This window comes from Streptomyces sp. NPDC006012, assembly GCF_042871185.1.
Lineage (GTDB): Bacteria > Actinomycetota > Actinomycetes > Streptomycetales > Streptomycetaceae > Streptomyces.
The window spans coordinates 359,105-415,253 of record NZ_JBIAIE010000003.1; the positions used below are offsets into that span (position 1 = coordinate 359,105).

Consider the following 56,149-nt stretch of genomic DNA (forward strand, 5'->3'; position numbering starts at 1 on the left):
GCTCGCCGAGGTCGCGGCGGGGCTCGCCGAGCGGATCTTCGTCGGGTTGCCGCCGGCCTGCACCGCCCTCGACGCGGACGCGGCCGAGCACATGCGCGGGCACGTGGACGCGGTGCACGGCGCGGTGGGGCTCCTCGCCGAGAGTTCCCCCGCTGACCACGGTGACCTGCGCGGCCGCTGGCGCTCCGTACTGCGGTCGCTGTCCGGCAGGGACAGCGTGCCCGGAATCATCCGCGGCCGGGCCGTGCGGCTGCTGCTGGACGAGGGGGAGGTCGGCCAGGACGAGGCGGCCCGGCTGATGGGGCTCGTGCTCTCACCGGGCACACCGCCGCAGGACGCAGCCGCCTGGATCGAAGGCTTCGTGGGCGGCGGCGGAGGCATGCTGCTCGTGCACGACGAGCGGCTGCTGGGGCTGGTCGACGCATGGCTGACCGAGGTGCCGGCGGAGGCGTTCATCGACGTACTGCCGCTGCTGCGGCGGACGTTCTCGTCGTACGAGCCGGGTGTCCGGCGGACCCTCGGCGAACTGGTGCGGCGCGGTCCCGGGACACAGGGGAACGCGACCGCGGGCCGGGCGCCGGGCACGGCCGGCTTCGCCCCGGATCCGGACACCGAACGTGCGGACGCCGTGGTGCCGCTGGTGCGGCTGCTGCTCGGCCTGGACACCGGCGGCGATGGGATCCCGGGGACTTCGGAAACCCTGGAGACGGCGGCCGGCGGCGGCAGCCCGGCGGACGCCGCGGACGCCCACGGCAACGACCTGGTGGGGGCTGGCACATGACGACCACGGAGACCAAGGTGACCACGGAGCCTGAGACGGCCATGGAGTCAGGGACGGCCGCGGAGTCAGGGACGGTCGCGGAGCCCGGGACGGCCGAGGTGTCTGGGACGACCGCCGAGACCGGGGCGGCCGCAGCCGAGTTCCCGACGGGGAGCACGGTCGAGACCGCGCGGACCTCGCAGACCACGCGGGCCATGGGGAGTACGACCCCCGTGGCCGAGCCGACGTCTCCCGCGAACCCCGGCGACGCCGCGCAGGAGCGGCTGCGGCGTTGGCGCCTGGTGCTCGGCGGCGAGTTTGCCGACGGGACCGGATGCACCCTCGGCGGAAAGGACGCGGCGATGGACGGGGCGCTGACCGCGCTCTACGGGAAGGGGGACAGACCTTCGTCGGGACGGGACCGTACGGCGGGGCTCGGGGCGTCCGCACCGTCCGTGGCCCGCTGGCTCGGGGACATCCGTACCTACTTCCCCTCCTCCGTCGTCCAGGTCATGCAACGCGACGCCATCGACCGGCTCGGGCTGGACGCCCTGCTGCTGGAACCGGAGATGCTGGAGGCGGTGGAGGCCGACGTGCACCTCGTCGGCACGCTGCTCTCGCTGAACAAGGCGATGCCGGAGACCACGAAGGAGACCGCGAGAGCCGTCGTGCGCAAGGTGGTCGAGGATCTGGAGAAGCGGCTCGCCACCCGTACCCGGGCCACGCTCACCGGGGCCCTGGACCGCAGCGCCCGCATCAACCGGCCGCGCCACCACGACATCGACTGGAACCGTACGATCGCGGTCAACCTCAAGCACTATCTGCCCGAGTACCGCACGATCGTGCCGGAACGGCTCATCGGCTACGGGCGTGCCTCGCGGTCCGTGAAGAAGGAAGTCATCCTCTGCATCGACCAGTCGGGATCCATGGCGGCGTCCGTCGTCTACGCCTCCGTGTTCGGGGCGGTGCTGGCGTCCATGCGGGCCATCGACACCCGGCTCGTCGTCTTCGACACGGCCGTCGTCGACCTCACCGACCAACTGGACGACCCGGTCGACGTCCTGTTCGGCACGCAACTCGGCGGTGGCACGGACATCAACCGGGCGCTCGCCTACTGCCAGTCGCAGATCACCCGGCCGACAGAGACGGTGGTCGTCCTCATCAGCGACCTGTACGAGGGCGGCATACGGAACGAGATGCTCAAGCGGGTCGCGGCCATGAAGGCGTCGGGAGTGCAGTTCGTGACTCTGCTCGCGCTGTCGGACGAGGGGGCGCCCGCATACGACCATGAACACGCGGCGGCGCTCGCCGCGTTGGGCACACCGGCCTTCGCCTGCACGCCCGACCTGTTCCCCGAGGTCATGGCAGCGGCGATCGAGAAGCGCCCGCTGCCGATACCGGACGCCGGGTGAGATCGAGGACGGAACAGGCACGAGACAAGGGCGGATCAAAGGCGGGTCAGGGGCGGATCGAGGGCGGATCGAGGACGTAGGGAGATGGGGCTGACCGACGGCAACCGGGGGCTTGTGTCTTCCCGGGCGGCCGATGCGAGGACCGGTGCCCGTGTCACGCCGACCCACCCTTGTTCCATCCCACCGATCCGCCACGTTGATCCGTCAGGCCGATCCGTCAGGCCGATCCGTCAGGCCGATCTGTCAGGCTGATCCGTCCGCGTTCCGCTGTGACGGCTCTTACAAGATGACGGGGCTGACAACCGAGAGAGCCTGACGAGCGTGATCGGTGTGACGGGTGGGGCGCAAGCGACCACCGGCGCCACCCATCACCGGCATCACTGGCGTCACCGGATCACTGGCATCTCCGGCACCACTGGCGTCACCGGCATTACTGGTGCCAATGGCATCACGGCACCACCGCCTCACCAGCACCACTGGCGCCAGCGCGGGTCGCTGATGTATCAGACGTCACGGGCGTCAGGAGCCTCACGGGCGTCGCGGGGCGTCACCGGCGTCACAGGCACCACCGCCGAGTGGATCCTCGATCGCCGAGCTGTCCGCTCTGTCCGCTCTGTTCGCCCTCGTCGGCTCCGTGGCAGGCGGAGTCGGAGGGCCGAATGCCGTCGGTCCGTCCGGTCCGCATTCCGCGGGCGGGGCAGGCGGTCCCCATTGGGGTGGGGATCAGCCGCCTGGGGCCCCTTCGGGGTCCTTCCAGAGGCCCCACTGGGTAAACCCCAGCCCGATGGGGCCCCTCATCGTCGGCTTGCTCTGGCACGCCGTGCCAGCAAACTCGGCATCATGTGACAGGTATCACCGCTCAGGTGTGACCCGCGATTTAGAGGCCCCCCTGAAGCAGCGATAACCTGCGAGACGGACATGCCGCGCGCTCGGACACCGTGTGCGCCTCCCTAGTGACACATGCGGACGTCACGTTGCCCTTCGCGGCACGCCCACGCATCCAACGAACCGCGAGATCACTGATAGGGACGGAAGCGCGTGGACCTGTTCGAGTACCAGGCGAGGGACCTCTTCGCCAAGCACGATGTACCGGTGCTGGCCGGTGAAGTCATCGTCACGCCTGAGGCGGCGCGCGAGATCACCGAGCGGCTGGGCGGCAAGTCCGTCGTCAAGGCGCAGGTGAAGGTCGGTGGTCGTGGCAAGGCCGGCGGTGTCAAGCTGGCCGCCTCCGCGGACGAGGCCGTCGCCCGGGCGACGGACATCCTCGGCATGGACATCAAGGGCCACACGGTCCACAAGGTCATGATCGCCGAGACCGCTCCGGAGATCGTCGAGGAGTACTACGTCTCCTTCCTCCTCGACCGCGCCAACCGGACCTTCCTCTCCATCGCCTCGGTCGAGGGCGGCATGGAGATCGAGGAGGTGGCGGCCACCCGCCCCGAGGCCGTGGCCAAGACCCCGATCGACGCGATCGACGGTGTGACCCCGGAGAAGGCCCGCGAGATCGTCGATGCCGCGAAGTTCCCGGCCGAGGTCGCCGACAAGGTGGCCGACATCCTGGTCAAGCTGTGGGACACCTTCATCAAGGAGGACGCCCTCCTGGTCGAGGTGAACCCCCTGGCCAAGGTCGCCTCCGGTGACGTCCTCGCCCTCGACGGCAAGGTGTCCCTGGACGACAACGCGGAGTTCCGTCACCCCGACTTCGAGGAGCTCCACGACAAGGCCGCGGCCAACCCGCTGGAGGCCGCCGCCAAGGAGAAGAACCTCAACTACGTCAAGCTCGAAGGCGAGGTCGGCATCATCGGCAACGGCGCCGGCCTGGTCATGTCGACCCTGGACGTCGTCGCGTACGCCGGTGAGAAGCACGGTGGTGTCAAGCCCGCCAACTTCCTCGACATCGGTGGCGGCGCCTCCGCCCAGGTGATGGCCAACGGTCTGGAGATCATCCTCGGTGACCCGGACGTCAAGTCCGTGTTCGTCAACGTCTTCGGCGGCATCACCGCCTGCGACGAGGTCGCCAACGGCATCGTGCAGGCCCTGAAGCTTCTGGAGGACAAGGGCGAGGACGTCACCAAGCCGCTCGTCGTCCGCCTCGACGGCAACAACGCCGAGCTGGGCCGCAAGATCCTCTCCGACGCCGCCCACCCGCTGGTGCAGCGCGTCGACACCATGGACGGCGCGGCCGACAAGGCCGCCGAGCTGGCCGCCGCCAAGTAAGCACCTAGGACGAGGACATCAAGACACCATGGCTATCTGGCTCAACAAGGACAGCAAGGTCATCGTCCAGGGCATGACCGGCGCCACGGGCATGAAGCACACCAAGCTCATGCTGGGCGACGGCACCAGCGTCGTGGGCGGCGTGAACCCGCGCAAGGCGGGTCAGACCGTGGACTTCGACGGCACCGAGGTACCCGTCTTCGGCACCGTCAAGGAAGCCATCGAGAAGACCGGCGCCAACGTATCCGTCATCTTCGTGCCGGAGAAGTTCACCAAGGACGCGGTCGTCGAGGCCATCGAGGCCGAGATCCCGCTGGCCGTCGTGATCACCGAGGGCATCGCCGTGCACGACTCGGCGTCCTTCTGGGCGTACGCCGGCAAGAAGGGCAACAAGACCCGCATCATCGGCCCGAACTGCCCCGGCATCATCACCCCGGGCCAGTCGAACGTCGGCATCATCCCGGGCGACATCACCAAGCCGGGCCGCATCGGCCTGGTCTCCAAGTCCGGCACGCTGACCTACCAGATGATGTACGAGCTGCGGGACATCGGCTTCTCGACGGCCGTCGGCATCGGTGGTGACCCGATCATCGGCACCACCCACATCGACGCCCTGGCCGCTTTCCAGGACGACCCCGACACCGACCTGATCGTCATGATCGGTGAGATCGGCGGCGACGCCGAGGAGCGGGCCGCGGCCTTCATCAAGGAGAACGTGACCAAGCCGGTCGTCGGCTACGTCGCGGGCTTCACCGCCCCCGAGGGCAAGACCATGGGCCACGCCGGTGCCATCGTCTCCGGTTCGTCCGGCACCGCCCAGGCGAAGAAGGAGGCCCTGGAGGCCGCGGGCGTCAAGGTCGGCAAGACGCCGACCGAGACCGCCAAGCTCGCCCGCGACATCCTCGGCAGCTGAACCACCGGGCGCACCCGCGCCCACGCCGAGCGGACACGTGACGCTCGTCGGCATGGGACGCCCGTCGGTACCTGGCGCTCGTCGGCGCATGACGCCCGACGGCGCATGATGCCGCCCGGCACCTTGACGAAGGGGTCCGCATCCCGATCGGATGCGGACCCCTTCCGTCTGTCCCTTGGCCTCTCCGTCTGTCCCTCGGGCTCCGTCTGTCCCCGGGGCTCACCGGCCGAGCGGCACCAGTCGCTCCGGTCCGTTCGCGGTCGACGTCCGCAGCTTGGTCCTCAACTGCTGTTCCGCCTGCGACAGCGGACCCAGCGCCGCCTTGGCCGGAACGCCCCGGATCGCCTGGGCCGGCGCGATCGGGGGCTCGTAGTGCGTCGGCGCGGTGCGCAGCGTGAGCGCCGTCGAACCGATGATCGTGATCGTGAAGGCGATGGCGGCCTGGGTCCAGAAGCGGTTGCGGCGCTCGCCGTGCGTCCGCACCGGCTCCGGCTTCGCCGCCCGCAGCCGCTCCGCGGCGGCCAGTTCCGCCAGCCGCCGGTGCAGCACCACGGGGTCCGACACCTCCGGAACGTGTGCGGCCACCTCGGCGCGGGCACGCGTCAGCCGGCTCGCCGTCGCCGGAGTGCTGGCCTCCGTCTCCGCCGCGGTCTCGGGCAGGCCGAGCCCGACGCCGTCGTACAGCACGAGCGTGCGACGGTACGAGGGCGGAAGCCTGAGGAGCGCGTTGAGCAGCGCGCGGTCGCCCGGGTCGGCGGGCGGGGGATCGGGGTGCCGGTAGCGGGGGCGGAATCGGTGCCAGGGGGAGAGGGCGTACTCGTACGCCGCCGTCCGTACCCAGCCGGCCGGATCCCGGTCCAGGGCCACCTCCGGCCAGCTCTGCCAGGCCAGTTGGAAGGCCCGCTCCACGGATTCGCGCGCGAGTTCGGGCCGTCCGCTGAGCAGGTACGTCTGCCGTACGAGGGCGGGGGCGCAGAACGCGTACAGCGCGTCAAACGCCTGAGCGGGCGTCAGGCCGGGCGGCGTGGTCGCGTCCTTGGTCGCCAAAGGCGCAAGGTCGGATCGGCGTGGCTGGCCGGGCTGGGGAACCGTCATGTCCGCAGGCCCCGTTGCTTGATGACGAACCGTCGCCTCTCCCTCGTCGGGCCGTGGTGGTGGGCTCGCAGGACTCCGCATCGCCGTACGCCCTTTCGGTCGAAAAAGAACATAAACATATATTGAGCGACACTTCGGTGGTTCGCCTGTTGCGGCCGGAAGGCGCGTGTCGTTGGGAGCATGGCGGGCGTGACGCAGATGACCGCTCGCCGACCGTCGTTGTCGTCCTTGCTGACCCGGCTGCGCGACCGCTCGCCCGGCTGGGGCGCGAGTCTCGTGGGCGGTGTGATCGCCGCGGGTCTCGGACTCGGCGCGTCCGCCGCGCTGGTGACGGTGCTGTGGATCAGCTCGCCGTACCCCGACAGCGGTCCGGGCGGCGCGCTGCACTTCGCCGCATCGCTGTGGCTGCTCGCGCACGGCGTCGAACTGATCCGTACCGACACCCTGTCAGGCGCACCCGCGCCCATGGGCATCACCCCGTTGCTGCTGCTCCTGCCCCCGGTGTGGCTGCTGTACCGGGCGGCGCGCGACGCGGTGGACGCGCCCGAGGGCTCCGACGGTCCGCCGGTAGCCGCGCGCACGGCGTGGGCCGGCGTCGTCCTCGGCTACCTCACCGTCGGCGGCATCGCGACGCTGTACGCCTCCGGTGGCGCACTGCGGCCCGACTGGTTCTGGGCCACGCTGTGTCTGCCGCTGATCACGGCGGGGGCTTCGGGTGTGGGCGTGTGGACGGCGTACGGCCGCCCGCTCGGGCGGCTCTCCGGTGCGTCGGCGCTGTGGCCGGGGCGGTTGCGCCGGCCGGCTCCCGGGCCGGGCGTGCGCAGCGGCCTCGGTACGGCCGCGCGCGCCGCCGGGGCCGGCACCGCGGTGCTCCTGGGAGGCGGGGCGCTGCTGCTCACAGTGTCCCTGGTGACGCACGGCGGGGCGGCGCGCGGCGCATTTCTGCAGCTCACGGAGGGCTGGTCCGGACGGTGCGCGGTACTGCTGCTGTGCATGGGGCTGGTGCCGAACGCGGCGGTCTGGTCGGCCGCCTACGGTCTCGGACCCGGGTTCGTCCTCGGCACGGGCCACATGGTGTCTCCGCTGTCCTCCGATCCCGCCCCGCTGCTGCCGCCGTTCCCCCTGCTGGCGGCGGTCCCGGACGCGGGGGCCGGAGGTCCGCTGAACTGGGCGACGGGGGCGGTTCCGGCGGTGGCGGGGCTGACGGTGGCCTGGTTCACGGCGAGATCGGCCGTGGGACGGCGGCCCGCCCGCCGAGACACCGCCGCGGCTGCGGCTTCGGTTACGGCTGCGGTTGCCGATTCGGGCCGGACACCGGGGGCGGCACGGTCCGAGTGGTCGGCCGCGCGGACCGCGGGCGTGGTGACGCTGGCGGGCGGGTTGTGCGGGGTGGTGTTCGCGATGCTCGCCGAGTTGGCCGGTGGCCCGCTCGGCAGCGCGGCGCTCGCCCGGTTCGGGCCGGTGTGGTGGCAGACGGGTGGCGCGGCGGTGGTCTGGATCACGGGGGTGGGAATCCCGGTGGCACTGCTGGTACGGGCGGGGCGGTTGTGGACCTGCCGGCTGCTCGGGCGGCGGCGATCGGAGCGGGGTACGGGGGCTGCGGCTGCGGGTGCCGTTGCGGGTTCGGGCATGTCCAAGCCGGAGGGGGCGCGGGCGGCACAGTCGGCGGGCCGGGCCGGCGGGGCGGCCGGCACCCTGCGGACCGGCGGGGCGGCCGGATCCGAGGCGTACGACTTTCTGCCCACGGTCACGCCCCGTGCGACCTATGCGGCTGCTGCGGCCGACGTGACTGCTGCGGCCGATGCAGCTCATGCAGCTCGTGCCGCGGACGCAGCTCATGCGGCTGATTCGGTCGCGCCGGCCGATGCGGTCCATGAGCAGGCTGTGCCGACCTGGCACGACGAGGCTTCCCGGGAGGCCCGCTGGGCGGCACTGCGCGACGCCGCACCACCGGACGGAACGTGACCGCGACGCGAAACCCGCGAGGACCGCGAAATGACCGACAAGGCACCGAGGACCAGCCAGGCAGCGGGGACCGAGAAGACGGTGCGAGGTCCGACGAGGCAGCGGGGACCGAGCAAGCAGCGCGAGGATCGTGAAGACCGCGGGGACCGCGGTGTTCACGAAGAACGCGAGCACCGCGAAGCGACCTGAAACGATCCGGCGGGCCCAGGGGCCTGGCGGACCCGGAGACGCCAGCGGACCCGGAGATCCCGGCGGACCCGGGCGGACGACTGTGGTCGGCCCGGTCAGCGGGACGTGGCGGACCCGGCGGCGGTCCGGCCCGGCCGGGTCAGCTGTTGGTGCCCAGCAGGCTGCGCAGTTCCTGGGGAAGCAGGTGGTTGCAGGACTGTCTGGCCTGGTTGGTGAGGGCGTCGTTCACGCAGGTGTAGTAGTCGCGGTAGGCCAGCTGGGCCGTGAAGGTCGCGCCGACCACCGCGAGCGCCAGCAGCGCGGTGACCAGACCGCTGATCGCCGCCGTGGTCTGCGGGCGGCCGGTCTGTACGGGGGCCGGGCGGTCCGGGTCGGGGGTGCGCGGCTTGGCGCGCAGCGCGCTGATGCCCCAGTACAGGGCCAGCGCACCCAGCAGCAGCGCCACGTACGCCCAGCTGAAGAGGGCGAAGAAGAAGGCCCACATGCCGCACAGCAGGGCGTAGCGGGCGCGGCGCTGTGTGGGGTCCGTCGGGTCCCACCGCATGGCCGGCCCGGGGGCGCCGCCGCCCGGACCCTCGGGACGGGCGCCGGGGCGCTCACCGAAGCCGCCGGGGGAGCGGCCGGGCTGCTGGTCGCTCCACTGGCTGCCCCAGGCGCCGGGGTGCTGCGGGGGGCGGTTCTCGTCCGAGGAGGAGTCGTCCCCGCCCGCGGGCCGCCGCGGCTGCCACGGACGGTCCGGTGTGCCTTCGGGCGGCGGTGCGAACGGATTGTCGTCCTGCGCCGCACTGCCCCGCTCGTCCCCGTTCTGCCCGTCCGAGGGGGTGCCGGCGTGCTGTCCGCCCGAGGGCGCGTCGGGCGGCGAGGACGGCCGCTCCCGCAGCAGCACGCCACCAAGCCCCCCTCCCTGCACCGACTGCGGGGGGAACGTGAGGAGTCGCAGACTGCGGTCCGGCATCAAATGAGCGTCTTCCCTAGGTGAATGAGGCTGTCCGACACGTGCTGACACTTCGGCAACGCACCGCCCGACGACAGCGTTCCCGAGTTGCTCGTCTCAGACGCTACCTTCCGGCCACGCCCCCGTCCCGCGGGGGCCGTTCCGAGTGCCGGTATCGTTGCTGACGGCCGACTGCTTCGTAGAGTTCCCCGTATCCAGGGGCGCGAAGCAATCGTACGAATGTACAAACCTTCGTACGGGGTCCGGCCGCCGCAGCGAAGTTCCGTAGCCGAGTTCCCCAGCGAAGTCCTGTGCCGAAGTTCCCCGAAGTTCCTCTGAGAAAGGGCCCCACCGTGGCCGCCAAGCCCGAGGTCAAACGCCTCGTCGTGCTGGTCTCCGGATCCGGCAGCAATCTGCAGGCCCTCCTCGACGAGATCGCGGCCACCGGTGCCGAGCGCTACGGCGCCCGGATCGTCGCCGTCGGCGCCGACCGCGACGGCATCGAGGGGCTGGCCCGGGCCGAGCGCGCCGGGGTGCCGACCTTCGTGCGCAGGGTCAAGGACTACGGCACCCGCGAGGAATGGGACGCCGCGCTCGCCGAGGCCGTCGCCTACCACCGGCCCGATCTCGTCGTCTCCGCCGGCTTCATGAAGATCGTCGGCAAGGAGTTCCTCGCGCGCTACGGCGGACGGCTCGTCAACACGCATCCCGCCCTGCTGCCCAGTTTCCCGGGGGCCCACGGCGTGCGGGACGCGCTGGCGTACGGCGTCAAGGTCACCGGCTGCACCGTCCACTTCGTCGACGACGGCGTCGACACCGGGCCGATCATCGCGCAGGGCGTGGTCGAGGTCCGGGACGAGGACGACGAGAGCGCGCTGCACGAGCGCATCAAGGAAGTCGAGCGAAGGCTGCTCGTCGAGGTCGTCGGCCGGCTCGCCCGGCACGGCCATCGCATTGAGGGACGAAAGGTAGTAATCCAGTGACCTCCGAGAGCAACGGGAGCGGTACGCGGGCGATCCGTCGCGCGCTCGTCAGCGTCTACGACAAGACCGGACTCGACGAGCTGGCGCGCGGGCTGCACGAGGCCGGCGTCGCACTCGTCTCCACCGGCTCCACCGCCGGGCGGATCGCCGCCGCCGGCGTCCCCGTCACCAAGGTCGAGGAACTCACCGGTTTCCCCGAGTGCCTGGACGGCCGGGTCAAGACGCTGCACCCCAAGGTGCACGCGGGCATCCTCGCCGACCTGCGGCTGGAGACCCACCGCGAGCAGCTGGCCGAGCTGGGCGTCGAGCCGTTCGACCTCGTCGTCGTCAACCTCTACCCGTTCCGGGAGACCGTCGCCTCCGGTGCCTCGCCCGACGAGTGCGTGGAGCAGATCGACATCGGCGGGCCCTCCATGGTGCGGGCCGCCGCCAAGAACCACCCGTCCGTGGCCGTCGTCACCAGCCCCGAGCGGTACGCCGACGTCCTCGCGGCCGTGCGCGACGGCGGCTTCGACCTCGCCACCCGCAAGCGGCTGGCGGCGGAGGCGTTCCAGCACACGGCGGCGTACGACGTCGCGGTCGCGAGCTGGTTCGCGGGCGAGTACGCGCCGGTCGACGAGTCGGGCTTCCCCGACTTCCTCGGCGCCACCTGGGAGCGGGCGAACACCCTGCGCTACGGCGAGAACCCGCACCAGCCCGCCGCCCTCTACGTCGACACGGCGTCCGTCAGCGGCTCCGCCGCGGGCGGCGGCCTGGCGCTTGCCGAGCAGCTGCACGGCAAGGAGATGTCGTACAACAACTACACGGACACGGACGCCGCCCGCCGTGCCGCCTACGACTACGACGAGCCGTGCGTCGCGATCATCAAGCACGCCAACCCGTGCGGCATCGCGGTCGGCGCGGACGTCGCCGAGGCGCACCGCAAGGCGCACGCCTGTGACCCGCTGTCGGCCTTCGGCGGTGTGATCGCCGTGAACCGTCCGGTCAGCAAGGAGATGGCGGAGCAGGTAGCCGAGATCTTCACCGAGGTCATCGTCGCGCCCGACTACGAGGACGGTGCGCTGGAGGCCCTGGCGAAGAAGAAGAACATCCGGGTCCTCAAGGCGCCGAACGGCCCGTCGAACCGGGTGGAGACCAAGCAGCTCGACGGCGGTGTCCTGGTGCAGGTCGCTGACCGGTTCCAGGCCGACGGCGACGATCCGGCCAACTGGACGCTGGCGACCGGCGAGGCGCTCGGCGCGGACGAGCTGGCGCAGCTCGCGTTCGCCTGGAAGGCCTGCCGTGCGGTGAAGTCCAACGCCATCCTGCTCGCCAAGGACGGCGCGTCGGTGGGCGTCGGCATGGGCCAGGTCAACCGGGTCGACTCGGCGAAACTGGCCGTCGAGCGGGCCGGCGCCGAGCGCGCGCGGGGCGCGTACGCGGCCTCCGACGCGTTCTTCCCCTTCCCGGACGGCCTGGAGATCCTCACCGAGGCCGGTGTCCGTGCCGTCGTCCAGCCCGGCGGCTCGGTCCGCGACGAACTGGTCGTGGAGGCCGCGCGGAAGGCCGGCGTCACCATGTACTTCACGGGGACGCGGCACTTCTTCCACTGATTTCCCCGAGTCCGCCGGGTCGGGCCGACGGCTGTCGTCGGCCCGGTACGGCCAAGGGCCGTGTCCCACCGTAGGGGTGGGACACGGCCCTTGGCCGTACCTCGTGTTCGCGTGCCGACGCGGGTCCGCGTCCGCCTCTGTCAGCCGTTGTGCACGACCGATGTCAGCCGTCGTGCACGACCATGGTCAGCCGTTGTGGACGGCTGTCAGCTGTTGTGCACGACCATCGTGCTCGCGGCCTTGTCGTGCCAGCCCTGCTGGCGGCCCGACTTGTCCCAGAACGGGGACAGATACACGATCAGCGCCCCGATACCGCAGACGAAGCTGCCGATCCCCGGAATGATGTAGCGGATGAGCGACGAGCCGATGCCGGGCTTGCGGCCCGTGTCGACCTTCACCACGCGGATGCCGACGGCCAGCTTGCCGAGGGTCGCCCCGACCAGAGAGAGCATCAGCCACTCGTAGAGCAGACCTATGATCGCCAGCACGCCGATGACCGCGCCGAACTTGGCGACGAAGTCCGAGCTGGCGTTGTTGATGCAGGTGTCGTAGTCGGCCGCGCTGGGGTCGCAGTCCTTGGCCGCGCCGATGAGGCTCGCGAATCCCGCGGCGGCCAGGATGCCGTAGACGACGCCGAAGACGACGGCGTCGATCACGCGGGCGCCGAAGCGGCGGCCCATCGACGCGACACGCGGGCCGACACCGCCCGGATAGCCCGGCTGCTGCCGGTAGCCGTAACCCTGCTGCGGCGGAACTCCCTGCGGGGCCTGCGGGTAGCCGTAGCCGGGCTGACCCGGCTGGCCGGGCTGCTGTGGGTAGCCGTAGCCCTGCTGGGGATTCTGCGGCTGTCCGTGGGGGTCCTGGGGCGAGCCGAAACTCATGGCTGATTTCCTCCGTTGCACTGCGGGGACGACGCGGACAGGCGCGGAGGAACGTCAGAACTTGAGCGGTTTGCCCCCCAACACGGACCGCGGTACTGCGCCGTTCATCGTTATGGCTGAGGGACCCCTTGTCCAGCCACTTACGACAGGCGTTGTGCAAGCGAAACATCGACGATCTTGGGTGAACCGGAAACCGAGAACTTGAGTGATCCGGAAACCGAGCAACTCGGGTGAACCGGGAAAAGGGGAAATGGAGAAAACGGAGGAAGCGGACGGTTCTGGACCGCGGCGGTCCCGTCCGTGACTACGGAGGGACACCGACGGCCCCGGATTGGAACCAACGGGCGGTCATCCTGGAGGATGGGGGGCATGACCGCCCAGATTCTCGATGGCAAGGCCACCGCAGCCGCGATCAAGTCCGATCTGACCGCCCGCGTGGCGGCGCTGAAGGAGAAGGGCATCACGCCCGGCCTCGGCACGATCCTGGTCGGAGACGATCCCGGCAGCCAGAAGTACGTCGCAGGCAAGCACCGGGACTGTGCCCAGGTGGGCATCGCCTCCATCCAGCGCGAGCTGCCCGCCACGGCGACGCAGGACGAGATCGAGGCGGTTGTCCGCGAACTGAACGAGGACGCGGCCTGCACCGGCTACATCGTCCAGCTTCCGCTGCCCAAGGGCATCGACGAGAACCGCATCCTGGAGCTGATGGACCCGGACAAGGACGCGGACGGCCTGCACCCGATGAACCTCGGCCGCCTCGTCCTGAACGAGCCGGCCCCGCTGCCCTGCACCCCCAACGGCGTGCTGACCCTGCTGCGCCGCTACGGCGTGGAGATCAAGGGCGCCGAGGTGGTGGTCGTCGGCCGCGGCGTGACCATCGGCCGGCCGATGCCGCTGCTGCTCACCCGGCGCAGCGAGAACGCCACGGTCACCCAGTGTCACACCGGCACCCGTGACCTGGCGTCCCACCTCCGGCGCGCGGACATCATCGTCGCGGCGGCCGGATCCGCCCATCTGATCCGGCCCGAGGACGTCAAGCCGGGCGCCGCGGTCCTGGACGTGGGCGTCTCGCGCAGCGCGGACGGCAAGATCGTCGGCGATGTCCACCCCGGCGTCGCCGAGGTGGCCGGCTGGATCTCCCCGAACCCGGGCGGCGTGGGCCCGATGACCCGTGCGCAACTGCTCGTCAACGTGGTCGAGGCGGCGGAGCGCAGTGCCGGCTGAGAACACCCACCGAAACGCGGAGCCGACGGTCCGCGACGCGATCAGCGCACCTGACGCACCCGACGCGCTCGACGCGGCCGGGCGCCCCAAGCGGGCCACGCGCCGCTTCCCGCTGTTCACCAGGGACACCGCGCGTCCCGAGGGCGGCGGCCGAGCGGCCGGCGGCGACCTGCCGGCGCCGGCCCGCCAGTGGCCGCTCCTCATAGTGCTGGGCGCGGTCGCCCTCGGCCTGCTGCTGACCGCCCTCGACGTCTTCCGGTACGGGATGCTGCTGGTCGGCGTCGCCCTGCTGGCCGGCGCGGTGCTGCGCTGGGTCCTGCCCGGCGTCGGCATGCTGGCCGTACGCTCGCGCTTCACGGACATCGTCACCTACGGCGTGCTGGGTCTGACGATCGTCCTGCTCGCGATGATGGCCCAGCCCAGGCCGTGGCTGGAGATCCCGTTCCTGAAGGACACGCTGCACTTCACGATGAACCAGTAGGCGGCGCCGGCCCGTCCGGTCCGCGCGGCGCCCGAGGCGGCGGCCCGTCCCTTCCTCTCCTCCGAGCTGGGACGGGCCGCCGTCGTCCCTCGGCCCGCCGAGACTCCTCGACCCCGTGTCGCTCCTCGTCCTCGTGGTCGCCCTGCGGCCCCGCCGTCGCCCCTCGGCCGAGGGCGGCGTGCGAAGTGCGGTCCATGACGGCGGTCCATGACGGCAGTCCATGGCGTGCGGAGTGCCGATCGAGGGCTTCGGCGTGCGGCTTGAGGCCGACGGCGTGCGGTGGTGCGTGACCGGCCGGCTCGATGCTCCGGTGCGCCCTCGCCTGCGTAACCGCGGTCCGTGGGGAACGCATCCTTGTGGGTGGCCGGAACGGGGACCGGTGACGGGGGCGCCACCCGCGGGGGGAACTGCGGGGAGGCGACGGGGGCCCGACGCCGGGGCACACGTCAGCACCGACCGGGGGAAGAGGGGGGAACCCATGCCTCGTTGGAAAGCCCTGCCCGACGAACTCGATCCGCAGGTCAAGGAGTTCACCGGCCAACTACGGCGGCTCGTGGACCGCGCGGAGCTGAGCATCGCGGCGCTGGCCGACCGCACGGGCTACAGCAAGACGTCCTGGGAGCGTTACCTCAACGGCCGGCTCCTCGCACCGAAGGGCGCGATCGTCGCGCTCGCGGAGGTCACCGGCACCCGCCCCGTCCACCTCACCACCATGTGGGAACTGGCCGAACGCGCCTGGAGCCGTTCCGAGATGCGCCACGACCTGACCATGGAGGCGATTCGTATCACCCAAGCGCGGGCCGCGCTGGGGGAGTTCGGTGCCCCGTCGGCCGGTGCCGGGAGCGTGGGCCGGGCCACGCGGCGGAGCGGCAGCGCGACGGCGGCACCGGGCATCGCGGGCCCCACGGGCGTGTCCCCGACGATCCCGGCCCAGCCGGCCGCATCCGACGCCGATGCGCGGGAAGGCGTCCGGCGGAAGCCCGGCACGGACGGCAACTCCCGGGGCGCTGCCGGGCGCCAGGGCCCTGCGCGGGCCGACGGCAGGACGGCACCGTCGTACGATGCGTCGCCGCCCTCCTCCGGCCGGACACCGCGGGCTCCCGGCCGGTACGGTGCGCCCCCGCGGGGACCGGACCCCGACACCGCGTCCGGGGGGCGGGGCGACCGGCGGCAGACGGCGATGTTCCTCGCCGGGTTCGTCGGCGTGCTCCTCGTCATCGCGGTCTTCGTCCTCCTGACCGGCAGCGGCGGCGACGAGGCGGGCGGCACGGCGAACGAGGGCACGGCCAAGTCGCCCGCCGTGTCCGCAGGCACCGCCACCGTCGGCCCGCCCGCCGGGGTCAAGTGCGTCGGCGGCGGCTGCACGGGCAAGGACGCCGAGGCCATGGGGTGCAGCGGCGACCTGGTGACCACCGCAGGGACCGCCGCCGTCGGCACCGTCACCGTCGAAGTCCGCTACAGCAGGACCTGCGGCGCGGTCTGGGGGCGGATCACCGGCGCGGGACAGGGCGACGAGGTCCGTCTCACCGTCGGCACCGCAGGCCGCACCGGCACGGTCATGGCGACCGGCGACACCATCGCGTACACCCCGATGGTGGCCGCACGGAACGCCACCGGGGCGAAGGCGTGCGCGACGCTGTCGGACGGGCGGACGGGGTGTGCGGGCGGCTAGGAACACCCGGAGGTGGGGCGGGGGTTGGATCCCGTGAGGTCTCTGCGGCCTGTGGCGTGCGGGCGGCGGGGGCGGCGTGCGGTGAGGTGCGTGCGTGCGGGGCGTGCCGCGCGCACCGCTCCGCCCGGCCCTTGCCTCCTGCTCCTCGCGCCCGTTCCGCGCCGCGTCCCGTCCACCCCTCCCTGTTCTGATGAAATTCCGCGCCGTGTGCATGGTTGGCGGCCACGCGGGAACGCGAACCGTACCCCCACGGGAGTCCGGTATCCGGTATCCCCGAACGGCGGCCGCCCTTGTCTCTCCTCTCCCGGACGGGCGGCCGCCTCTCCCGGGGGTCTGTGGGCCGGGCCACACGGGGTGGGCGGTGCGCCAAGTCCGACGCGCGATAGCCTGACCGCTGGATCTCTCTTGACGCCAAGAGATCGATCAACTGAACCGTGATCGATCGTCGCGGCGGGCACCGGTCACAGGCCGGGGCGGGATCCCGTACCCCCGGGGCAGGGACGCCCCACCGCCAGCTGTCATACGGAGAACGCCATGACCCGCACTCCCGTGAACGTCACCGTCACCGGCGCGGCCGGCCAGATCGGTTACGCCCTGCTCTTCCGCATCGCCTCCGGCCAGCTGCTCGGCGCGGACGTGCCGGTCAAGCTGCGCCTCCTGGAGATCACCCCGGCGCTGAAGGCCGCCGAGGGCACGGCCATGGAGCTGGACGACTGCGCGTTCCCGCTCCTGCAGGGCATCGACATCACGGACGACCCGAACGTCGCCTTCGACGGCACCAACGTCGCCCTGCTCGTGGGCGCCCGGCCGCGCACCAAGGGCATGGAGCGCGGTGACCTGCTGGAGGCCAACGGCGGCATCTTCAAGCCGCAGGGCAAGGCCATCAACGACCACGCCGCGGATGACATCAAGGTGCTGGTGGTCGGCAACCCGGCCAACACCAACGCGCTCATCGCGCAGTCCGCCGCCCCGGACGTACCGGCCGAGCGCTTCACCGCGATGACCCGCCTGGACCACAACCGCGCGCTGACCCAGCTGGCGAAGAAGACGGGTTCGACGGTCGCCGACATCAAGCGGCTGACCATCTGGGGCAACCACTCCGCCACCCAGTACCCGGACATCTTCCACGCCACCATCGCCGGCAAGAACGCGGCCGAGGTCGTCGACGACGAGAAGTGGCTGGCCGACGAGTTCATCCCGACCGTCGCCAAGCGCGGCGCGGCGATCATCGAGGCCCGCGGCGCGTCCTCCGCGGCCTCCGCCGCCAACGCCGCCATCGACCACGTCCACACCTGGGTCAACGGCACCGCCGAGGGCAACTGGACCTCCATGGGCATCCCGTCGGACGGCTCCTACGGCGTCGCGGAGGGCCTGATCTCCTCGTTCCCGGTCACCGTCAAGGACGGCCGGTACGAGATCGTCCAGGGCCTGGAGATCAACGAGTTCTCCCGCGCCCGTATCGAAGCCTCCGTCAAGGAGCTGGAGGAGGAGCGCGAGGCGGTCCGCTCCCTGGGCCTCATCTGATCCGCTCCCGCTCCCGGGGGCTCTACCGGTCTCGCTGACCGCTCCCGGGACCTCCGGGTCTCTCCGGGCCTGTCCGGGCCACGAGTTGCACGGGCCCCGCTCCTGCCACCCAGGAGCGGGGCCCGCGTACGTCTTCGCTCCGGCGTACCCGTCCACGGCCCCGTCGGCCGGCTACCCGTCCACGGCCCCGCCGGGAACCGGCCGCGGACCCGGGTCCGCGGCCGGCCGCGTCAGCCGCTTCTCGAACCAGTGATGGGCGTAGACGTGGTCGACGTACGCCGGGATCTCCGTGTACCCGCACGCCCGGTACATCGCCTGCGCCTCGGTGAGCGTGCGGTGCGTGTCCAGCCGTACGACGTCCAGCCCGCGGGAGCGCGCCGCGTCCTCCAGACCGGCCAGCAGCCGCCGGGCCAGCCCGAGGCGGCGGGCGTCCGCGTGCACCCACACGTGCCGGAGTTCACCGACGCCCGGAGCCAGCCGCCGCAGCGCCCCGCAGCCCACCGGCCGCCCCTCCTCGTACGCGACCAGGAAGGCACCGGCCTCGCCCGACACCTCGCGGGGGCCCACCAGATCGGACGGGTCGAAGCCCTCGGGAAAGCGCTCGTCGATGTCGGCGGCGTACGCGTCCAGGCAGGCGCGGGCGTCGGCCGAGGCGCCGTCGACGACCTCCACGGTGATCCCCGCCAGCCGCAGCAGACGCTGGGCGGTGGCCAGGGCTTCGGTCAGCTCGGTGCGCCGGCCCGGGGTGAGGGACCGGAGCAGACCGGCGGCGAGCGCGTCGGCACGGCGGTTCTGCTCCTCGACCTCGACGCGCCCGGCCGGGGTCGGTTCGACGGTCCGCAGCCGGGTGTCGTGCGGCGGGACGCCGACGCGGACCAGGCCCTGCGTCTCCAGCGCCCGCGCCATCCGGCTCAGATAGCCGGCGTCCAGGCCCAGCCGGGTGCGCAGTTCGCGCAGCGAGACCCCGTCGCCGATCTCGTACAGCAGGCGGGCCTCGCCGAGCGGGCGGTTCTGGCCGAGGTAGTGGTCGTCGAGGACGCCGATCCGCCGCGTGAAGTACCGGTTGAACCGGCGGACGGCCGCCACGTCTTCGTCGGCAACGGACTCGGGCTCGGCAACGGGCTCAGGCTCGGCAACGGACTCGGCAATGGGCTCAGGCTCCATAGCTCTTTGACTTTAGTCAAAGAAGAGTCGGGGGGCCATCCTGTGTGCGCCCCGGCGGCGGGCAGGGGGCGCGGAGCCCCCTGCCCGTTCAGCCCTTCAGCGCACGAGTCCGCCCGCGATGCGCCGCAGCGCCGCGTCCGCCGATTGGTGCAGGCCCGGTCCGAACGTGATCCGGGTGGCCCCGAGCCGGCTGAGTTCCGTGGGCGGCGGGCTGTCCCGGTCGAGCCGGCCGAGCACATTGAGCGGGCCCGGGATCCCGGACCGCAACTGCGGGATCAGGTGTACCGGCGCCATGATCGGATACACGCAGTCGGCGCCGGCGGCGACATACGCCGCACCCCGCTCGATGGCCGCCGCGGGATCCGTGTCGCCCCGCAGGAAGGTGTCCACACGCGCGTTGACGAACAGTTCGTCCCCCGCGGCCGAACGTACCGCGGCGAGCCAGTCGGCCTGCTCGTGCGGGTTCTTGAGAGAGCCCGCAACGGAGTCCTCCAGGTTGCAGCCCACGGCCCCCGCCTCCAGCAGCCGCTCCACCAGTTCCTCCGGCGCGAGCCCGTAACCGCTCTCGATGTCCGCCGACACCGGCACGTCCACCGCGCGGGCGATCCGGGCCACCGCGGCGTACATCTCGTCCGCCGGGGTCTCCCCGTCCGCGTACCCGAGGGCGGCGGCGACGCCCGCACTGGGCGTGGCCAGCGCCGGGAACCCGGCCTCCGCCAGCGCCCGGGCGCTGGCCGCGTCCCACGGCCCCGGCAGGACCAGAGGATCACCCGGCGACCGCCGCAGATGCAGGGCGCGGAAGATCTCCACCTTCCGCCCCGCCGCCGGTTCTCCGGACGGCTCAGGATTCCTCATGTGTCATGCCTCCGCCTCGCTCACGCCCGGTACCCGCCGGGTGCGACCCGGTGGCTGACCATCAGCCGGTTCCAGCTGTTGATCGCCGTGATCAGCCCGACGAGGTGGGCGAGTTCGGTCTCGTCGAAGTGCTCGGTGGCCCGCTCGTACACCGCGTCCGGTACGAAGCCCCGCCCGGACGCCGTGCGGGAGGCACTCGGGGTCAGGACGGTCACCGCCTCGGTGAGCGCCAGTGCGGCCCGCTCGCGTTCGCTGTAGTGATCCTCGGCCTCTTCCCAGGCGTTGAGCAACTCCAGTCGCTTCTCGGACACGCCGGCCTTCCGGGCCAGTGCGAGATGCATGTCCAGGCAGAACGCACAGTGGTTGATCTGCGAGGCACGGATCACCACCAGCTCGGCCAGGACCGGGTCGCCCAGTCCCCGCTTGGCCGCCCCGGAGAGCGCGGACAGGGCCTCGGCGACCGAGCGGTCCAGCACCTGCGTACGGGTCACGCGTACTGGCCCGGCTGGTAGTGGCCCGGGGTCATCCGGGTGGTCACGCCGAACCGGTTCCAGGCGTTGATCACCGTGATCGCGGCGATCAGCTGCGCCAGCTCGGCATCCTCGAACTGCTTCGCCGCCTTCGCGTACACCTCGTCGGGTACGAAGCCTCCCCCAGACTTCGTCTGGGAGGTGCCCCCAGTGAGGACCGTGATCGCCTCGGTCAGCTCGATCGCCGCCAACTCCTTCTCCGTGTAGAAGTGCCGCGACTCCTCCCACGCGCTCAGCTGCACGATCCGCTCGACGCTCTCGCCGGCCGCGAGGGCGTCCTTGGTGTGCATGTCCAGGCAGAACGCGCAGTGGTTGAGCTGCGAGGCGCGGATCTTCACCAGCTCGTGCAGCTTCGGGTCCAGGCCCTTCCCGGCCGCGGTGTCCAGCCGGATCATCGCCTTGTACACCTCCGGTGCCAGTTCGGCGATGGGCAGGCGAGGGGCGGTCTCGGGTGCGTACTGAACGTTTTCCTCGTCGGTCATGCTTCAACACTAGAAGCCAGGCAGCCCAGGGGTATGGTCCATTTCCATGGCAGAATCCTGGGCCACTTTGGGCATCGACCTGCATCTGGAACCGACCGGGTCGGGCGGTCTGCGGCGGGGTCTCACCGACGCGCTGCGGGACGCGGTCCGCACCGGCCGCCTCGCCCCCGGCACCCGGCTGCCCTCCTCCCGCACCCTCGCCACCGACCTCGGCATCGCCCGCAACACCGTCGCCGACGCCTACGCCGACCTCGTCGCCGAGGGCTGGCTCACCGCCCGGCAGGGCTCGGGCACCCGGGTGGCTACGGGGATACCGGCCCCGGCCGGGGGCGCGGGCGGCACCGGCGGCACCGGTGGTGCGGGCGGTGCAGGTGGCGGGACCGGGGCGACTACGGCGACTACGGCGATTGGGGTGGCCGGGGCGACTGGGGCGGCTGGGGTGGCCAAGGCGCCGGGGACGACCGCTCCGGCGCCCCGCCGCCGCGTCCCCGAGCGGCCGACCCACAACCTGACGCCCGGCACCCCCGACCTGGCCGCCTTCCCGCGCACCGAGTGGCTCAAGGCCGCCCGCCGCGCCCTCGCCGCCGCCCCCAACGACGCGCTCGGCTACGGCGACCCGCGCGGCCGACCCGAACTGCGCACCGCCCTCGCCGGCTATCTCGCCCGCTCCCGGGGCGTACGCGCCGATCCCGGGAACATCATGGTGTGCGCCGGTTTCGTGCACGGCCTGGAGATCCTCGCCAGGGTGCTGCGGGCCCGCGGCGCCCGCACGGTCGCCGTCGAGTCGTACGGCCTGTTCATCCACCGGGACCGGCTGACCAGCGCAGGTCTGGCCATTCCGCCGCTGCCCTACGACGAACGGGCCACCGACACCCGTGCCGTACCGGACGCGGGTGCCGTGCTGCTCACCCCCGCCCACCAGTTCCCGATGGGCACGGCCCTGCACCCCGACCGGCGGGCCGCCGTGGTCGAGTGGGCGCGGCGGACCGGCGGCCTGGTCCTGGAGGACGACTACGACGGCGAGTTCCGCTATGACCGCCAGCCCGTCGGCGCCCTTCAGGGCCTGGACCCTGATCACGTCGTCTACCTCGGCACCGCCAGCAAGTCCCTCGCCCCCGGCCTGCGGCTGGGCTGGATGGTGCTGCCGCCGTCCCTCGTCGACGAGTGCGCGGCAGCCAAGGGCCACAGCGACGGCTGTGGGGTACTGGACCAGCTCACCCTGGCCGACTTCCTCACCTCCGGCGCCTACGACCGTCAGGTACGCTCCGCCCGGCTGCGCTACCGGAACCGCCGCGACGCCCTCGTCGCGGCCCTCGCCGCCCGCGCTCCCGAGGTCCATGTCACCGGCATCGCGGCCGGTCTGCACGCGGTCCTGCGCCTGCCGCCCGGCACCGAACGATCGGTGGTCCAGGCCGCCGCCTGGCAGGGCCTCGCCCTGCACGGCCTGAGCACGTACCGCCACGTTCAGGCCGACACCGCCCCGCTGGACGCCCTGGTCGTCGGCTACGGAACCCCACCGGACCACGCCTGGACGGCAGCCCTGGAAGCCTTGTGCCGCGTACTTCCGTAGCCACCGTGCGGGGTGGGGTTCGTCGCGAGTGAGCGGGTCGCGAATGAGCGGGAGGGGGGTCCGCGGGGCTGGAGTCTGTGGACGGGGAACCCCAGGAGCGAGAGTCTGTGGGACTGGAGGCTGCGGGGCGAGAGTCCGGTGTGAGCCTGCCCGGGGCCGGGCCCCGGGCCTTCCCGTTCCTCTACAGTCGCTTTGTGCTTTTCGGAATGGTGTGCGCCCTGGGCGCGGCGGTCTGCTTCGGTACGGCGACCGTGTTGCAGGCCATGGCCGCCCGGCAGGCGGCGGACGTCGGCGGGGGCGGGGACACGGCGCTGTTGCTGCGGGCGCTGCGGCAGTGGCGGTATCTGGCCGGGCTGGGGCTGGACGGGCTCGGGTTCCTGCTCCAGATCGCGGCGCTGCGGTCGCTGCCGATCTACGCGGTCGCCGCGGCGCTGGCCGCGAGCCTGGCGGTGACCGCCGTGGTGGCGGCGCGACTGCTGCGGGTGCGGCTGAGCGGGGTGGAGTGGGGCGCGGTGGCGGTGGTGTGCGCCGGGCTGGCGATGCTGGGGCTGGCCTCCGGGCCGGAGGGCCATCGGGACGGCTCGACGGCGTTGACGTACGCGCTGCCCGCGGTGGCCCTGGGGGTGCTGCTGGTCGGAGCGGTCGGCGGGCGGTTGCGGGAACGGAACCGGGCGCTGCTGCTCGGGCTCGGCGCGGGGTGCGGGTTCGGGGTGGTGGAGGTCGCGGTACGGCTGATCGACAGCCTCAGGCCGGCCGCCCTGTTCACCAACCCGGCCACCTACGCCCTGCTGATCGGCGGCGGTGCCGCGTTTCTGCTGCTCACCTCGGCCCTGCAACGCGGCTCGGTGACGACAGCCACCGCCGGAATGGTGATCGGGGAGACGATCGGCCCGGCGGTGGTGGGCGTGGTGTGGCTCGGCGACCGCACCCGCGGGGGACTGGCCTGGCTGGCGGTGCTGGGCTTCGTGGTGGCGGTGGCGGGCGCCCTGGCCCTGGCCCGCTTCGGCGAGGCCCCGGCGGAGCAGCCCCTGACTGAGCAGCCCCTGAAGGATGGGGCTGGGACGGCGGGGACCTAGATGTAGGGCCTTGGGAGCACCTGGATGCAGGGGCCCGGGAGGTTGGCGGGCGGAGACAGCGCGGGCAGAGGCAGGGTTGTTGCTGTTGCGGTTGCCGTCCCGGCCGTCGTTTCCGTTCCCGCCGTGACCGTCTCAGGCGGCCAGCACCGCCCGCAGCTGGTCGAGCCCCCAGTCCAGGTCCTCCTTCTCGATCACCAGCGGCGGCGCGATCCGGATCGTCGAGCCGTGCGTGTCCTTCACCAGGACGCCACGGTCCATCAGCCGCTCCGAGATCCGCCGCCCCGTGCCGAGCGTCGGCGTGATGTCCACCCCGGCCCACAGGCCGCGCCCGCGCACCGCCGTCACCGCACCGGTGCCGAGCAGCGCGACCAGCTCACGGTGCAGATGCTCGCCCAGCGCCGCCGCGCGCGCCTGGTACTCGCCCGACCGCAGCATCGCGATCACTTCGAGCGCCACGGCACAGGCCAGCGGATTCCCGCCGAACGTCGACCCGTGCTCACCCGGCCGGAACACCCCGAGCACCTCCGCACCCGACACCACCGCGGACACCGGAACGATCCCGCCGCCCAGCGCCTTCCCCAGCAGATACACATCCGGTACGACCCCCTCGTGCTCGCACGCGAAGGTCCGCCCGGTCCGGCCGAGTCCCGACTGGATCTCGTCCGCGACGAACAGCACGTTCCGCTCCCGGGTCAGCTCTCGCACCGCCGGCAGATAACCGGCCGGCGGCACGATCACGCCCGCCTCGCCCTGGATCGGCTCCAGCAGCACCGCGACCGTGTTCTCGGTGAGCGCCGCCCGCATCGCGGTCAGGTCCCCGTACGGCACGATCTCGAAGCCCGGCGTGTACGGCCCGAAATCCGCCCGCGCCTGGGGGTCGGTGGAGAAGCTGATGACCGTCGTCGTACGGCCGTGGAAGTTGCCCCCGGCGACCACGATCTTCGCCATCTCCGCAGGCACCCCCTTCACCCGGTAGCCCCATTTCCGGGCCGTCTTCACCGCGGTCTCCACCGCCTCCACGCCCGTGTTCATCGGCAGCACCAGTTCCATGCCGCACAGCTCGGCCAGCTCTGCGCAGAACGCGGCGAACCGGTCGTGCTGGAACGCCCGTGACGTCAGCGTCACCCGTTCCAGCTGGGCCCTGACCGCCGCCACCAGACGCGGATGACGGTGCCCGAAGTTCAGGGCGGAGTAGCCGGCGAGCAGATCGAGATAGCGCCGGCCCTCCACGTCCGTCATCCAGGCCCCGTCTGCGGTGGCCACGACCACCGGCAGCGGGTGGTAGTTGTGCGCGCTGTGGGCGTCGGCGGCGGCGATGAGCGTCTCCGTAGCGTTCACGGGAACTCCTGTGGCCAGCGGGTCGGATTCATCTCTCTTTCTCTATCTTCTTCCCATCTTTGCGCGAGAGAGGGGCCCGCAGCCGTCACTGACATGCGGCCGCCGCCCCGCTTCCCCGTCGTGCGCGTCCCCGTCCTGCGCGCCCGGTAGGCTGGCTGCGGGCCGTGACTGGCGCGCTGGGATGGGATGGACCATCGGGGAGCGGCCTCAGCGAGACCGAGTGCCGTGCGCCTGGGCCGAACCGTGAACGCTGTATGCACACCGTCCGGAGGTCCTCATGCCAGAGCAGCCCCTCGCTCCTCACTCCACGTCTCTCTCCGCCGAGTCCACTGCCTTCCGGGCCGCCCTCGACGTGATCCGCGCCGTCGAGCCGCGGGTGGCCGACGCCATCGGCCAGGAGGTCGCCGACCAGCGCGAGATGCTGAAGCTGATCGCCTCCGAGAACTACGCCTCCCCGGCCACCCTTCTCGCGATGGGCAACTGGTTCAGCGACAAGTACGCCGAGGGCACCGTCGGCCGCCGCTTCTACGCCGGCTGCCGCAACGTCGACACCGTCGAGTCGATCGCCGCCGAGCACGCCAGGGAACTTTTCGGCGCCCGCCACGCCTATGTCCAGCCGCACTCCGGTATCGACGCCAACCTCGTCGCCTTCTGGGCCGTCCTCGCCCAGCGCGTCGAGGCGCCCGCCCTGGAGAAGGCCGGCGTCCGGCAGGTCAACGACCTGTCCGAGGCCGACTGGGCCGAACTGCGCCAGTCCTTCGGCAATCAGCGCATGCTCGGCATGTCCCTGGATGCCGGTGGCCACCTCACGCACGGTTTCCGTCCGAACATCTCGGGCAAGATGTTCGACCAGCGCTCCTACGGCACCGATCCGACGACCGGCCTCATCGACTACGAGGCGCTGCGTGCCTCCGCCCGCGAGTTCAAGCCGCTGATCATCGTCGCCGGCTACTCCGCCTACCCCCGTCTCGTGAACTTCCGGATCATGCGCGAGATCGCCGACGAGGTCGGCGCCACGCTCATGGTCGACATGGCGCACTTCGCCGGTCTGGTCGCCGGCAAGGTCCTCACCGGTGACTTCGATCCCGTTCCGCACGCCCAGATCGTCACCACCACTACCCACAAGTCGCTGCGCGGCCCGCGCGGCGGCATGGTCCTGTGCGACGACTCGCTCAAGGACCAGGTCGACCGCGGCTGCCCGATGGTGCTCGGTGGCCCTCTTCCGCATGTCATGGCCGCCAAGGCCGTCGCCCTCGCCGAGGCCCGGCGGCCGTCCTTCCAGGGCTACGCGCAGCGGATCGTCGACAACTCCCGCGCCCTGGCGGAGGGACTGATGGGCCGGGGCGCCACCCTTGTCACCGGCGGAACCGACAACCACCTCAATCTGATCGATGTCGCCACCTCCTATGGCCTCACCGGTCGGCAGGCCGAGGCCGCACTGCTGGAGTCCGGCATCGTCACCAACCGCAACGCGATCCCGGCCGACCCCAACGGCGCCTGGTACACCTCCGGTATCCGCATCGGCACCCCTGCCCTGACCACGCGTGGCCTGGGCACCGCCGAGATGGACGAGGTGGCCGCGCTCATCGACCGCGTCCTCACCACGGCCGAGCCCGGCACCACCAGCAAGGGCACGCAGTCCAAGGCCCAGCACGTCCTCGACCCGAAGATCGCGGACGAGATCTCGCAGCGAGCCTCCGACCTCGTGGCCGGGTTCCCGCTGTACCCGGAGGTCGACCTCGGCTGACACCCGGCCGGGGCCCGTGAGCCCGGCGCCGGTGGCCCGCAGGGCTTCGTGGCTCCGTGGCGCTCATATGTCCCGTAGCTCCTGTCTCGGCCCCGGCTCTCGGCTGCCACGCCGCAGAGCCGCGGGTGCCAGCCGGGGCAGGAAGCGGCGCAGCACCAGTGTGAGCGCCGCTCCCGCCGCAGCGCCTGGTATCGCCCACCACCAGTCGGTGCCGTCGCCCTCGGTTCCGGTGCTGATCGAGACTGTCGTGGTGTTCTCGTCCTCCTGCGCCGACGGGCCAGGGGTGTCCGACTGCCACGGCGCCGGGAAGATGCCGCTGTAGTCCGCTTGGCCGGTCCTCTTGCCCGTCACTCCCAACTCTCCTAGGAGAGAACGCAGTTGGGCGGGCTGCTCGGCCTGGTGCCAGTAGCCGTTCCCCGATGTGGGCAGGTTGGCCGCCGTGTGGATCCAGACCTCCCGCGATGGTGAGTCGAGGGGGAAGACCCGGTCGACTCGCCAGGGCGATATGTCGTGCGCCAGCCAGGTCACATTGATCTGACGGGCGGAGGACAGTCCCGCCTCCGGCGGCATGGTCCGCGAACCCTTGCCCTCCGGGCCCAGCAGAGCCTGGAGTTGCTCGTAGTCCTTGTCCGAGTAGTACCGCGCGGCGGCCTCCTCGCTCTGGGGTGAGGCCACCAACACGCTGGTCGGGCCGCCGGCCACCGCGGACGACGCACCCCATAACAACAGCCCGAGCAGGACAGCCAACACCCCGCCCAATACCGTCAGTTCACGAGCCCTGTCTTTCGCCATGCGAACCCCCCAGCAACCAGTCGAATCCGTGCGGCCGTCCCCGGGCCGCGTGTCACTTCTGGTACACCGCCCGGCCCCGCCGGGTTCCCTTCCCGGCACCCACTATTTCGAGGACGTGTCCGAGGCACCACCGGACCGCTCGGACCCGCGGGGCCGTTCATGCCGGGCGGCCTGCCGGAACAGCGCGGTGAGGGACTGCGCGATCGTCACCGCCCTCGTCCGTGTGTCCGCGCCTTCCAGCCGCAGGGTCACCTCCCCGCCCCAGGAACCACCGGCCCCCTCGCCGCCGGACCCCGCGCCGCCCTCGTCACCGGTCCCCGCGCTCGGCTGCGCCCGGTGGGTCCACAGCAGCGTCGGTCCCGCCGTGCGCACCTGCCGCCGGTAGCGGCCGCCGTCTCCGTCCGCCAGCCAGAACCCCAGCAGATGCGGCTGCGGGAACCACAGGGCGACGTCGGGAAGGCCGTCCGGCGCCTGCGCCCGGTGCAGCTCGATCCACTCCGGCGCCTCCCGCACGGCCTTGAAGAAACCGGGGTCCAGGCTCGCCGGGAACTCGTCGAGCCGAACCGTGCCGCCCCGCTCCTGCCAGCACATGCTCAGCAGGAGACGGCCGTGCGGCTCATCGGTCACGGTCACCGAGTCCGGCACCCCGAGGGCGTCCGGCACAAGGGGTTCGAACCCGGCTTGCCGGCCTGCCTGCGCGAGGGTCAGCGAGCGGCCGCAGCCGGGCACCTCGGCGCCGGGGGAGGGCACCGCCGAAGGGTCGTAGCGCACCTCGATCCCGCCGAAGCCGAACCAGTCGTACACCGCGGCGCGCACCGGCGGCGTGAGTGCCAGCACCGCCAGCAGACCGCACAGCGTCGCCGTCAGCGAACGCCACCGCAGCCGCGTCCAGCGCCGGACGGTGCGCAGCCGCTCACGGGCACCCGGCGGCTCGGCCACCGGCACCGGCACCCGCTCGGCCAGTATCTGCGCCAGCACCCGCTCGGCCATCGTCTCCGGGCCGATCGGACCCGCGGCGCCGTCGGGCCCGTCGGCCCCGGCTGCTCCCAGTGACCGGCCGAGCGCCCGCAGCTCCTCCGGCAGGCGGGCGGCGGCGGAGCCGCCGGACCGTCCGCGGCCTTGTCCCCGCGGCCCCCGGCCGCCGCCCGGACGGCGCGGGCCTCGGTCCCCGGCGCCCCCGGAGGCCCGTCCGTCCTCGCCGTCGTACGACTCAGTCACGCCCGTCACCCCCTTCCCTGGGCTGGAATTCCGGCAGCAGCCGCCCCAGCTTCCGCAGGGAGCGGTTCAGGCGGGACTTCACCGTCCCCCGGGGCCAGCCGAGGGCCTGCGCCGTCTCCGATTCGTCCATCTCCAGGAGATAGCGGTAGGTGACGACCAGGCGGTGTTCCTCGCTCAGCTGCTCCAGGGCGGCCAGCAGGGCCGCGCGGCGCTCCGTGTGGAGCGTGGCGACCGCCGGGTCCGCCGCCTCCGGTATCAGCGGCTCGGCCTCCGCGAAGGCGGCCTCCCGGCCGGCGAGCGTGCGCTGCCGTGCTGCCGTCCGCACGGTGTTCCGCGTCTCGTTGGCGACGATCGACAGCAGCCAGGGCTTGAACACCGCGCCGTCCTTGAAACGGCCCAGCGCGCAGTACGCCTTGACGAAAGCCTGCTGCACCACGTCCTCCGCGTCCGCACCCGCCCCGAGCGCCGCGGCCGCCCGCAGGGCGATGCCCGTATGGGCCCGCACCAGCTCCGCATACGCCTCCGGCTCTCCGGCGCGTACGCGTGCGATCACCGCGGCCTCATCGACGATGCGGCCCCCCTCCCGCGTCCTCACGCTTTTGATACACCGCCCGAGCCGAATCGGTTCCCACCTGTTTCCGGCCAGGTCGGGATCGCGGCCCCACACCTGAGAGAATGGTGAACATGGCCTCAGACAGTCCCCGCGTGCTCTCCGGAATCCAGCCCACCGCGGGCTCGTTCCACCTCGGCAACTATCTCGGCGCCGTCCGCCAGTGGGTGGCCCTGCAGGAGTCCCACGACGCGTTCTACATGGTCGTCGACCTGCACGCGATCACGGTCCCGCAGGACCCGAAGGAACTGCGCGCCAACACCCGGCTCGCCGCCGCCCAGCTCCTCGCGGCCGGCCTCGACCCGGAGCGCTGCACACTGTTCGTGCAGAGCCACGTCCCGGAGCACGCCCAGCTCGCCTGGGTCATGAACTGCCTCACCGGCTTCGGCGAGGCGTCCCGGATGACCCAGTTCAAGGACAAGTCCGCCAGGCAGGGCGCCGACCGCGCCTCCGTCGGCCTGTTCACGTACCCGATCCTCCAGGTCGCCGACATCCTGCTCTACCAGGCCAACGAGGTCCCGGTCGGCGAGGACCAGCGCCAGCACGTCGAGCTGACCCGCGACCTCGCCGAGCGCTTCAACGGCCGGTTCGGTGCGACCTTCACCGTGCCGAAGCCGTACATCCTGAAGGAGACGGCGAAGATCTACGACCTCCAGGACCCGTCCGCCAAGATGAGCAAGTCGGCCTCCACACCGAAGGGCCTCATCAACCTCCTCGACGAGCCCGCGACCACCGCGAAGAAGGTCAAGAGCGCGGTCACGGACACCGACACGGTCATCCGTTTCGACGCCGAGAACAAGCCGGGCGTGAGCAATCTGCTCACGATCTACTCGACGCTCACCGGGGCGGCGGTGTCCGAGCTGGAGGTGAAGTACGAGGGCAAGGGCTACGGGGCGCTCAAGACGGATCTCGCCGAGGTCATGGTCGAATTCGTGACGCCCTTCAGGGAGCGCACCCAGCAGTACCTGGACGATTCCGAGACGCTCGACTCGATCCTCGCCAAGGGCGCCGAGAAGGCGCGTGCCGTCGCCGCGGAGACGCTGGCCCGCGCGTACGACCGGGTGGGATTCCTGCCCGCCAAGCACTGAGGCGCACCACCGCACACACGGGCATCGGGCGGGGCGCCGCACATCACTTCGGCTGCGCCTGCCCATGACCCGGCTGTGGCCTTAGAGTCGATAGCCAGACGGCCGAGTACCCAACCGGCGACCCGGCCGGGACGACGACGGACGACGACAGACGCACCGGATGACACCGGACGACGCCGGACAGCAGCGGACGAGACCGGACGACGACAGGAGACGACGTGGGGACCGTAACGATCGGCGTGTCGATCGCGGTCCCGGAGCCTCACGGCAGCCTGCTCCAGGAGCGGCGCGCGGGCTTCGGCGACGCCGCGGCTCACGGCATCCCCACGCACGTCACGCTGCTGCCGCCGACGGAGGTCGAGGACTCCGCGCTGCTGGCCGTCGAGTCCCATCTCACCGAGGTGGCCGCGGCCGGCCGGCCGTTCCCGATGCGGCTGTCCGGCACGGGGACCTTCCGGCCGCTGTCGCCGGTGGTGTACGTGCAGGTCGTGCAGGGTGCGGAGACCTGCGCCTGGCTGCAGAGGCGGGTGCGCGACGGGTCCGGTCCGCTCGCGCGCGAGCTGCAGTTCCCGTACCACCCGCACGTCACGGTGGCGCACGGGATCGAGGACGCGGCGATGGACCGTGCCTTCCGGGAACTGGCCGGGTTCGAGGCCGAGTGGCCGTGCACCGGGTTCGCGCTCTACGAGCAGGGGCCGGACGGGGTGTGGCGCAAGTTGCGGGAGTTCGCCTTCGGAGGGGCGTTGGTGCCGCCGCAGACCGGCCGAGCGATGAGCGCTCCGCTGGGTGGGGCGTGAATGGGGTTGTTGTTCGGCGGGGGTAGGTGGGGGCTGTTTGCGCTTCCCCGCGCCCCTATGAGGGGTGTGTAGGCGGTTGTGCGGGTGCGGGTGGGTTGGGGGCTGGTCGCGCAGTTCCCCGCGCCCCTGTGTGCGGGTTGTTGTGCGTGTTCGGGTGAGGTAGTGGGGGCCGGTCACGCGCTTCCCCGCGCCCCTATGAGGGGTGTGTAGGCGGTTGTGCCGGTGCGGGTGGGTGGGGGCTGGTCGCGCCGTTCCCCGTGCCTCTATTGAGGCTGGGGCGGTCTTTCGGGTGCAGGTGGGTGGGGTTGGGGGCGGGCGTTTGTCGCTCACTCCATGGGGTTGCTCGCCGCATGATTGCTTCCGTAACGGTCGCTGGTGCCGGGAGACTTGACGGCGTGGCCGGCGAGTACCGGGCCCGTGTCTCAGCGAGGGGATTCCGATGAGGACCGAGAGTTGGGTGGTGCGGGAGCGCTTTGAAGGGGTCCCGGACGTGGACCGGGTGTACGAGAGGGTCGTGGAAGATCTCGACATTCGTCTTGCGGACGATCAGATGCTCCTCAGGACCCTGTACGTCTCGCTCGACCCCTTCCTTCACGGCCTGTCACAGCTGACGGCCGTCGGAGGGCATGTTCCCGCGAACTCGGTCATGGAGGTTCTCGAAGCGGGACCGGACGCGAGGTTCCGGCCCGGCGATCTGGTCGAGGGGTTCGGCGGCTGGCGTACACATGTCGTGAGCGACGGCCGAGCCTTTGTCTGGCAGACGGAGGACTTCCCCTTCGAGGTGTCCGCCTACCGTCGCCTGCACCCCTCGCGCTACGACGAGAAGCTGCCCCTCACGACGGCCCTGGGTGTCATGGGCATCCCCGGCCTGACCGCGTGGGGCACGATGACGAAGTTCTTCACGGTCGAGCCCGGTGACACCGTCGTCGTCAGCGGTGCGACGGGCTCCATCGGCACGCTGGTCGGCCAGATGGCCAAGCAGGCCGGAGCCCATGTCGTCGGCAGCACCGGCACACCGCAGAAGGCGGAGTACCTCACCGGCCTCGGATTCGACCGGGTCGTCCACTACAACCACGGCGCGGACCACGAGGCCGTGCTGACGGCACTGGAGGAGGCCGCGCCGAACGGAGTCGACAAGTATTTCGACAACCTGGGCGGCGCCTTCACCGACGCGGTGTTCACCATGCTCAACCGGTTCAGCCAGGTGGCGGTGTCCTGGCAGTGGGGCACGACGGTCTGCGGCGACCAGACCGGGCCGCGCCTGCTGGAGCACATCATGCGCCCCCGTACCACCATCCGCGGGATCTACGCCCAGGACTGGTGCAACGAGGAGGACTACGACGCTCTCCACGAGGATCTGGGCGGCATGATCCGGCGTGGGGAGATCCGCTACGACCAGACCGTCCGCCAAGGCTTCGGCAACATCCCGGCCGCGTTCGCGAGCCTCTACCAGGACCGGACGGCCAACCGCGGCAAACTGCTCGTCGAGGTGTGATGCCGGGAGGACACACGCATCGGCGCGTCGTGTGTCCTCCCGCAGCGGCGTGGTGCTGGATCACTCATGGGTTCGTCAATTCTTAAAGCTGCGAGTCGGCTGTCACCAGCCGCTTTGCGTTGTCGGCGGGTACTGGATCCCCTCAGCGTCCGGAGTCGGTCTGGCAGGAAGCACCGTTGAGGACGGGGATGAGTCCCCCACCACAGGAAAGTGCGTTCGTAGGGATTGTGAGCTGGGAGTTCGAGAGGAGGCCGTTGAGTACTCCGTTTCCGTCGGTGTCGTCCTGACCGTCGGCGACGGCAGTGCCGGCGGTGGTGATGAGTGCGGCACCGACGAGAGCGAGAACGGTGAGACCGGTACGCATCCGCATGATGCTCCTTCCTGCTGCTGAACCGGCTGCCCGGTGCAGCCGTCGCAGTGAGGCTCCCCACCTGGGACGGCACCGCGCCCTGCGTCCCCTGGTTGCCGAAGGGATGTCCCTTGTTCAGCCGGTCAAGGGGACGGTCAAGGCAGCAAGAACGTCGACTGTATGTGCCTTTCTCATGGATTTCCGTAGGTCAGGGGAGTGGTTCCGGCAGTTCCGCGCCTGATGCGCTAGATCGGGAGGCGGCGGAACACCGCTCGTGGGGTATGCCGTAGGGCTGTCATGAGCAGGCGGAGGGTGCCGGGGACCCAGATCGTTTCCGCGCGGCGCCGCAGGCCCAGCTCGATGGCCGTGGCCACGGCCTGCGGCGTGGTGGCGAGGGGGGCCTCGTCGAGGCCGGCCGTCATCCGGGACCGTACGAATCCGGGGCGTACGACCATGACGTGCACGCCCGTGCCGTGCAGTGCGTCGCCGAGGCCCTGGGCGAAGGCGTCCAGGCCCGCCTTGCTGGAGCCGTAGATGAAGTTGGAGCGGCGGGCCCGCTCGCCGGCGACCGAGGAGAGGACGACCAGGGAGCCGTGGCCCTGCGTCTGCAGCGCGGAGGCCGCGATCAGGCCGGCCGAGACCGCGCCGGTGTAGTTGGTCTGTGCGACCCGGACCGCGCTCACCGGTTCGCGTTCGTCGTGGGCCTGGTCGCCGAGGATCCCGAAGGCGAGCAGCACCATGTCGACGTCGCCCTCGCTGAAGACCTTGCCGAGCGCCGTCTCGTGCGATTCGGGTTCGAGTGCGTCGAAGGCGACGGTGCGGACGTCCGCCCCCAGGCCGCGCAGTTCCCCGGCGGCCTTCTCCAGGGCGGGCGAGGGGCGACCCGCGAGCCACACGGTGCGGGTGCGGCGGGCGATCAGCCGGCGCGTGGTGGCGAGGGCGATCTCCGACGTGCCGCCGAGGACGAGCAGGGACTGGGGGAGGCCGAAGGCGTCCTTCACGACAGCTCCAAGGGAGGGGAGGGGCTTCAGGGGCTTACAGGCCGAGGCGGCGGGCGAGGTCCGAGACGAACACCCCGCGCGGGTCGATCTCCGCGCGCAGGGCCCGGAAGTCGGCGAGCCGGGGGTACATCGGGGCGAGCAGGTCGGGGCGGAGCCGGGAGTCCTTGGCGAGGTAGACGCGGCCGCCCGCGGCGGCGACCTCCTCGTCCAGTTCGTCGAGGAAGGCGCCGAGCCGGGGCAGGCCCGCGGGGATGTCCAGGGCGAGCGTCCAGCCGGGCACCGGGAAGGAGAGCCAGCCGGGGTCCGCCTCCCCGAAGCGTTTGAGGACGGCCAGGAAGGACGGGCACCGGCGGGCGGAGATGCGGCGCACGATCCGGTGCAGGGCCTCCTCCTGGCCGTGTCCGACGACGAACTGGTACTGCACGAAGCCACCGCGGCCGTAGATCCGGTTCCAGTGGGGCACGCCGTCCAGGGGGTGGAAGAAGGCGGGGATCCGCTGGAGTTCGCCGGTACGCGCGCGTGGCGCCCTGCGGTACCAGAGTTCGTTGAACAGTCCGACGCTGGCGCGGCCGAGCAGGCCCTCCGGGACGAGGGCCGGGGCGGGCGGGAGCTGCCGGGGGCGGAAGGACAGCGGGCGCCGCCACGCGCGCGTGCCGGTGCCCAGCGCCTCCAGGGGCGCGTGGTCGCCGCGGGTGAGGACCGCGCGGCCGGTGACCGCGCCCCGGGCCAGCAGGTCGATCCAGGCGACCGAGTAGCGGTAGCGGTGGTCGGTGGCGGTCAGCCGGGCCATCAGGTCGTCGAGGTCGGTGGCGCGTTCGGTGTCGACCGACATGTACGAGGTCTCCACCGGCAGCAGGCGCACGGTGGCGGTCAGGATCACGCCGGTCAGGCCCATGCCGCCGGTGGTCGCGTCGAACAGGGGCGTGCCGCGGCCGACGGCGCGGATCTCGCCGTCGGCGGTGAGCAGTTCGAGCGCGAGCACATGGCGGGCGAAGGAGCCGGAGACGTGGTGGTTCTTGCCGTGGATGTCGGCGCCGATCGCCCCGCCGACCGTCACCTGGCGGGTGCCGGGCGTCACCGGTACGAACCAGCCGAGCGGCAGCAGCACCTCCATCAGCCGGTGCAGGGACACGCCCGCGTCGCACAGCACGGTGCCGCCGTCGGCGTCGATGGCGTGGATGCGGTCGAGGCCGGTCATGTCGAGCACGGCCCCGCCGGCGTTCTGCGCCGCGTCCCCGTAGGCCCGGCCGAGGCCCCGTGCGATGGAGCCGCGGGCTCCGCAGCCGCGGACGGCGGCCACGGCCTCCTCGTACGTCCGCGGGCGGACCAGCCGGGCTGCGGTCGGGGCGGTGCGGCCCCAGCCGGTGACGGAAACCTTGGCTCCAGACATGCCGGTGACCGTATCGCCCTGCTGTGAGCGATTAATTAAGAAACATCCAATCTCTCCCCGAAATGGGTGATTAATGGGATGTCGCCCAATATTGCCGTAATTCTGGTGGTGCGGGGGTGAACAGTGGGTCCACATGGACGACATGGACCACCGGATCCTTTCCGCACTCCGCGGCTGCGGTGCCGATCCGCGCGTCGCGTCCGCCGCCCGCGGCCTGTCGCTGGCCGGTGAGCACGGCGCGCTGTGGCTCGCCGCGGGGCTGACCGCGGCCGCCGCGGACGGTGCGCGGCGCGGTTCCTGGCTGCGCGCGACGGCGCTCGTCGCGGGCGCCCACCTCACCAGCACGGGCGTCAAACGCCTGGTGCGCCGAGCGCGCCCCGGGCACGTCGAACCGCTGGTCCGCACCGTCGGCCGGTACTCCTTCCCGAGTTCGCACGCCGCCTCCGCGACGGCCGCCGCGGTCGCGTTCCGGGCGCTGGGCGCCCACGGGATCCCGCCGCTGGCCGCCGCCATGTGCCTGTCCCGCCTGGTGGCCGGCGTGCACTACCCCTCCGACGTCGCCGCCGGCGCGGCCCTGGGCGCGCTCACTGCCCGGCTCGGCGCGCGCTGGATGACCGGGAGCGGCCATGACTGAGACAGCGCCCCTCACGGACGGCGTGCACACCGGCGAGGCCGGAGTGCCGGAGCGGCGGCGGAACTCCGCCGCTCCGGCCGCGCCCCCGGTCAAGGGCACCGTCCTGGGCGGCCTGCTGCGGACCACCCGCCCCAAGCAGTGGGTGAAGAACAGCCTCGTCGCCGCCGCCCCGGCCGCGGCGGGCCAGATCTTCTCCCGGCACGCGCTCACCCAGGTCGCCCTCGTCTTCGTCCTGTTCACCGCCTGCGCCGCCGCCGTCTACCTGATCAACGACGCCCGCGACGCCGAGGCGGACCGCGCCCACCCCACCAAGTGCCGCCGCCCGGTCGCCGCGGGCCAGGTCCCGGTACCCCTCGCCTACGCCGCCGGAGCCGCCCTCGCCGTCCTCGCGCCCGCCGCCGCCCTCTGGCTCACCTCGCCGTCCGTCGCGGCCCTGCTGACCGCGTACGTCGTGCTGCAACTGGCGTACTGCGTCAGCCTCAAGCACGTCCTGGTCGCCGATCTCGCCGTCGTCACCATCGGGTTCGTGATGCGCGCGATGATCGGCGGGGTCGCGCTCGGCATCCCGCTGTCCCGCTGGTTCCTGATCACCACCGGGTTCGGGGCGCTGTTCATGGTGTCCGCCAAGCGCTACTCGGAAGCCCTCCAGACGGCCGGACAGTCGGGCGCCACGCGCGCGTTGCTCACCGAGTACACGACCGGATACCTGCGCTTCGTGTGGCAGCTGGCCGCGGGGGCCGCCGTCCTCGCGTACTGCATGTGGGCCCTGGAGGAGGGCGGCGGACCGCACCCGGGCGTGCTGCCCTGGCGGCAGCTGTCGATGGTCGCCTTCATCCTCGCGATCCTCAGATACGCCGTCTTCGCCGACCGCGGCACCGCCGGCGAGCCCGAGGACGTCGTCCTGCACGACCGCGCGCTGGCCCTGATCGGGCTGGCCTGGCTCGCCATGTACGGGCTGGCGGTGGCGAACTGGTGACGGCCGCCCGCCGCGAGCTGGTGGGCTTCGCCACCGCAGGGCTCCTCGCCTACGTCACCGACCTGGCCCTCTTCACCTGGCTGCGCGGTCCCGCCGGCCTCGACCCGCTGACCGCGAAGACCCTGGCCTTCGCGGCGGGCTGCACGGTCGCCTACCTGGGCAACGCGCACGGCACCTACCGCCACGCACAGCACCGGGGCGTGCGCCCGTACGCCGTCTTCGTCGCCGTGAACCTCGCCGGCGCCCTGGTCCAGCTCCTGTGCATCGCCGTCAGCCACTACGGCCTCGGCCTGACCTCGCAGTACGCCGACACCGTCTCCGGCGCCGGCATCGGCATGGCCCTCGCCACGATCCTGCGCTTCTGGGGTACTCGGACATGGGTGTTCCCCGCCGAGGGCAGAGTCGGATCATGGACTGGCTGAAGAGGCTCCCCGGGATCGGTCCGCTCGTGACGTGGCTGACGGCCACGCACGCGTGGCGGGCGTACGAGCGCCTGGACCGGGTGAAGTGGACCCGGCTGGCCGCCGCGATGACGTTCATCAGCTTCATCGCGCTGTTCCCGCTGCTGACCGTGGCCGCGTCGATCGCCGCGGCCACGCTGAGCACGGCGCAGCAGGCCCAGCTCCAGAAGAAGATCGCCGAACAGGTCCCGGGCATCTCCAACCAGCTGGACATCAACGGCCTGGTGCAGAACGCGGGCACCGTCGGGCTCATCGCCGGTGCCGCCCTGCTGTTCACCGGCATCGGCTGGGTCGGCCAGATGCGCGACTGCCTGCGGGCGGTATGGGAACGGTCCGAGGCCACGGAGAACCCCGTCCTGCGCAAGGCTGTCGACGCGGGAGTCCTCGTCGGCCTCGGCGGCGCCCTGCTCGCGACCATCGCCATCTCGACCGTGGCCTCCGCGCTGGTCGGCTGGATCTCCGACCAGCTCGGTCTGGACCGGGCGAGCTGGGGCAGCCTCCTGCTGCGCGTCGCCGCGTTGGCCGTCGCCGTGCTCGCCGACTTCCTGGTGCTGCTCTACGTCCTCACCCTGTTGCCCGGGGTCGAGCCGCCGCGCCGCCGGCTGATCGTCGCCGCACTGATCGGCGCGGTCGGCTTCGAATTCCTCAAGCTGCTGCTCAGCGGCTACATCCAGGGCGTCGCGACGAAGAGCATGTACGGGGCCTTCGGGGTGCCCGTGGCGCTGCTGCTGTGGATCAACCTCACCGCGAGACTGGTGCTGTTCTGCGCCGCCTGGACGGCGACGCGGAGCGACGGGGCCGAGGTCAGGAGCGGGAGGTCCGACGGCGCACCAGGTCCGGCAGCGGCCATCGGCGATTGACCAGGAACACGCCGCCGGCCAGCACGACCAGCGCCCCGCCGGCGATGGCCAGCGCGGTCCCGACGCCGCTCGAACCGCCCGTGGCGGCGCTCACCGGTTCGGTCGAGGGCCCGCCGGCCGCCGGGCCGGCGCCCTTGCCGTCGGCCGGTGACGTGGCATCCGCTCCCGTGCTCGGCACGCCGCTGGGCGAGGCCGACGCCTCCGCACTCCTCGGCGGCACCAACTCGCCCACCGGCTGCACCTTCCCGGCCGCCGCGAACCCCCAGTCGAGGAGCTTCGCGCTTTCCTTGTAGACCTCGTTGTGCTCGTTCTTCGCCGGATTCATGACGGTGACCAGCAGCACCCTGCCGCCCCGCTCCGCGACCCCGGTGAAGGTGGCGCCCGCGTTGGTGGTGTTGCCGTTCTTCACGCCCGCGATCCCCTGGTAGACGGGGACGTCGGTGTCGCCGCTGAGCAGCCGGTTGGTGTTCTGGATCTCCGTGGTCCCGGCGACCGGTTCGCCCTTCTCCTTCTTCGTGCCGGCCTCCGTGCCGACCGGGATCTTCGCCCGGACCGTGGAGCAGTAGGCGCGGAAGTCCTTCTTCTGCAGCCCGGAGCGGGCGATGAGCGTCAGGTCGTACGCCGACGACACCTGCCGCGGCTGGTCATAGCCGTCGGGGCTGACCACGTGCGTGTCGAGGGCCTGCAGATCGTCGGCGTGCGTCTGCATGTCCCGGACGGTCGCGGCTATGCCGCCGTTCATCGCGGACAGCACGTGCACGGCGTCGTTGCCCGAGCGCAGGAAGACGCCCAGCCACAGGTCGCGGACCGAGTAGGTCCGGCCCTCCGTCACCGGCACCACGCTGGATCCGGCGCCGACACCCGCCAGGTCCGACGGCACCACCTTGTGCTTCGTCGAGGCGGGGAACCTGGGCAGCACGGTGTCGGCGAACAGCATCTTCAGCGTGCTCGCCGGGGGCAGCCGCCAGTGCGCGTTGTGGGCGGCGAGCACATCGCCGGTCTCGGCGTCGGCGACGATCCAGGAGCGCGCGGTCAGGTCCTTGGGCAGCACCGGGGCGCCGCCCGCCAGGTCGACCTGGGTGCCCGCCTGGCCGAGGCGGACACCCCCCACCGTCGACATCTGCGCCGGGGGCGCGGCCGACGGACTGGTCGAGGGACCGGGGGCCGCCAGGGCGGCCGGGGCCGTGAGCGAGAGGGACAGCAGTGCGGCGGAGGTGACCAGCAGAGATCGACTCACGGTCTGATGAGGTACGGGCACGGTCGAGAACGTACCTGTCGCGGGCCGTGAAGTCTTCCGGCCCGCCCCACCCCCCACACGGATCCGGACAGCCGACGGCGATACTGAAGGTATGAAGCTCAGCCGCCCGGTGTCCTGGTTCCTGCTCGTCTTCGGGGTGTGGAGCTGGGTCATCTGGGTCACTTTCGTCAAGAACCTGGTCAAGGACAGCAGCGGGCTCGCCTTCGACGACGGGCACCCGACGGCTTATTTCTGGGTGCATCTGCTGCTGGCGATCGTCTCCTTCCTATTGGGGACAATCATCGGGGCCATCGGGTTGCGCGGACTGCGCGCCCTGCGTCGGACGTCATAGCGGGAAGACCGTGGGGGGGACACAGCGCAGCGGTCATCGTCTTGGTGCTCGTCGCACTGGCCGTGGTGGCCGTCGTCGCCGGGCTGCACTGGTACGTCTGGCGCCGCCTGGTCCGTGACACCGCTCCAGGCCCCGACCCCGACGTCGCTCCCGACACCGGTCCGGAGTCCGACCCGCCCGGCCAGGGCGTGCGTGCTCCTCGCGCATCAGCCGGTGCAGATCCACGAGGCCGTCCGGCACGGCGTCGACCTCCAGCTCTCCGGGCACACGCACGGCGGCCAGCTCTGGCCGGGCAGCCTGGTCGCGGAGGCCGCCAACCCGACGGTGGCGGGCCTGGAGCGCTACGGCGACACCCAGCTGTACGTCAGCCGGGGCGCGGGCGCCTGGGGCCCGCCCACCCGGGTGGGGGCGCCGTCGGACATCACCGTCGTCCAGCTGGCGTCGGGGCGGATCTGATCATTCCGGGTGCCTCCGCACCCCCGCGCATGATCCCGCTGAGTATGTAACCCCTCAGAGTGGTGATGCGTGCGCGCGCGTGGATGTGAATGCGCTGGTCACGGCATTGCAGATAAGGGCATATCGCCATTAATCGATCCATGCCGTATCGGGGCAAAGCGACGGCTGTGAACGGGTTGTGAAACTCGGCTGTAACGCGTGGCAGGTAAGTTCTCGCACATCTCGGCCGAATACTCTTCCCTCCGGTTAAACACGTGTGATTAGGTAAGCGGCGCCGCGCCGGGGCGTGGCATTTGTGCAGGGCCAGGGGTAGGGCCGCGGTAGGCCCGGGGAGGGCATCACCATGCGATCGGTTCGCATGCGCATTCTCGTGACGCTGATCGTGCTGGCGATCGTGGGAGTGGGCGGTTGGCAGCTGCTGCCGTCGCAGGGCGACAAGAACAAGACCATCAAGGTCGGCACGACGGACGCGATCACGTCGCTCGACCCGGCCGGCGCCTACGACGCCGGTTCCTGGGCCCTGTACAGCAGCGTTTTCCAGTCGCTGCTGACGTACGAGCCGGACGGCGTGAAGCCCGTGCCGGACGCGGCGCAGAGCTGCGCATTCGTGGGCAGCGACCTGAAGACGTACCGGTGCAGGCTGCGCGGGGGGATCACCTTCCGCAGCGGCCGGGAGATGACCGCCGAGGACGTGACGTACTCCTTCGACCGGATCAAGAAGATCAACTCCGAGCTGGGCCCGGAGTCGCTGCTCTCCACCCTCGGCTCGGTGACCGCGGACGGCAAGGACACCGTCACCTTCCACCTGTCGTCGCCGGACGCCACCTTCCCGTTCAAGGTGGCCACCGGCGCCGGTGCGATCGTCGACCGGGACAAGTACCCGGCGGACCGCCTGCGCACCGACTCCGGGGCCGACGGCAGCGGCCCCTACACGCTGACCTCGTACACCAAGGACCAGCGGGCCGTCCTCGCGCCGAACAAGCACTACCGGGGCTACCTGAAGGACGCGGGCCGGCCGATCGAGATGCGGTACTACGGTGACTCGGAGGCCCTCGACAAGGCGTGGCAGGGCAAGCAGATCGACGTGGCCAGCCGCCAGCTGCCGCCGGGCGTGCTGTCCGGCCTCAACGCGAGCGACCCGAACCATCGCGTCACCGAGTCCGACACCTCCGAGACCCGCAACCTGTACCTCAACACCCGCACCGACTCGCCGCTGCACGACGTACGCGTGCGCCAGGCCATGGCCTGGCTGGTCAACCGCGAGGAACTCGCCGCCACCGTGTACCAGGGCACGGTCGACCCGCTGTACTCGCTGATCCCGACCGGCCTCACCGGCCACACCACGTCGTTCTTCGACGACTACCCGGCCCAGCGCCCCGCCAAGGCGAAGGAACTGCTCACCGAGGCCGGGGTGAATCTGCCGGTGCACATCACCCTCGGCTACGGCAAGGGCCGCGGCGCGGGAGCCGAGGAGTCCGCCCTGCTGAAGAAGCAACTGGAGGCGGCCGGCCTGTTCAAGGTGGACGTCGAGGGATACGAGTGGACCGACTTCCAGAAGCGCTGGGCGGCCGGGAAGATGGACGCCTGGGCGGTCGGCTGGGCCGCCGACTACCCCGACCCGGACACCTTCGGCGCCGCGCTCGTCGGCAGCAGCTCCACCCTGGGCACCGCCTACCGCAGCAAGGCCGTGGACGACTTCATCCGGGACAGCCAGAGGTACGCCGACCGCACCGACGCGGCCCGGGACTTCCGTGACCTTCAGACGCAGGTGGCGGCCGACGTGCCGCTGATCCCGCTGTGGCAGGCCAAGCAGTACACGGTCAGCAGTGAGGACGTCGTCGGCGGCCAGTACCTCTCGGACGGCACCGGCGTGGTCCGGCTCTGGAAGCTGGACTGGATCTGACGGCCGGCCGGCGGTTCAGGACCGCCGGCCCAGTTCCGGCCGCTTCGAGTAGTCCGTGAACCCGATGACGTTGCCCCAGGGGTCGGCGATCTCCACGGCCCACCCGGTGGCCACGGCGGCCGGCTCGTCGAGCGTCGCGATCCCGGCATCGGCGAGCCTGCGCGCCGCCACGCGCGCGTCCGGCACCTCCAGCCAGATCCGTGGCGAGGGCCACGGCGGCGGCCGGTACCCGATCTCCTCCTCGGCCCGCAGCAGGATCCCGGGCGTCTCGCCGCCGACCTTCAGCAGCGCGATCCCGCCCTCGTCGAACCGGAACCCCACGGCGAATCCGGCCCGCTGGTAGAACCCGACGGCCTCGCCGAGGTCCCCGACGGGCACCAGCACGTTGTCAAAACCGAGCAGCTCGTACGACTCTTCGTCTGACATGTCGTCACATTAGCGGGGCGGAGCCGACGCCTTGGGGGACCGGTCCGGGGGACCTGGCCGTGATCACTCGTTGAGGTGAGGCGGCCGGCATTCCTTCTGGGTGAGCGAAAGGGCCGGGCGAGACTCCGTCGTATGGAAGCAGCGATGGACGACGCGTCCGACGCCGAGGCGGAGCGGGGAACCGAGCCGGTCACCCGCTGGCCGATTCCGCCCGCCGAGGGCTGGACCGCGGACGACCTCGACCAGGGGCTCCCCGTCGTCTACGTCTACGAACTCGACCCCGCCACCGCGACGTACGCGCTCAGCGGCATCTTCCACGACCGCCTCAAGCTCACCGTGCCCTTCGACATCGAGATCGACCTGACGGCGATCGACCGGCGCCCCGGCCGCTGACCCGTTCCGGTACAGCCGACCGGACCGCTCCGCCGGACGAACGGCCAACTCCCGGTGCCGGGCAGGACGTCCATCGTCGCGAAGGCCCCGTTCTCCTTCCGGACGTCCGGAGGGAGAACGGGGCCTTCGGCGGTGTGCGCGCAGGGCGTCAGAAGCGGCGCGTGATCAGCGCCCGCTTCACCTCCTGGATCGCCTTCGTCACCTCGATGCCGCGCGGGCAGGCGTCCGTGCAGTTGAAGGTGGTGCGGCAGCGCCACACGCCGTCGCGGTCGTTGAGGATCTCCAGGCGCTGCTCGCCGGCGTCGTCACGCGAGTCGAAGATGAAACGGTGCGCGTTGACGATCGCCGCCGGGCCGAAGTACTGGCCGTCGTTCCAGAAGACCGGGCAGGACGACGTGCAGGCGGCGCACAGGATGCACTTGGTCGTGTCGTCGAAGCGGGCGCGGTCCTCGGCGGACTGCAGCCGCTCGCGCGTCGGCTCGTTGGTGTCCGTCGAGACGAGGAAGGGCATGACGTCCCGGTACGCCTGGAAGAACGGCTCCATGTCCACGACCAGGTCCTTGAGGACCGTGAGGCCCTTGATGGGCTCGACCGTGATCGGCTTGTCGGGGTTGAGGTCCTTGATCAGCGTCTTGCAGGCGAGGCGGTTCTTGCCGTTGATCCGCATCGCGTCGGAACCGCAGATCCCGTGGGCGCAGGAGCGGCGGAAGGTGAGGGTGCCGTCGACGTCCCACTTGATCTTGTGGAGGCCGTCGAGGACCCGCTCCTTCGGGTCGATCTCCAGCTGGAAGTCCTCCCACGTGGACTCCGCCGAGACCTCCGGGTTGAAGCGGCGGATGCGGAAGGTGACCGTGATGTAGGGGGACGCCGCGGCCTCCGCCTCCACCTTGTCCAGAACAGGGGTTGCCATCAGTACTTACGCTCCATCGGCTGGTAGCGGGTCTGGACGACCGGCTTGTAGTCGAGACGGACGGACTCGGTGCCGTCGTCGCCCACCTCGCGGTACGCCATGGTGTGGCGCATGAAGTTGACGTCGTCGCGGTTCGGGTAGTCCTCGCGGTAGTGACCGCCGCGGGACTCCTTGCGGGCCAGCGCGGACACCGCCATGACCTCGGCCAGCTCCAGCAGGTTGCCCAGCTCGACGGCCTCCAGCAGGTCCGTGTTGAACCGCTTGCCCTTGTCCTGGATCGACACGTTCCGGTAACGCTCGCGCAGCTCCGCGATCTTCTCGACCGCCGTCTTGATCGTCTGCTCGGTGCGGAACACCATGACGTTGGCGTCCATGCACTCCTGCAGCTCGCGGCGGAGCGTGGCCACGCGCTCGGTGCCCGTGGCGTCGCGCAGCCGCTCGATCTGCTCGACGACGAACGCCGCCGGGTCCTCGGGGAGTTCGACGAAGTCGGCCTGCTGGCTGTACTCCGCGGCGGCGATGCCGGCCCGACGGCCGAACACGTTGATGTCCAGCAGCGAGTTGGTGCCCAGGCGGTTGGCGCCGTGCACCGACACGCAGGCGACCTCGCCGGCCGCGTACAGGCCCGGCACGACGGTGGTGTTGTCCGACAGGACCTCGCCCTGGACGTTCGTCGGGATGCCGCCCATCGCATAGTGCGCGGTGGGCTGGATCGGGATCGGGTCCGTGTACGGCTCGATGCCGAGGTAGGTACGGGCGAACTCGGTGATGTCGGGCAGCTTGGCGTCCAGCTGCTCCGGCGGCAGGTGCGTCAGGTCCAGGTAGACGTGGTCGCCCTCGGGACCGCAGCCGCGGCCCTCGCGGATCTCCGTGTAGATGGAGCGGGAGACGACGTCACGGGAGGCGAGGTCCTTCATGACCGGCGCGTACTTCTCCATGAAGCGCTCGCCGTCCTTGTTGCGCAGGATGCCGCCCTCACCGCGGGCGCCCTCGGTGAGCAGGATGCCCATGCGCCAGATGCCGGTCGGGTGGAACTGGAAGAACTCCATGTCCTCCAGCGGCAGGCCGCGCCGGTAGACGGCGGCCTGGCCGTCGCCGGTCAGGGTGTGCGCGTTGGAGGTCACCTTGAAGAACTTGCCGGAGCCGCCGGAGGCGTAGATCACGGCCTTGGCCTGGAAGACGTGGATCTCGCCGGTCGCCAGCTCGTAGGCGACCACGCCGGCCGAGCGCTTGACGCCGTCGACCTCGGTGATCAGCTGGTCCAGGACGTAGAACTCGTTGAAGAACTCCACGCCCTGCTTGACGCAGTTCTGGTACAGCGTCTGCAGGATCATGTGGCCGGTGCGGTCGGCCGCGTAGCAGGAGCGGCGGACCGGGGCCTCGCCGTGGTTGCGGCTGTGGCCGCCGAAGCGGCGCTGGTCGATGGTGCCGTCCGGGGTGCGGTTGAACGGCAGGCCCATCTTCTCCAGGTCGAGGACCGAGTCGATGGCCTCCTTCGCCAGGATCTCGGCGGCGTCCTGGTCGACCAGGTAGTCACCGCCCTTGATCGTGTCGAAGGTGTGCCACTCCCAGTTGTCCTCCTCCACGTTGGCCAGCGCGGCGGCCATGCCGCCCTGCGCGGCGCCCGTGTGGGAGCGGGTGGGGTAGAGCTTGGTCAGGACCGCGGTGCGGCTGCGCTTCGTCGACTCGATGGCCGCGCGCATGCCCGCGCCGCCGGCGCCGACGATGACGGTGTCGTACTTGTGGATCTTCATGATTCTCGCAGCCCCGTGCCTAGCGGATGTTCGGGTCGAAGGTGAAGATCACCAGCGTGCCCAGCAGGATGGTGAACACCGTGGCGGTGTAGAGCAGGCCCTTCAGCCACAGCCGGGTGTTCGTGCGCTCCGCGTAGTCGTTGATGATCGTGCGCAGGCCGTTGGCACCGTGCAGCATCGCGAGCCAGAGCATGGCGAGGTCCCAGACCTGCCAGAACGGGTTCGCCCAGCGGCCGGCCACGAAGGCGAAGCCGATCTTGGAGACGCCGCCGTCCAGGAACAGCTGGATGAGCAGGTGGCCGAGGACCAGGACGACCAGCACGATGCCGGACAGGCGCATGAACAGCCAGGCGACCAGTTCGAAGTTGCCCCGGGTGGACTTGGGGGTCTTCCTGGTGCGCTGGCGCGGGGCCTCGATGAGCGGCGCGGGGTGGTCGACGCCGTACAGGGACTCGCCCTCGACGGGGCCGATCCCGGATGCGGTGGTTTCAGTGGTGGACATCGGCGTCAGCTCCCGAACAGGACACGAGCGGCGTGGCCGAGCACCGGGTAGACCGAACCGGCCATCAGGACGACCCAGACACCTACGACCGTCCAGAGCATCTGCTTCTGGTAGCGCGGGCCCTTCGACCAGAAGTCGACGGCGATGACGCGCAGGCCGTTGAGCGCGTGGAAGAGGATGGCGGCGACGAGGCCGTACTCCAGCAGCGCGACGATCGGCGTCTTGTACGTGGCTACGACCTTGTCGTAGTCCTCGGGGGAGACACGCACGAGAGCGGTGTCCAGCACGTGAACGAACAGGAAGAAGAAGATGAGGACGCCGGTGACTCGGTGAGCCACCCAGGACCACATTCCTTCCCGGCCGCGGTACAGCGTTCCAGCCGGCACGGAAGAACCCTCCGGGAGCGGGGACTAGGGCCGCGCCGGCTTTTCGGTGTCGGTCGGGCCCGGCCGGGTACGGTCCTCCGGCCCCCAGCATGGTAGCGGTGTGCCTGCTGTGCCCGGCGGGGGGCCTCCCGGTGTGATCAAAACGGTGCGCGAACGTGCATGGACGGGTCATCGGCGGGTTGGGTCGCAGGCGCCTCGGAGTCCTCGGGGGTGTCTCAGGGCGCCCCGGAGGTGCGGCTACCGGGGTGGGGTCCCGGGTGCGCGGCCGGGCGCGGGTGCGTCGTGGCCGGCCGCTCCGCCGCGTTCCCCGCCTCGCTCGAACAGCGGGGACCCCCAGTTCCACGCGGCCCTCAGCCGCTCCACCAGACGTTCCCCCGCGAGGCGCCGCAGGTGTTCCGCCGTGATCACCCGTTCCTCGTCCGGGTCGTTCGTCAGCCGGGACCGGATGCCTTCGAGGGTGCGGTCCAGGGCCTCGTCCGGCGGGATGCCGCCCAGGTGGATGAGGAAGACATGGCCGAAGCGGGCCTCGTAGGCGGCGTGCGCGGCGCTGAGAGCGGTGTGCGCGGCGGAGTAGGTGCCCTCCGGGAGGGGCTGCGGGGTCTCGCCCGCCAGGGCCTGGGCCAGGTCCGCCGGCGACAGGTCGTACGCCGCCTCGTCCGCCGCGGCCATCAGCGCGTCGAGGTCGGGATAGGGGCGGTGGGCGGCGACCCGCTGGGCCCAGCGGGGGCTGCGCAGGCAGGACAGAAGGGCCTCGCGGGCCTCGTCGGCGGTGGCGGCGTTGAATCCGGCCAGCCGACCGGGGTACGACGGGATGCGGGTCTGCTCGGGGAGCGCCGGTATGGCCACTCCGCCGGAGAACCCGGACGGGTACGGGAGACGGTGCGCAGGCAGCGTGGGTCCTCGCGTCACGTGTGGGGCGGCAGCGGATGCTGTGAAGGGTGTGTCGCCACGTTATCGAGAGTGGTCATGCCGTGTCCGACGGATGCCCGAATTTCACCCGGACGGCAGAGTTTGGGAACCGTTCGTAGACGCGTCGCGTCAATATCGGCTTTACGTTGGCGAGGTGAATCAGCACAGGCGTCGCGAGTCGGCGCGGCAGGTCAGACGGCGGCGCGCGGCGGTCGGCGGAGCGTTCGTCTGCACGGTGGCGCTCGGCGCCGGACTGGGCGTCTGGGCCTTCGCGGACGACGGGAAGCCGCCCGCCGGGGCGGCACGGACCACGGGAACGCCGCCCTCGGGCGACCCGGGTTCGGCCACCCCGAGCCCCAGCCGTTCCTATCCGCTGTCCCAGGCGCCCGGCACCATACCGGCCGTGCGCTCGCACACCGCCGAGCACGGCCCCGGCTGGCGCCCGTCCGGCGGCGACCGGGTCGTGGTGACCGACCCCGCCCTGGCCGACGAGGGCAGGCTGATCGCGGGCGAGCTGGGCCTGGACTACGCGGGGCAGCAGAAGGACACCCGGGCCGGGGACGTGAAGCTGGAGCTGAGCGGCGACAAGAAGGCGAACCCCGAGTCGTACACCATGACCGTGCGTGGCGGCGGCGTCACCATCAGCGGCCCCGCCGACACGGGCGTCTTCTACGGCACTCGCACCCTCAAGCAGGAGGTGCACGGCGGCGGCACGGCCCCGGAGGGCGTCGTGCGCGACGAGCCCGCCGAGCAGCGGCGCGGCTTCATGCTGGACATAGCCCGCAAGCCGTTCACCGAGTCCTGGATAGAGGACCGGATACGCGAGCTGGGCGACCTGAAGTTCAACGAGCTGGGGCTGCACTTCTCCGACGACCAGGGCTTCCGGATCGAGTCGAAGACCCACCCCGAGATCGTCTCCGCGGACCATCTCACCCAGGCGCAGGTCAAGAAGATCACCGGCCTCGCGGCCGGCCGGCACATCAACATCGTCCCCGAGATCGACTCGCCCGGACACCTCGGCGCGGTCCTCGCCGCCCACCCCGACCTGAAGCTGCGCAACGCACAGGGCGTCGTCACGCGCGGCGCGATCGACATCTCCAAGCCCGCCGCGGCCGGCCTCGTGGACGACCTCCTCAACGAGTTCGCCGGCGTCTTCCCGGGCCCCTACTGGAACCTCGGCGGCGACGAGTACCAGGCGCTCGCGGTGTCCGATCCCGCTGCCTCCTTTCCGCAGCTGGCCTCCGCCGCCCGCAAGGCGTACGGCTCCGGCGGCACCATCCAGGACCTGGCGACCGGCTGGCTGGGCGGCCGCGCCGACACCGTCCGCGCCCATCAGCGCACGATGCGGGCCTGGAACGACGGCTTCTACCGGGGCACCTCCGTGCAGCCCGCGGGGGATCTGGAGGTCGCCTACTGGACGGGCAAGGAGATCGGCGCCCGCAAGCCGACGGAGTATCTGGACGAGGGACGCAAGGTCATCAACTACAACGACGAGTTCATGTACTACGTCCTCGGCCAGCCGCAGACCTTCGTCTACCCCACCGGGCAGCGCATCTACGAGCAGTGGACGCCGCGGGTGCTGCGCGGCACCACCGCCGTGCCCGCCCGCTTCGACCCGCAGATCCTCGGCGGCTCCTTCGCCGTGTGGTGCGACGACCCGAACGCCCAGACACAGGACCAGGTGGCCGCCGGCATCCGGATGCCGCTGCGGGCCACCGTGCAGAAACTGTGGGACCCGCGCACACCGTCCGCCTCCTGGGCGGACTTCCAGAAACTGGCGAACCGGCTGGGGTGAGCCGGGCCGGGAAGGTACGGGGCAGGCGGTACCGGGCGCGGGCCCGGGGCACGGACACGGGTCACTGGGGGCACCGGCCGGATCTGCTCGGCGTGGCGTCCCCGTGACGCTTTTGGAACGGAGCTGCGGCGCCCCCGTACCGCTGCGTCCTGTGGCCGCTGTGCGGCCGTCGTGCGAGGGAGATGGAGCGGTCCTGCGCCGGTTGCGCGAGGTGGTGCGGATCCGGGTGACGAAAGCCGTGCCCGTCTCGCTTTTCACTGTGTGACAGCGCATCAGGTGACAGCAGAGCAGCAGACCAGGCCGCAGGCGGCGGGCAAGCCCGTGCGTTGGGCGGCGGACGTGGTGGCGACGATGCGCGAGGGCGCGCGGGTCCGGCTCGACTACTCGGCACAGAGCCTGTGGCGGGTCGACCGGATGATCGACGAGATACGGCGCGAGGGAGCGCCGTACGACGCCGTGCGGGACGTACTGCGCGGCTTCGGCGCGTACGCCGGCGAGGTGATCGTCCGGCAGGCCGGCGCCGAGTGGTGGGCGACCGGCGGCGACCACTGGATCCGTACGCTCGACGGCCGGCTGTGGGACCCCGTCGACGAGGCACGGCGCTGCTTCGACGGGCAGGGCTCGCTGCGACTGCTGTGCCGGGACGCGACGGCGTCGGTGGGCAGGCGCTGAACACCGCCGGCCCGCGGGCGGCGGAGTCCGCCGTGCCCAGTGACAAATCTGTCGGCCGTGGCGCTGATCACCATGGAGGACGGGAGTCGCCGTGTCGCACGATGCCGTGCGCTGTGAGGACGAGCGGCGGCACGAGCACGGGCACGGCTGAGGACGGACGAGGACGGTTCTTGGGCCAGGGAGGGGAACGCCGCCGCCCGCAGGCGTACGACGGCGAACTGGGCGCTGCGGTCGCGCGGGCCCAGGACGGCGACGAGACCGCCTTCGCCGTGGCCTACCGGATCGTGCAGCCGGGGCTGCTCGGCTATCTGCGCGGACTGGTCGGCGACGACGCCGAGGACGTGGCCTCCGACGCCTGGCTGGAGATCGCCCGGGACCTCGGCCGGTTCAAGGGCGACGGCGCCGGGTTCCGCGGCTGGACCGCGACCATCGCCCGGCACCGGGCCCTCGACCATCTGCGCAGGCAGCGGGTACGGCCCCGGGCCACCGGGCTGGAACAGGACGTACTGGACCTGCCCGGCCCGCACAGCACGTACGACCAGGCGCTGGAGACCATCTCCACCGAGCATGCCCTCGCCCTGATCCGGGGGCTGCCGCGGGACCAGGCCGAGGCCGTGCTGCTGCGGGTCGTCGTCGGTCTGGACGGCCCCGGCGCCGCACGTGTCCTCGGCAAGCGGCCGGGCGCGGTGCGTACGGCCGCGTACCGCGGGCTGAAACGTCTCGCCCGTGAGCTGGCCGGCCGGCCGGCGGCGGACGGCGGTGTGACGGATGAGGGCACCGGCACGCTGGGGGATGCGATATGAACGGCGCCGGGCGCGGCTCGTACGGAGCCGGGGAGGCCGACGGGGCAGGGTGCCCCGCAGGCCGTGCGGTGCCGTGCCGCGGGGCGCCCACGGCGGCGGGCCCGGGGCTCCGGCGGGCCGCGGCGGACGGCGCTCGGCTCGGGTGCGACGGGTGGGACAGGGAACGGACATGGGTGAACGGCACAGTGACGGCGGGCGGTTCGGCCGTCGGCATGCGCACCCGGCCGGCGCCGCGCCCCGGCCGTGGCAGGCAGGCCCGGACGCGGTGCTGGAGGAGCGGATCGGCACGGTGATCCGGCGGGACGGTGCCGGTGGCGACCGGGCGGAGGCCGAGCGGCGGGCCGTCGCCGCGTTCCGTGCCGCCCGCGGCACGTGGGCGCAGCGGGCGCGGACCCGGCGCCGCGACGACTGGCGGCTCTCCCGGCCGCGCCGCGTCCGCCTCTCGGCCAGGGCGTCGCTGTCCGCGTTGCTCGCGAGCATCGCGCTGGGCGGTCTGGCCGTCGCCGCCATCGCCTCGGCCGGGTCGCCCGCGCACGAGAACCGCGGGCCCGCCGCGCCGTCCGTGCACCCGGCGGACGGCGGCGGCACGACGAGCAGCGGCGACCGGCCGCCCGCGGCGCCGCCCACGAGCCCGGCCGCCCCGCACCCCGCGCCCACGGCCACGGGCTCCGCCGCGGATCACACCCAACCGGACCGCCCGGCCACGGCCGCGGACCTGCTGGCCCGCTGCCGGGCGTACGAGCAGGTCAAGGACCGTGGAAAGGCGCTGGATTCGACGGCATGGCAGCGCCTGGTCACGGCCGCGGGCGGCGCGGAGAAGGTACCGGCCTACTGCGCCCGGCAACTGGCGGCGACGGAGAAGTCGGCAGCAACAGAGAAAGCGGCGGGGACGGAGAAAGCGGCGGCCACGCGGACCGAGGAGCCGCGGGCCGATGCACCGCCGGCCGAGGAGACGCAGGCTCCCGAGCCGAAGCAGACCGGGGGAACACAGGCGGTTGAGGAGAAGCCCAAGGAGAAGGACTGATCTCGCGCGGGACGGTGTGCTCTGCCGTGGCAGCGGCCTGGGCCGCCACTCCTGGCCCGACAGCAGCTTGGACGTAGCCCGACGACGTCGTCGACCGGGAGCCTGGTGATCGACGAGTTGCCGTACCTGCTCCAGCACTCGCCCGAAATCCCCGGGCTGCTGCAACAGCTCTACGACGAGCGGCAGCGGGGTGCCCGGCCCGGTGCCGGGCCGGGTCCCCGGCTGGTCCTGTGCGGCTCCGCGACGAGCGTCATGCACGAATTGCTCTCGGGGGCCAAGCCGCTGCGCGGACGCGCCGTGCTCGATCTACGGCTGGGTCCCTTCGACTACCGTGACAGCCGGGACTTCTGGCAGATCGCCGACCCGCTGACCGCGCTGAAGGTGCATGCGGTCCTGGGCGGGGCCCCCGGCTACCGGCCGGTGGCGGGCCGGCCGCATCCGGACGACGGCTTCGGCACCTGGCTCACCCGCACCCTGCTCGATCCCGGCCGGGCCGTGTACTCCCGTACCGAGACCGAGTACCTGTTGCGCGAGGACCCGGGGATCACGCAGCACACGCTGTACTACGACATCCTCACCGCGATCGCGCGGGGCGCCACCACCCCCAGCAAGATCGGTGCCGCCCTGGAGCGTCCGCCGCAACGCCGTCGCCCATCCGCTCGGAGTGCTGGAATCCACCGGCTACATCCGCCGGGAACAGGACCTCCTCCGCTCCCGGCACCCTGTCATCACCCTCGCTGACCCCGTCATCCGCTTCAACCAGCTCATCACCCTCCCGCAGGCCGCAGCCGTGGAGCAGGGATTCGCCGAGCAGGTGTGGCAGCAGGCCACCCCGACCTTCAACTCCAAGATCCTGGGACCCCACTTCGAGGACCTGGCCCGCGTCTTCACCAGCCGGTACGCCCACACCCTGCTGCCCGGCGGACTGCCCGGCCCGGTCGGTACCACCGAGGTCGCCGACCAGGCCGCCCGGACCAGGCACGAGGTCGACGTCATCGTCCTGGCCGCCGGTGAGCGCCCGCAGGCTCCCCGCGCGAGGATCGCGCTGCTGGGCGAGGCCAAGGCGACCGCCGCCCGCCGGGGAACCGGTGACCTGGCACGCCTGGAACGCATCCGTGCCCTGCTCGCGGACCAGGGGTACGACACCGCTGCCACCACTCTGGCGCTGTACTCCCTGCACGGCTTCTATCCCGACCTGGTCGACCTGGCCGGCCGTCGTGACGACCTCCTCCTGATCGACCTGCCCGCCCTCTACGGCGGCTGACACCAGGACCAGGTGAGAGGCGTCCGGCCCGCTGGTCACGCGCTGGTCGCGGAACTCGCGCGAAACCCAGGGGCGCAGCGGTGCTGCCGAGGCAACGGCCGGGGCCGCCACCCCCCACAGGAGAGGCCCCGGCCGTCGCGCGGCACGGGCCGCGCGGCGGCCCGTACTTCCTTCAGCGCCGCGGGGGCTTTTTCTGTCACACCGATCCGCATCACGAGGTCGTTGCAACCCGTACAGACGTGGACGGGAGCAGTTTCAGGTCGTAACGTGCCTTTCGCGCCGAGGCGCGGCGGGCGCATGACCACCGCATCCAGCTGCGGCCTCGAACACCGCAACCACCGATTGAGGAACCACGACGGTGCGACCCCGTCCGCGTCAGCGGAGCCGGTTCGCGCAAGGAAGGGCACCACGGGTGCTGGGGGACGACGCGGAGTTGACCGCCGCGGTGCGTGCGGCACAGGACGGGGACGAGACCGCGTTCCGGACTGTGTACCGCGCGGTGCAGCCACGGCTGCTCGGGTACGTACGGACGCTGGTCGGTGATGCCGACGCCGAGGACGTCGCGTCCGAGGCGTGGTTGCAGATCGCCCGCGACCTGGAACGCTTCAGCGGGGACGCGGACCGGTTCCGCGGCTGGGCCGCCCGTATCGCCCGCAACCGCGCCCTCGACCACATACGCATGCGCGGCCGCCGCCCCGTGATAGGCGGCGACGAGAGCGAACTCACCGCCCGGGCCGCCGAGTCCGACACGGCCGGCGAGGCCATCGAGGCCCTGGCCACCGGAAGCGCCCTCTCCCTCATCGCGCAGCTCCCGCAGGACCAGGCCGAGGCGGTCGTCCTGCGCGTGGTCGTCGGACTCGATGCCAGGACCGCCGCCGAAACGCTCGGCAAGCGCGCGGGCGCCGTCCGCACCGCCGCACACCGCGGTCTGAAACGGCTCGCGGAGCTGCTCGGCACGGATCCGGAATCCGCCGGGCGGCTCGACGCCCTGCCGGCCCAGCGAGAACCACGCGGTCGTACGGTGACGTCCGCCACTGTGACGCAATCGCGTTCGCGGACGCAGAAGGACATGTGATGGCCGACGAGCAGTACCAGTGGCTGAACCGGGAGACGGCGGAACGCCTGCTGCGCGGAGAGCCGCTCGAAACCGTCGACGCGGCGGCCCGCGGCCAGGCCGAACGACTCGCCGGGACGCTGGCCGAGCTCTCCGCCGATGGCACCCCCGCCAAAGCCGAACTCCCTGGCGAGGAGCGTGCGTTGGCCGCTTTCCGCAAGGCCCGGGAGCAGCCGTCCGAGCCGGCCGCCGTGGGGCACCGGGACGGTTCGCACGCGCGACGCTCCGGTGCGACGCGCCCGCCGTCCGACGCGGGGCTGGTCCGTCTCGGCTCCGGCGCCGGCCGTGCGCCCGCCCGTCGCCGCCGGGCCCGCCCCGTGCGGCTGGCGCTCGCCGCCGCGCTGGTCGTCGGCACGGTCGGCGGGGTCGCGGTGGCGGCCGGAACCGGAGTCCTGCCGACGCCCTTCGGCGACCGCGACCCCGGGCCCGCCGCGTCGGTCTCGGTCGCCGGAACGCCCGAGGGCCTGTTCCCCTCGCCCTCCGTGCCCGCCACCGGGGGCGCCCCGTCGGGTCCGCCGGCGCCGAGCGCCCCGCCGAGCCGCAGCCCCGCCATCGGTTCCGGGACGTCCGGCCCGGATTCCGCCACGCCGGGCGGCAAGGATTCCGCCGGCCCCGGACCCTGGGGCGGTGCGCCCTCCGCCTGCCGTGACCTCCAGGACGGCAGGGAACTGGGTCCCGGCCGCGGGCGCCGGCTGGTGGCGGCGGCGGGCGGCCCCGCGCGGGTGCCGGCGTACTGCAAGAGCCTCCTGAAGACGGAGGACGGCCGCACGGGCGAGGTGCGCACGGAGAGCGCGGACGGCCAGGACGAGCACGGCGGCAAGGACAAGAACGGCACCAAGGACGACCAGGACGACCAGGGAGACCAGGGCGGCTGGGGCAGCCAGGGTGACCGAGGCGGCCGGGACGGCCGGGGCGGGGGAGACGGCGGCCACACGGGCGAGGGCCGTGGCCACAGCCGGGGCAACGGCAGCAGTGACGGCGAGGGCGAGGGCCGTGGGCACCACCGCGGCGACGGCCAGGGCGACGGCGACGGTTGGAGGACCCTGCCGCCCTCCTCCACCCCGGCGCCGACGGACCGTCCCGCACAGTCGCCGGGACCCACGCCGAGCCCGACGTACACCGCGCTCTGAGCCGCTCCGCCGCCGCCCGCCCGGCGCTTCGGCCGCCTCGGTCGGTTCGCCCGCTCGGGCCGGTTCGGCTACCTCGGCTGGTTCGGACCCTTCGGCCGGTTCGGTCGAGTCTCCCGCCTCCGCTCATCCGACCTGCGTCTGCACGGCGCGGGGAAACTTTTTCCGGGGCGGGTGTGACAGTTTCGGCCGCTGCGACGCAGTACAGAACGAGCCGACTGGTCATCGGCTGTCGCACCGAGCCGGGGTTCCCCCCGTACCCACGGCTCGTGCACCTGGCGCGGGCGGGACAGGTTCCCCCGGTCCCGCCCGCGCGCCAGTTCCTCGCTCCGTGCCCGGCGCCCGCGCCTCACCGGGAGACGACGACCTTGTCACCCGTCCGCACCTGCGCGAACAGCGCCGCCACGGCCCTCTCGTCGCGCACGTTGACACAGCCGTGCGAGCCTCCCGCGTAGCCTCGGGCGGCGAAGTCGGCCGAGTAGTGCACCGCCTGGCCGCCGCTGAAGAACATGGCGTACGGCATGGGGGAGTCGTAGAGCGTCGACACATGGTGCCGTGACTTCCAGTAGACCTTGAACACGCCCTCCCGGGTCGGTGTGTACTGCGCGCCGAACCGCACCGCCATCGTCGACACCGTGCGCCCGTCGATCATCCAGCGCAGCGTCCGGCTGGTCTTGTCGATGCACAGCACCCGGCCAGTCAGGCAGCGCGGATCGGGCGCGGCGGCCGGCTGACCGCCCATCAGGTACAGCTCCCACTTGCCCGGCTCGTGCGTCATGCCGAGCAGCCGCTGCCAGGTGACGGTGTCCGTCCGTCCGGTCGGCGGCAGGCCGCGCTTGCCCTGGAA

53 protein-coding genes and 1 pseudogene (2 of these 54 cut by a window edge) are annotated in these 56,149 nt (G+C 71.8%); 32 read left to right on the forward strand and 22 right to left on the reverse strand.

Translation table 11 applies throughout. From position 1 onward, the window contains the following. The 4 genes from ACFYPJ_RS08540 to sucD form a co-directional block, all read left to right on the forward strand. On the forward strand, positions 1 to 781 hold the final stretch of the coding sequence (locus ACFYPJ_RS08540) for a DUF5682 family protein (protein WP_389012457.1). Its footprint begins 1,751 nt before the window's first position; the window shows 781 of its 2,532 coding nt (coding positions 1,752-2,532); its start codon lies beyond the left edge, outside the window; it ends in the stop codon at positions 779 to 781. 194 nt (positions 782 to 975) lie between these two features. Continuing rightward, positions 976 to 2,172, forward strand: a complete 1,197-nt coding sequence (locus ACFYPJ_RS08545) for a VWA domain-containing protein (protein WP_389012969.1) — start codon at positions 976 to 978, stop codon at positions 2,170 to 2,172. Positions 2,173 to 3,210: 1,038 nt separating this feature from the next. Continuing rightward, positions 3,211 to 4,389, forward strand: coding sequence for an ADP-forming succinate--CoA ligase subunit beta (gene sucC, locus ACFYPJ_RS08550; protein WP_389012459.1), 1,179 nt, complete (start codon positions 3,211 to 3,213; stop codon positions 4,387 to 4,389). A 28-nt stretch (positions 4,390 to 4,417) separates the two neighbouring features. Then, on the forward strand, positions 4,418 to 5,302 hold the full coding sequence (gene sucD, locus ACFYPJ_RS08555) for a succinate--CoA ligase subunit alpha (RefSeq protein WP_389012462.1): 885 nt from the start codon (positions 4,418 to 4,420) through the stop codon (positions 5,300 to 5,302). 219 nt (positions 5,303 to 5,521) lie between these two features. On the opposite strand, the gene ACFYPJ_RS08560 is transcribed toward sucD, so the two are convergent. Next, on the reverse strand, positions 5,522 to 6,349 hold the full coding sequence (locus tag ACFYPJ_RS08560) for a sigma factor-like helix-turn-helix DNA-binding protein (RefSeq protein WP_389012465.1): 828 nt from the start codon (positions 6,347 to 6,349) through the stop codon (positions 5,522 to 5,524). Positions 6,350 to 6,577: 228 nt separating this feature from the next. Between ACFYPJ_RS08560 and ACFYPJ_RS08565 the strand changes: the two genes are divergently transcribed. Next, entirely contained in the window at positions 6,578 to 8,362 is a 1,785-nt protein-coding gene (locus ACFYPJ_RS08565) for a DUF6350 family protein (RefSeq protein ID WP_389012468.1), read from the forward strand. A 328-nt stretch (positions 8,363 to 8,690) separates the two neighbouring features. Here the strand turns inward: ACFYPJ_RS08565 and ACFYPJ_RS08570 are convergent, their stop codons facing one another. Further along, positions 8,691 to 9,506: a hypothetical protein gene (locus ACFYPJ_RS08570; RefSeq protein ID WP_389012471.1), complete on the reverse strand. Its 816-nt coding sequence runs from the start codon at positions 9,504 to 9,506 to the stop codon at positions 8,691 to 8,693. 332 nt (positions 9,507 to 9,838) lie between these two features. Here ACFYPJ_RS08570 and purN point away from each other — a divergent pair, with 332 nt between their 5' ends. Next, positions 9,839 to 10,468, forward strand: coding sequence for a phosphoribosylglycinamide formyltransferase (purN, locus tag ACFYPJ_RS08575; RefSeq protein ID WP_389012473.1), 630 nt, complete (start codon positions 9,839 to 9,841; stop codon positions 10,466 to 10,468). Beyond that, positions 10,465 to 12,060: a bifunctional phosphoribosylaminoimidazolecarboxamide formyltransferase/IMP cyclohydrolase gene (gene purH / locus ACFYPJ_RS08580; RefSeq protein ID WP_389012476.1), complete on the forward strand. Its 1,596-nt coding sequence runs from the start codon at positions 10,465 to 10,467 to the stop codon at positions 12,058 to 12,060. The genes purN and purH overlap by 4 nt, the downstream gene beginning before the upstream one ends. 206 nt (positions 12,061 to 12,266) lie before the next feature. On the opposite strand, the gene ACFYPJ_RS08585 is transcribed toward purH, so the two are convergent. Then, a complete protein-coding gene (locus tag ACFYPJ_RS08585) occupies positions 12,267 to 12,941 on the reverse strand; it encodes an RDD family protein (protein ID WP_389012479.1) in 675 nt (224 codons plus the stop codon). A 369-nt stretch (positions 12,942 to 13,310) separates the two neighbouring features. On the opposite strand from ACFYPJ_RS08585, the gene ACFYPJ_RS08590 reads away from it, so the two are divergent. The 4 genes from ACFYPJ_RS08590 (at position 13,311) to ACFYPJ_RS08605 (ending at position 17,842) form a co-directional block, all read left to right on the forward strand. Then, complete coding sequence (locus ACFYPJ_RS08590) at positions 13,311 to 14,165, forward strand: bifunctional methylenetetrahydrofolate dehydrogenase/methenyltetrahydrofolate cyclohydrolase (protein ID WP_389012482.1); 855 nt, start codon at positions 13,311 to 13,313, stop codon at positions 14,163 to 14,165. Further along, positions 14,155 to 14,646 (forward strand): DUF3017 domain-containing protein, encoded by a 492-nt coding sequence (locus tag ACFYPJ_RS08595; RefSeq protein ID WP_389012484.1) that lies wholly within the window; start codon positions 14,155 to 14,157, stop codon positions 14,644 to 14,646. Before ACFYPJ_RS08590 ends, ACFYPJ_RS08595 begins: the two co-directional genes overlap by 11 nt. A gap of 478 nt (positions 14,647 to 15,124) precedes the next feature. Then, positions 15,125 to 16,318, forward strand: a complete 1,194-nt coding sequence (locus tag ACFYPJ_RS08600) for a helix-turn-helix domain-containing protein (RefSeq protein ID WP_389012487.1) — start codon at positions 15,125 to 15,127, stop codon at positions 16,316 to 16,318. A gap of 534 nt (positions 16,319 to 16,852) precedes the next feature. Beyond that, positions 16,853 to 17,842 (forward strand): malate dehydrogenase, encoded by a 990-nt coding sequence (locus ACFYPJ_RS08605; RefSeq protein WP_389012490.1) that lies wholly within the window; start codon positions 16,853 to 16,855, stop codon positions 17,840 to 17,842. Between the two features lie 171 nt (positions 17,843 to 18,013). Here ACFYPJ_RS08605 and ACFYPJ_RS08610 read toward each other — a convergent pair whose 3' ends face one another. From ACFYPJ_RS08610 to ACFYPJ_RS08625, 4 genes are all read right to left on the reverse strand, one after another. Next, a complete protein-coding gene (locus ACFYPJ_RS08610; protein ID WP_389012493.1) occupies positions 18,014 to 19,006 on the reverse strand; it encodes a GNAT family N-acetyltransferase in 993 nt (330 codons plus the stop codon). A 96-nt stretch (positions 19,007 to 19,102) separates the two neighbouring features. Continuing rightward, entirely contained in the window at positions 19,103 to 19,861 is a 759-nt protein-coding gene (locus tag ACFYPJ_RS08615; RefSeq protein WP_389012496.1) for an isocitrate lyase/phosphoenolpyruvate mutase family protein, read from the reverse strand. 20 nt (positions 19,862 to 19,881) lie between these two features. Then, the gene (locus ACFYPJ_RS08620) at positions 19,882 to 20,352 is read right to left on the reverse strand and encodes a carboxymuconolactone decarboxylase family protein (protein WP_389012499.1); all 471 of its coding nucleotides are present in this window, start codon (positions 20,350 to 20,352) and stop codon (positions 19,882 to 19,884) included. After that, positions 20,349 to 20,873: a carboxymuconolactone decarboxylase family protein gene (locus tag ACFYPJ_RS08625; protein WP_389012502.1), complete on the reverse strand. Its 525-nt coding sequence runs from the start codon at positions 20,871 to 20,873 to the stop codon at positions 20,349 to 20,351. Before ACFYPJ_RS08625 ends, ACFYPJ_RS08620 begins: the two co-directional genes overlap by 4 nt. A gap of 46 nt (positions 20,874 to 20,919) precedes the next feature. Here ACFYPJ_RS08625 and ACFYPJ_RS08630 point away from each other — a divergent pair, with 46 nt between their 5' ends. Next, entirely contained in the window at positions 20,920 to 22,443 is a 1,524-nt protein-coding gene (locus ACFYPJ_RS08630) for a PLP-dependent aminotransferase family protein (protein WP_389012505.1), read from the forward strand. Between the two features lie 206 nt (positions 22,444 to 22,649). Next, positions 22,650 to 23,519 carry a DMT family transporter gene (locus ACFYPJ_RS08635; RefSeq protein ID WP_389012971.1) on the forward strand — a complete coding sequence of 290 codons (870 nt, stop codon included), beginning with the start codon at positions 22,650 to 22,652 and terminating at the stop codon, positions 23,517 to 23,519. A gap of 132 nt (positions 23,520 to 23,651) precedes the next feature. On the opposite strand, the gene rocD is transcribed toward ACFYPJ_RS08635, so the two are convergent. Then, complete coding sequence (rocD, locus tag ACFYPJ_RS08640; protein ID WP_389012508.1) at positions 23,652 to 24,857, reverse strand: ornithine--oxo-acid transaminase; 1,206 nt, start codon at positions 24,855 to 24,857, stop codon at positions 23,652 to 23,654. 277 nt (positions 24,858 to 25,134) lie between these two features. On the opposite strand from rocD, the gene ACFYPJ_RS08645 reads away from it, so the two are divergent. Continuing rightward, a complete protein-coding gene (locus ACFYPJ_RS08645; RefSeq protein ID WP_389012511.1) occupies positions 25,135 to 26,604 on the forward strand; it encodes a glycine hydroxymethyltransferase in 1,470 nt (489 codons plus the stop codon). A 63-nt stretch (positions 26,605 to 26,667) separates the two neighbouring features. Here ACFYPJ_RS08645 and ACFYPJ_RS08650 read toward each other — a convergent pair whose 3' ends face one another. The 3 genes from ACFYPJ_RS08650 to ACFYPJ_RS08660 form a co-directional block, all read right to left on the reverse strand. Next, positions 26,668 to 27,396, reverse strand: coding sequence for a hypothetical protein (locus ACFYPJ_RS08650; RefSeq protein WP_389012514.1), 729 nt, complete (start codon positions 27,394 to 27,396; stop codon positions 26,668 to 26,670). Positions 27,397 to 27,498: 102 nt separating this feature from the next. After that, on the reverse strand, positions 27,499 to 28,614 hold the full coding sequence (locus tag ACFYPJ_RS08655) for a hypothetical protein (protein ID WP_389012517.1): 1,116 nt from the start codon (positions 28,612 to 28,614) through the stop codon (positions 27,499 to 27,501). Beyond that, entirely contained in the window at positions 28,607 to 29,209 is a 603-nt protein-coding gene (locus tag ACFYPJ_RS08660; protein ID WP_389012520.1) for an RNA polymerase sigma factor, read from the reverse strand. The genes ACFYPJ_RS08655 and ACFYPJ_RS08660 overlap by 8 nt, the downstream gene beginning before the upstream one ends. 89 nt (positions 29,210 to 29,298) lie before the next feature. On the opposite strand from ACFYPJ_RS08660, the gene trpS reads away from it, so the two are divergent. The 3 genes from trpS (at position 29,299) to ACFYPJ_RS08675 (ending at position 32,604) form a co-directional block, all read left to right on the forward strand. After that, positions 29,299 to 30,312: a tryptophan--tRNA ligase gene (gene trpS, locus ACFYPJ_RS08665; RefSeq protein WP_389012523.1), complete on the forward strand. Its 1,014-nt coding sequence runs from the start codon at positions 29,299 to 29,301 to the stop codon at positions 30,310 to 30,312. Positions 30,313 to 30,530: 218 nt separating this feature from the next. Next, positions 30,531 to 31,109, forward strand: coding sequence for a 2'-5' RNA ligase family protein (locus ACFYPJ_RS08670; protein WP_389012526.1), 579 nt, complete (start codon positions 30,531 to 30,533; stop codon positions 31,107 to 31,109). 439 nt (positions 31,110 to 31,548) lie between these two features. Beyond that, the gene (locus ACFYPJ_RS08675; protein ID WP_389012529.1) at positions 31,549 to 32,604 is read left to right on the forward strand and encodes a zinc-binding dehydrogenase; all 1,056 of its coding nucleotides are present in this window, start codon (positions 31,549 to 31,551) and stop codon (positions 32,602 to 32,604) included. A 142-nt stretch (positions 32,605 to 32,746) separates the two neighbouring features. On the opposite strand, the gene ACFYPJ_RS08680 is transcribed toward ACFYPJ_RS08675, so the two are convergent. The 3 genes from ACFYPJ_RS08680 to ACFYPJ_RS08690 form a co-directional block, all read right to left on the reverse strand. Beyond that, entirely contained in the window at positions 32,747 to 32,974 is a 228-nt protein-coding gene (locus ACFYPJ_RS08680; protein WP_389012532.1) for a hypothetical protein, read from the reverse strand. A 224-nt stretch (positions 32,975 to 33,198) separates the two neighbouring features. Next, positions 33,199 to 33,954, reverse strand: coding sequence for a decaprenylphospho-beta-D-erythro-pentofuranosid-2-ulose 2-reductase (locus tag ACFYPJ_RS08685; RefSeq protein ID WP_389012535.1), 756 nt, complete (start codon positions 33,952 to 33,954; stop codon positions 33,199 to 33,201). A gap of 34 nt (positions 33,955 to 33,988) precedes the next feature. Beyond that, a complete protein-coding gene (locus ACFYPJ_RS08690) occupies positions 33,989 to 35,344 on the reverse strand; it encodes an FAD-binding protein (protein ID WP_389012538.1) in 1,356 nt (451 codons plus the stop codon). 133 nt (positions 35,345 to 35,477) lie between these two features. Between ACFYPJ_RS08690 and ACFYPJ_RS08695 the strand changes: the two genes are divergently transcribed. The 4 genes from ACFYPJ_RS08695 to ACFYPJ_RS08710 are packed head-to-tail and all read left to right on the forward strand — an operon-like array spanning position 35,478 to position 38,275. Continuing rightward, positions 35,478 to 35,978 carry a phosphatase PAP2 family protein gene (locus tag ACFYPJ_RS08695; protein ID WP_389012541.1) on the forward strand — a complete coding sequence of 167 codons (501 nt, stop codon included), beginning with the start codon at positions 35,478 to 35,480 and terminating at the stop codon, positions 35,976 to 35,978. Next, positions 35,971 to 36,954: a decaprenyl-phosphate phosphoribosyltransferase gene (locus tag ACFYPJ_RS08700; RefSeq protein WP_389012544.1), complete on the forward strand. Its 984-nt coding sequence runs from the start codon at positions 35,971 to 35,973 to the stop codon at positions 36,952 to 36,954. Before ACFYPJ_RS08695 ends, ACFYPJ_RS08700 begins: the two co-directional genes overlap by 8 nt. Beyond that, a complete protein-coding gene (locus ACFYPJ_RS08705) occupies positions 36,951 to 37,376 on the forward strand; it encodes a GtrA family protein (RefSeq protein ID WP_389012547.1) in 426 nt (141 codons plus the stop codon). Before ACFYPJ_RS08700 ends, ACFYPJ_RS08705 begins: the two co-directional genes overlap by 4 nt. Next, a complete protein-coding gene (locus ACFYPJ_RS08710; protein ID WP_389012550.1) occupies positions 37,364 to 38,275 on the forward strand; it encodes a YihY/virulence factor BrkB family protein in 912 nt (303 codons plus the stop codon). The genes ACFYPJ_RS08705 and ACFYPJ_RS08710 overlap by 13 nt, the downstream gene beginning before the upstream one ends. Here ACFYPJ_RS08710 and ACFYPJ_RS08715 read toward each other — a convergent pair. Continuing rightward, positions 38,220 to 39,533, reverse strand: a complete 1,314-nt coding sequence (locus ACFYPJ_RS08715) for a D-alanyl-D-alanine carboxypeptidase family protein (RefSeq protein ID WP_389012553.1) — start codon at positions 39,531 to 39,533, stop codon at positions 38,220 to 38,222. The two genes, ACFYPJ_RS08710 and ACFYPJ_RS08715, sit on opposite strands and share 56 nt — an antisense overlap. Positions 39,534 to 39,624: 91 nt before the next feature. On the opposite strand from ACFYPJ_RS08715, the gene ACFYPJ_RS08720 reads away from it, so the two are divergent. The 3 genes and pseudogenes from ACFYPJ_RS08720 (at position 39,625) to ACFYPJ_RS08730 (ending at position 42,223) form a co-directional block, all read left to right on the forward strand. After that, positions 39,625 to 39,864 carry an SCO4848 family membrane protein gene (locus ACFYPJ_RS08720; protein ID WP_389012556.1) on the forward strand — a complete coding sequence of 80 codons (240 nt, stop codon included), beginning with the start codon at positions 39,625 to 39,627 and terminating at the stop codon, positions 39,862 to 39,864. A 180-nt stretch (positions 39,865 to 40,044) separates the two neighbouring features. Next, a pseudogene (locus tag ACFYPJ_RS08725) lies at positions 40,045 to 40,320 on the forward strand (metallophosphoesterase); the annotation flags it as partial. A gap of 343 nt (positions 40,321 to 40,663) precedes the next feature. Beyond that, positions 40,664 to 42,223, forward strand: a complete 1,560-nt coding sequence (locus ACFYPJ_RS08730) for an ABC transporter substrate-binding protein (RefSeq protein WP_389012558.1) — start codon at positions 40,664 to 40,666, stop codon at positions 42,221 to 42,223. 15 nt (positions 42,224 to 42,238) lie between these two features. On the opposite strand, the gene ACFYPJ_RS08735 is transcribed toward ACFYPJ_RS08730, so the two are convergent. Next, positions 42,239 to 42,649, reverse strand: a complete 411-nt coding sequence (locus ACFYPJ_RS08735; protein WP_389012560.1) for a VOC family protein — start codon at positions 42,647 to 42,649, stop codon at positions 42,239 to 42,241. A 132-nt stretch (positions 42,650 to 42,781) separates the two neighbouring features. Between ACFYPJ_RS08735 and ACFYPJ_RS08740 the strand changes: the two genes are divergently transcribed. Then, positions 42,782 to 43,042, forward strand: a complete 261-nt coding sequence (locus ACFYPJ_RS08740) for a hypothetical protein (RefSeq protein WP_389013007.1) — start codon at positions 42,782 to 42,784, stop codon at positions 43,040 to 43,042. A 148-nt stretch (positions 43,043 to 43,190) separates the two neighbouring features. On the opposite strand, the gene ACFYPJ_RS08745 is transcribed toward ACFYPJ_RS08740, so the two are convergent. From ACFYPJ_RS08745 to ACFYPJ_RS08765, 5 genes are all read right to left on the reverse strand, one after another. Beyond that, entirely contained in the window at positions 43,191 to 43,952 is a 762-nt protein-coding gene (locus ACFYPJ_RS08745) for a succinate dehydrogenase iron-sulfur subunit (protein WP_389012562.1), read from the reverse strand. Beyond that, on the reverse strand, positions 43,952 to 45,706 hold the full coding sequence (gene sdhA / locus ACFYPJ_RS08750) for a succinate dehydrogenase flavoprotein subunit (RefSeq protein WP_389012564.1): 1,755 nt from the start codon (positions 45,704 to 45,706) through the stop codon (positions 43,952 to 43,954). Before sdhA ends, ACFYPJ_RS08745 begins: the two co-directional genes overlap by 1 nt. Positions 45,707 to 45,725: 19 nt before the next feature. Then, positions 45,726 to 46,208 carry a succinate dehydrogenase hydrophobic membrane anchor subunit gene (locus ACFYPJ_RS08755; RefSeq protein ID WP_389012567.1) on the reverse strand — a complete coding sequence of 161 codons (483 nt, stop codon included), beginning with the start codon at positions 46,206 to 46,208 and terminating at the stop codon, positions 45,726 to 45,728. A 5-nt stretch (positions 46,209 to 46,213) separates the two neighbouring features. Continuing rightward, a complete protein-coding gene (sdhC, locus tag ACFYPJ_RS08760; RefSeq protein WP_358900077.1) occupies positions 46,214 to 46,594 on the reverse strand; it encodes a succinate dehydrogenase, cytochrome b556 subunit in 381 nt (126 codons plus the stop codon). A gap of 237 nt (positions 46,595 to 46,831) precedes the next feature. Further along, a complete protein-coding gene (locus ACFYPJ_RS08765) occupies positions 46,832 to 47,503 on the reverse strand; it encodes a 2-oxo-4-hydroxy-4-carboxy-5-ureidoimidazoline decarboxylase (protein ID WP_389012570.1) in 672 nt (223 codons plus the stop codon). Between the two features lie 154 nt (positions 47,504 to 47,657). Between ACFYPJ_RS08765 and ACFYPJ_RS08770 the strand changes: the two genes are divergently transcribed. From ACFYPJ_RS08770 to ACFYPJ_RS08800, 7 genes are all read left to right on the forward strand, one after another. Beyond that, on the forward strand, positions 47,658 to 49,298 hold the full coding sequence (locus ACFYPJ_RS08770) for a glycoside hydrolase family 20 protein (RefSeq protein WP_389012573.1): 1,641 nt from the start codon (positions 47,658 to 47,660) through the stop codon (positions 49,296 to 49,298). A gap of 276 nt (positions 49,299 to 49,574) precedes the next feature. Next, positions 49,575 to 49,970, forward strand: a complete 396-nt coding sequence (locus tag ACFYPJ_RS08775; RefSeq protein WP_389012576.1) for a hypothetical protein — start codon at positions 49,575 to 49,577, stop codon at positions 49,968 to 49,970. A 170-nt stretch (positions 49,971 to 50,140) separates the two neighbouring features. Continuing rightward, positions 50,141 to 50,773 (forward strand): RNA polymerase sigma factor, encoded by a 633-nt coding sequence (locus tag ACFYPJ_RS08780; protein WP_389012578.1) that lies wholly within the window; start codon positions 50,141 to 50,143, stop codon positions 50,771 to 50,773. 169 nt (positions 50,774 to 50,942) lie between these two features. Then, complete coding sequence (locus tag ACFYPJ_RS08785; protein WP_389012581.1) at positions 50,943 to 51,797, forward strand: hypothetical protein; 855 nt, start codon at positions 50,943 to 50,945, stop codon at positions 51,795 to 51,797. Between the two features lie 616 nt (positions 51,798 to 52,413). After that, positions 52,414 to 53,061: a hypothetical protein gene (locus ACFYPJ_RS08790; protein WP_389012584.1), complete on the forward strand. Its 648-nt coding sequence runs from the start codon at positions 52,414 to 52,416 to the stop codon at positions 53,059 to 53,061. A 412-nt stretch (positions 53,062 to 53,473) separates the two neighbouring features. Then, on the forward strand, positions 53,474 to 54,136 hold the full coding sequence (locus tag ACFYPJ_RS08795) for an RNA polymerase sigma factor (protein ID WP_389012587.1): 663 nt from the start codon (positions 53,474 to 53,476) through the stop codon (positions 54,134 to 54,136). Beyond that, complete coding sequence (locus tag ACFYPJ_RS08800) at positions 54,136 to 55,305, forward strand: hypothetical protein (protein ID WP_389012589.1); 1,170 nt, start codon at positions 54,136 to 54,138, stop codon at positions 55,303 to 55,305. The genes ACFYPJ_RS08795 and ACFYPJ_RS08800 overlap by 1 nt, the downstream gene beginning before the upstream one ends. Before the next feature lie 346 nt (positions 55,306 to 55,651). Here ACFYPJ_RS08800 and ACFYPJ_RS08805 read toward each other — a convergent pair whose 3' ends face one another. After that, a protein-coding gene (locus ACFYPJ_RS08805) for a L,D-transpeptidase family protein (protein ID WP_389012592.1) crosses the window boundary here: on the reverse strand, positions 55,652 to 56,149 show its 3' portion. The gene runs 432 nt beyond the window's last position; the window shows 498 of its 930 coding nt (coding positions 433-930); its start codon lies beyond the right edge, outside the window; it ends in the stop codon at positions 55,652 to 55,654.

Coding starts and splice junctions, on each gene's coding strand:
- ACFYPJ_RS08680 (WP_389012532.1), bottom strand. CDS start 32,974: ATGCGGATGCGTACCGGTCTCACCGTTCTCGCTCTCGTCGGTGCCGCA.
- ACFYPJ_RS08600 (WP_389012487.1), top strand. CDS start 15,125: ATGCCTCGTTGGAAAGCCCTGCCCGACGAACTCGATCCGCAGGTCAAG.
- ACFYPJ_RS08590 (WP_389012482.1), top strand. CDS start 13,311: ATGACCGCCCAGATTCTCGATGGCAAGGCCACCGCAGCCGCGATCAAG.
- ACFYPJ_RS08605 (WP_389012490.1), top strand. CDS start 16,853: ATGACCCGCACTCCCGTGAACGTCACCGTCACCGGCGCGGCCGGCCAG.
- ACFYPJ_RS08610 (WP_389012493.1), bottom strand. CDS start 19,006: ATGGAGCCTGAGCCCATTGCCGAGTCCGTTGCCGAGCCTGAGCCCGTT.
- ACFYPJ_RS08545 (WP_389012969.1), top strand. CDS start 976: ATGGGGAGTACGACCCCCGTGGCCGAGCCGACGTCTCCCGCGAACCCC.
- trpS (WP_389012523.1), top strand. CDS start 29,299: ATGGCCTCAGACAGTCCCCGCGTGCTCTCCGGAATCCAGCCCACCGCG.
- ACFYPJ_RS08645 (WP_389012511.1), top strand. CDS start 25,135: ATGCCAGAGCAGCCCCTCGCTCCTCACTCCACGTCTCTCTCCGCCGAG.
- ACFYPJ_RS08635 (WP_389012971.1), top strand. CDS start 22,650: ATGGTGTGCGCCCTGGGCGCGGCGGTCTGCTTCGGTACGGCGACCGTG.
- ACFYPJ_RS08740 (WP_389013007.1), top strand. CDS start 42,782: ATGGAAGCAGCGATGGACGACGCGTCCGACGCCGAGGCGGAGCGGGGA.
- ACFYPJ_RS08785 (WP_389012581.1), top strand. CDS start 50,943: ATGGGTGAACGGCACAGTGACGGCGGGCGGTTCGGCCGTCGGCATGCG.
- ACFYPJ_RS08710 (WP_389012550.1), top strand. CDS start 37,364: ATGGACTGGCTGAAGAGGCTCCCCGGGATCGGTCCGCTCGTGACGTGG.
- ACFYPJ_RS08565 (WP_389012468.1), top strand. CDS start 6,578: ATGGCGGGCGTGACGCAGATGACCGCTCGCCGACCGTCGTTGTCGTCC.
- sucD (WP_389012462.1), top strand. CDS start 4,418: ATGGCTATCTGGCTCAACAAGGACAGCAAGGTCATCGTCCAGGGCATG.
- ACFYPJ_RS08625 (WP_389012502.1), bottom strand. CDS start 20,873: ATGACCGACGAGGAAAACGTTCAGTACGCACCCGAGACCGCCCCTCGC.
- ACFYPJ_RS08730 (WP_389012558.1), top strand. CDS start 40,664: ATGCGATCGGTTCGCATGCGCATTCTCGTGACGCTGATCGTGCTGGCG.
- ACFYPJ_RS08745 (WP_389012562.1), bottom strand. CDS start 43,952: ATGGCAACCCCTGTTCTGGACAAGGTGGAGGCGGAGGCCGCGGCGTCC.
- ACFYPJ_RS08675 (WP_389012529.1), top strand. CDS start 31,549: ATGAGGACCGAGAGTTGGGTGGTGCGGGAGCGCTTTGAAGGGGTCCCG.
- ACFYPJ_RS08650 (WP_389012514.1), bottom strand. CDS start 27,396: ATGGCGAAAGACAGGGCTCGTGAACTGACGGTATTGGGCGGGGTGTTG.
- ACFYPJ_RS08585 (WP_389012479.1), bottom strand. CDS start 12,941: ATGAGTTTCGGCTCGCCCCAGGACCCCCACGGACAGCCGCAGAATCCC.
- ACFYPJ_RS08570 (WP_389012471.1), bottom strand. CDS start 9,506: ATGCCGGACCGCAGTCTGCGACTCCTCACGTTCCCCCCGCAGTCGGTG.
- ACFYPJ_RS08630 (WP_389012505.1), top strand. CDS start 20,920: ATGGCAGAATCCTGGGCCACTTTGGGCATCGACCTGCATCTGGAACCG.
- ACFYPJ_RS08700 (WP_389012544.1), top strand. CDS start 35,971: ATGACTGAGACAGCGCCCCTCACGGACGGCGTGCACACCGGCGAGGCC.
- ACFYPJ_RS08690 (WP_389012538.1), bottom strand. CDS start 35,344: ATGTCTGGAGCCAAGGTTTCCGTCACCGGCTGGGGCCGCACCGCCCCG.
- ACFYPJ_RS08735 (WP_389012560.1), bottom strand. CDS start 42,649: ATGTCAGACGAAGAGTCGTACGAGCTGCTCGGTTTTGACAACGTGCTG.
- ACFYPJ_RS08695 (WP_389012541.1), top strand. CDS start 35,478: ATGGACGACATGGACCACCGGATCCTTTCCGCACTCCGCGGCTGCGGT.
- ACFYPJ_RS08720 (WP_389012556.1), top strand. CDS start 39,625: ATGAAGCTCAGCCGCCCGGTGTCCTGGTTCCTGCTCGTCTTCGGGGTG.
- sdhA (WP_389012564.1), bottom strand. CDS start 45,706: ATGAAGATCCACAAGTACGACACCGTCATCGTCGGCGCCGGCGGCGCG.
- ACFYPJ_RS08755 (WP_389012567.1), bottom strand. CDS start 46,208: ATGTCCACCACTGAAACCACCGCATCCGGGATCGGCCCCGTCGAGGGC.
- ACFYPJ_RS08800 (WP_389012589.1), top strand. CDS start 54,136: ATGGCCGACGAGCAGTACCAGTGGCTGAACCGGGAGACGGCGGAACGC.
- ACFYPJ_RS08615 (WP_389012496.1), bottom strand. CDS start 19,861: ATGAGGAATCCTGAGCCGTCCGGAGAACCGGCGGCGGGGCGGAAGGTG.